Here is a 57671-nt window from a genome sequence, read left to right on the forward strand (position 1 = left end):
CCTTGTCGGCGACCCGGTTCACCTCGTTGAGCTTGTGCGAGATCAGGATCGAGGTGATGCCTTGCCGCTTGAATTCGAGCAGCAGGTCCAGCAGTGCCTGGCTGTCCTTTTCGGACAGGCTCGCCGTCGGCTCGTCGAGGATCAGCAGCTGCACTTCCTTGCTGAGCGCCTTGGCGATCTCGACCAGCTGCTGCTTGCCGACGCCGATATTGGTGATCAGCGTCTTGGGGTCCTCCTTGAGGCCCACCTTCTTCAGCAAGGCGCTGGTACGTGTCTCGTTGGCATTCCAGTCGATGATGCCAAATCTGGCGTGTTCGTTGCCAAGGAAAATGTTTTCGGCGATCGACAGCATCGGCACCAGTGCAAGCTCCTGGTGAATGATGACGATGCCCTTGTGCTCGCTGTCGTGAATGCCCTTGAAATGGCATTCCTCGCCACGGTAGACGATCGCGCCATCATAGGTGCCGGACGCATAGACGCCCGAGAGCACCTTCATCAGCGTCGACTTGCCGGCGCCGTTCTCGCCGACCACGGCATGAATCTCGCCTTCCTCGACGCTGAGGTTGACGTTCGACAGCGCCTTCACGCCGGGGAACGTCTTGGTGATGTCGCGCATCTCCAAAATCGTCGAGGCCATTGGGACTACCGCTCCCTGAGAGGTCGGCAAACACTGCCGGCGAGGTCGGTAACAATACCGGGCCTGCTGGTGAACGAAAAGGGGCCCTGCGTTGCGCAGGACCCCTGGATTTGAAACCGAATTACTTCAGCTCGTCGGCCTTGATGTAGCCGGAGTCGACGACCAGCGCCTGGTAGTTCGACTTGTCGACTTCATGTGGCGTCAAGAGGATCGAGGGAACGACCTTGACGTCGTTGTTGTAGGTCTTGGTGTCGAGGGCATCCGGCTTGCCACCCGACAGCACCTTGTCGACGAGCTCAACGGTCGACTTGGCCAGTTCGCGGGTGTCTTTGAACACGGTCGAGTACTGCTCGCCCGAGATGATCAGCTTGACCGAGGCGGTCTCGGCGTCCTGACCGGTCACGATCGGCCAGGGCTGAGCGTCCGTGCCGTAGCCGACAGCGCGCAGCGATGCGGTGATACCACGCGACAGGCCGTCATAGGGCGACAGAACGCCATCGACGCGGCTGCCGTCCGAGTAGTTGGCCGAAAGCAGATTGTCCATGCGGGCCTGAGCGGTGGCCGCCAGCCAGCGCAGCGTGCCGACCTTGTCCATGCCGGTCTGGCCGGACTTGATCTTGATCGAGCCGTCGTCGATCAGTGGCTGCAGGACGGAAATCGCGCCATTGTAGAAGAAAAAGGCGTTGTTGTCGTCGGGCGAGCCGCCGAACAGTTCGACGTTCCACGGCTTGGTGTTCGGGAAACGCTCCTTGAGGCCCTTGACCAGCGAATTCGCCTGGATGACGCCGACGCCGAAATTGTCGAAGGTCGTGTAGTAATCGACGTTGGCGGTCTTTTTGATCAGGCGGTCATAGGCGACGACGACGACGCCGGCGTCAGCGGCCTTCTGCAGCGCGTCCGACAGGGTGGTGCCGTCGATCGAGGCGATGATCAGCGCCTTCGGGCCCTTGGTGATTTCATTTTCCAGCTGGCTGAGCTGGTTTGGAATGTCGTCCTGCGCATATTGCAGGTCGACGGTGTAGCCCAGAGCCTCGAGCTGGGACTTGACGGCGTCTCCGTCGTTGATCCAGCGCTGCGAGGTCTTGGTGGGCATCAGCACGCCGACGAGGCCTTTGTCGGCTGCGTAGGCGGTGGCCGACATGGCCGCGATGCTGACCGCCAAGGCGGCGACTAACGTCTTGATGATTTTCACTTAACTCTCCCTGGTTGATGGACGCGGCACCCCGGGGGTCGCGGGCCGCGCAATCGTGCAGAAGCGCCAAGGCACTGCTGCCGTCATATCGATCTCCGGTATCCTCCCATGGCCCCGAGGCGCTGATTTCAATCGATACGATTTTTCTCGTCTGCGACCGTCGCGTCTCGGAACGCGCGAAGGTTGTGATCCTTTGCCATAACTGTCAAATGCGATCTTTGATGATTGCTATATCAATATTGGTATATGATATCGAGGCGAGACGGCTGGCACGACCGCTGGCCGCCTGCGAGCAGAAGCAAGGAGAGGTTATGGCGGCGCTAAGGAATCCGAGTGCGATTTCAAATGGTTACAGAGAGATGCCGGGCGACGGCGAAACCTTGCTGCGCAGTGGCCTCAGCTTACGCCATATGCGCATGATCGTCGCGCTCGACGACCATGGCCGGGTGAGTGCGGCAGCCCAGGTTATGAACATTTCTCAGCCGGCGGCTTCGCGCATGATCAGCGAAATGGAGGCCGTGCTGGAGGTCAAGCTGTGCGAAAGGCTGCCGCGCGGCATCACCTTGACGCCTTTCGGCAAGGCATTATCCAGGCGCGCGCGCTCGATCCTCCTGGAAATGCGAGAGGTCGACCGCGAAATTTCCGAACTTAAGGCGGGCAAAGGCGGCTCGGTGTTCCTCGGCGCTGTGACGGCACCGGCAATCGAGCTGGCGGTGCCGGCGATTCGCGAAATCCGCCGCATCTATCCGCGCATCGAGATCACCATGCAGGTCGAGACCTCCAACGTGCTGGCACGCGAATTGATCGCCACGCGCCATGATTTCATCATCGCGCGCATCCCTGACGATCTCAATCCACGGCTGTTCGAGTCGCGCGTGATCGGCGTCGAGAAGGCCTGCCTGATCGTGCGCCGAGGTCATCCGCTCACCAAGGGCGAGGCGGTGCGGTTGGAGGACACCGCCGCCTACGATTGGGTTTTCCAGTCGGGCGGGTCGCCTTTGCGCCAGGCGATGGAGAGCAATTTCCTCAACCGCAACATCGCTTTGCCCGACCGTATCCTCAACACCAGCTCGCTGCTCTTGACCCTGGTCATGGTCGCACATTCCGATGCGATTGCACCGGTATCGGTCCAGGTGGCGAAATTCATCCAGAATCCCGACGGGCTGGCCGGCGCTATCGACGTCGTCCAGACCGAATTCGACATCGAGGTCAGGCCCTACAGCCTGATCACGGTGAAGAACCGTGTGCTGTCGCCGGCCGCCAAGATGCTGCACGACTTCATCCTGCGAGAGGTGGGATGACGTCTCCGTCAGGCGTCGAGTTCGGGGCTGGCGAACAGCAAGGCGGGAACATTATTTCCTGCCGATGCGTTCATATCCCTGCAAGGGACGATTTCTTCAGGAGACCGAACATGCGCAGCTTCGAAATGATCGACCTGCTTTGCGTGGTCGAGGCCTGCAAGCACGAACGATCGGTCGGGAATTTCGTGTCGATGGCTGAAGGCGTGGAAGAATTGCGGGTTCTGACCGGTGATTTCGTCTCATCGGATGACGTAGTGGCAAACGCGCTTGCAACGGTCGCGCTTGCGCGAGGCTGCTCGGTTGTGTTCGACGAACAGGCGGGCGCTGAAATTGTTGCTGGCGCCATGGGCTGGAGCGGGTAGAGGGAATCGAACCCTCGCGTTCAGCTTGGGAAGCTGACAAGCTACCATTACATCATACCCGCGCGATCCCTCGTTACCATGCGGGTTGGCCTTCGGGCAATCGCAAAGCGGCTTTTACACCGCAGGCTGCGGCGATGCATATCGACCTGCGATTGCTATCTTGCCCTGGCGAGCTTGTTGCCGGCGGCAAAGCTTGGCCAGTACTTCGAGATGGCTAACGTCGCGCCGGCGGAAGAGAAATGACCATAATCGAAATAGAGAAATTGCTTGCTGTCGGCATCTGCGTACGAACAGCCGGCCGCATCGCACAGATATGCCAGCGGATCTATGAATGTCGCCCCTTTGGCGAACGGCAGCACCCGCTTGTTGATCCCCGGATCCATGGCAGTCGGCCAGGACGTGTTCCCGGCATGCTCCCGCCTTGCGAAGAAAGCGATTTTCTGGACGTCGGCGATGAATTCGGGCGACTGGCCGATGACATAGACCTTGACGCCCATGTCGCGAAGCCGATCGATCGTTTTTTGCAGGCCATCGAAGCCCCTGACCTGGTAGTCGGTCCATCGGCCGCTCAGGATCACCGCCCGGATGTTAGCGTCGCGGATAATCGACAAGGCTCGTTCGTTGAAAAGCGTACAGCTTGGCCGGGCATAGGAAAAATAGGTGAGGTCGGGCGGGCAGCCGGCATAGGTGTACTGGATGACATTGGCCTGGATTTTCTGGGCGTTGGCGTCGAGTCCCGAAACATAGTGGGCGGCGAAGGAATCGCCCCACAAAAGCACGTTGGTGGCAAAGCCTTGGGTGCGGGTGCAGTCGGCGAGGTTCCAGGTGTCGATGCGGGCCCCTTCGTTGAAGCAGACGCCGTTGCGCCAGTCGCCGACCCGGATCGGCTCGGTCGAGAAGTCCGGGAACCGTTGCGGAAAACCACCGCCGAGCGCGCCGGCCAAGCCGCCGACACAGAGCAGGACGATCGCCGCCCCCGAAAAGGCGAAGATCGGCAATGGGGCGGTGAACGCCCGTTTCCGGCGAAACGGCTGCTCGACATATTTCCAGGAAAATGTCGCCAGGGCGAAACTGGCTACCATCATCGCGATGACCGTCGGCACGCCGATGGCCTTCAGCGAGAGATAGTGGACGAACGAATTTATCGGCCAGTGAACGAGGTAGAGCGAATAGGAAATGAGGCCAACCCAGACCAGCGGCGCGAACCGAAGGACGCGGGTCGCAAGAGGTGCCGGCCTGTCGGCGCCGGGGTGATCGTGGCCCGCATAGATGAGCAGGGCGGTTCCGATGCAGGGGAACAAGGCATTGTAGCCCGGAAACGGGTCGCTCTCCGAAATCGTTAGAAAGCCGAAGGCGATCAGGGCAAAGCCGGCGAGGCCGATAAGTTCCATCGCCAACCGGCTGGCAAGCGCCGGCGGCTTCTTCAGCATCAGCATGGCGCCAAGCGCCAGTTCCCAGAAGCGCGTCGGCAAAAGGTAGAAGCCGGCTGTCGGCGCCAGCGAGGTTGCCATGACCGCTACGGCAAAGCTGCCGATGGCGATCGGCAGCAGTACCGTCAGCCAGCGCTTCGAGACATATCGGTAGATCAAATAGAGCAGGATCGGTGCGAAGATATAATACTGCTCTTCGACCGAAAGCGACCATGTGTGAAGCAGTGGCCGCAGTTCGGCGTCGATGGAGAAATAGTTCGTCGTCTTCCAGAAATAGATGTTCGACCAGAAGGTCGAGGCGGCGATCACGCTCAAGCTGAATTCGTGCAGATCCGACGGCAGCAGGATGAACCAGGCGGCAATGCTGGCGAGCAGGATGACGAAGGTCAGCGCCGGCAGGATCCGCCGTGCGCGGCGCCAATAGAAGCGACCGATCGAAAACTCGCCGCGCTCGAGATCGTCGAGCAGGCTGCCGCTGATCAGGTATCCCGATATGACGAAGAAGATGTCGACGCCGGTGAAGCCGCCGGGAATGGCGGAGACGCCGAAGTGGAAGAGCAGGACGGGCAGCACCGCCACGGCCCGAAGGCCATCGATGTCGCGCCTGTAGTTCATCCGGACAGGCTCGCGCGCCGCGGCCGGAAGCTTTGGTTCTGCGAGTTCAAGACGCCGCTCATGCGGCGATGTCCCGCTCGTGCAAAAAATTCCGGCTCGTCGCTCTCACATGCCTATCCTCTGCGGTGCAACTTTGCTGCACCGCAACATAAGTGTCAAGGCATGTGCCAGTTCGAATGCCGGCGAGGCCGATCCGGGCCGGCGCGGCGGGATCAGGCGCCGGGCAGGTAGATCACCGCATGATCGTCCGAATAGGCCCGCTTCCAGCCCAGTTGGTCGAAGAAGGGAATGCGACTGTCGTCGGCTGCAATCAGCGCCCAGCCTATGGCGTATTTCTTCAGCTGGGCTTCGAGAAGTGGCTTGCCGTTGCTGTGTCCCGTCTCGTCATCGGCTTTTGTGAAACCACCGAGGAACAGCTGGTCCGTCCGACCGTCGATATAGGTCTTGATCCCGTGGAAGATCAGCGTGCCGCCGAAATTGTAGGAATTCAGCACGTTGCCGGACAGATGATGGCTTTCGGCGAACGCCAGCGCCCCGCTGGCCGACGTCTTCGGGCTCGGCGCGACCTGATAGACGCTGCCGAACACGGCGACCGCGCCGATGACCAAAACAGCTGCCGCGCCGCAAATCGCGTAAAACCGCCTGGCGAAGAATTGTTCCAGCCCGTCGCGCTTTTCAGCCAGCCATGCGGTGGCCGAAAGCGAGGGATATTGCTGTGCGACCTCCATCGCGATCACCACCGGGACCAGGAGGAAGAACAGATACATGAAACGCAGATGAGCGAGAAAGGCATGCAAGGTGAAGACGATGAACAACGCCTTGGCCCAGCCAATTCGCAACCGTGACACCAGCAGCCCGAACAGCGCCACCAGCATCGCAACTTCCTGGACAACGAGATCCTGCGCATTGAACGGTCGCCATTCCGCGATCAGCGACACCGCCTCGTTGCCATAGGCCACGGCGAAGGTCGCCAGGATAGCCTGGACGCCATAGGGGTGGATCAGGCTGACCAGCGGACAAAGCAGACCAAATGCGATCCATTTCGCCACGAGGGCCGGTTTTGTGAGACCTGTACGCGTCAGCAGATCGAGACCGGCGAAAGCTGCGATGACGAAGCTCAAGGTAAAGGTGGCGTGCAGGTTCGCCCACAACACAACCAGCACAAGCAGCCACCAGGGTGGCGCCCGTTCTTCCCATGCCGCACGAAAGAGCATCGCCGTCCAGACGACGATGATCGGGAAAGTGAAGATATGTGGACGCCCCGTAAAGATCGGGGTGATCAGGGCCATTGCAATGAAGGCCAGCGCAATCGACAGGATCGGCTTCAGCCATCTGCTGAGAAACCACCCCATCAGGAAAACCGTCAGGGAAATCATGGCGATGATCAGCGTGACCACGCCGTTCCAGCCTCCCGCCCGGTAGGCAAGAGCCAAAAGGACCTGCCCCAGCCATTCCTTGGCGATCCATGGCTGGCCGGCAAACGTGTAGGAATAGGGGTCGACTGTCGGAAATGTCCGGCTTGCCAGGAGATCCAGTCCGACCTTCACTTGCCACCAACTGTCGGGATCCTGCAGGATGGAGGGCGCAAAGGCGGCCAGCACCGCCGCCATGATACAGGCGGTGAACAGGCAGAATATCAGTTGGATACGCTGATCGTACGTTGCCGCGCCCGCACTGGCCTGAGCGTTGTTCATGGCGCCGCCTCTAATCGCTTCCGATGACAGTTGGTTCAAGGATTTCGACTGGTCGGCATCCGCCGAGACCCACCGGCCATCGGAAGGTTCCGGTCGGCTTCATCGTCTTCGCGACCTCCGCGCCCGACAAACACGAAGTGAGCCGAACCGAGGTAGAAAACAACCGAATAGACGCAGATTCCCGCGAGGTGAACCAGGGGGCTTTCTGTGATGCCTGCTGACCGGGCGGCGATCACGACTGCCAGATTGATGCTGTAGGCGACCAGGAAGACGCCCCCATATCGCAACAGGGTTCCTGACCGGAAGCCATCGGCGCTGGTGAAGGTCCATTGGCGGTTGAGGAAGAAGCCGAGGACAAGGCCGGCGCCAAAGCCCGTGGCATTGGCGACGATGTCGCCAAAACCCAACGCAAGTCCGGCCAGAATGACGGCGTAGCCCAGCGCCGTGTTCAACAGACCGACGACGCCAAATCGCAGCATCCTCGGATAGTCAAACGGCAGGTTTGACCGCATGCGCAAAATATTGGGCTCCGACAGGAATCTTGGTGAGGAAACGCTCGAACGGCCTCAGCTGCGCAAGCAGCCGAGGAAAGAAGATCCGGTAGATGATCCGGGTGTTGGCAAGACCAGCCTCGGCCATGCGCCTGCGCATCTCGTGCGAATTGATCAAAACCGCGTTCTCGTCGAAGGCGCAATTTCTCACCGCGTGCGTGGTCAGCGGGTTCCACGGATTGTGCTCGAAAACAAAGAAGCTGCCGCCACCGGCCAGCACCCTGCCAATCTCCGCGAGCAGTCCGACCTGGAGATCTTCGGGAATGTGGTGGAAGACGCAGGCCGCGAAAGCCAGGTCGAAGCTGCCGTCGGCAAAGGGAATTGTCTCGCCGTCGAAATGCGTGAAGGCGGCCTGGCCGGGGAAGCGCTTGCTGGCGATGTCGAGCGATTCCCGCGAAGGATCGAGCAAGGTGATCTCGCTGTCGGGAAAAGCGTTGCGCATATGGCCGAGCGAGTTGCCGACACCGGCGCCGAAGTCGAGTATCCGTCGCGGTTTCACGCCGGCCCGCCTCAGCGTCGCGGCGATGTCGTCGATCTTGTACTTGGCGAAGAAGTCCGGGGTTTCGCCGCTCAGCCTTATGCTCGCGGCGTGCTGCTCTTGGTATTCCCGTGCAAACTGGTCGAACTCCGCCTCAAGCACGTGCGGCCCTCTTTGCCATCTCCTGCAGGCGGTGGACGGGCAGATCCTTGTCCTCGACTGCCTGGCTGCGCGAAACGATCTCGTTGACGAAGTAAAGCGGCCGCCGCTTTGTCTCCATGTACATGCGCCCGAGATACTCGCCGAAGATACCAAGCACCATAAGCTGGACGCTGCCAAGGATCAGCACGATCGCGGCAAGGCTGGTCCAGCCGGGCAACACGTTTCCGACCGACCATTCGACCAGGGTGTAGCCGAGCACGACCAGGCCCAGAAGCCCGAACAACATTCCAAGCAGCGAGGCGAACCGCAAGGGTGCGATGGAAAAGCTGGTCATCGCGTCGACCGCCAGAAGAACCATCTTCTTCAGAGGATAGTGGGTGGTGCCGGCAAAGCGCCGATGCCGTTCATAGGGGAAGGCCACCTGTTTCAGCCCGATCCAGCTCACCATGCCGCGAATGAACCTGTAGCGTTCGGGCATCGCGTTCAGATGGTCGAGCGCGCGGCGGCTCATCAGCCGGAAATCCCCTGAATTCGAAGCGATCTCGACATCGACCATGCGGCGCAGCAAGCGATAGAACATCGAGGCGGAGGCGAGCTTGAACCAGCTTTCCCCGTCGCGGCTCTGCCGTTGGCCGTAAACGACATCGAAGCCTTCATTCATCTTCGCCATCATCGCGCCGAGCAGTTCAGGCGGATCCTGCAGGTCGGCATCGAGAATGAGAATGCGCTGGCCGCGACAGAATTCGAGCCCCGCGCTCAACGCGATCTGGTGGCCGTAGTTGCGGGCAAGGTCGATGGCGACGACATGGTCGTCCTTTTCCGCCAATTGGAAAATGGCCTCGCGTGTGCCGTCGGTCGCGCCGTCGATGACAAGCACGATCTCATAGGAGGATCCCTGTTCCAGGCATGCGGCCGTCACCCGTCGATGAAGTTCGGCCACCCCATCCAGTTCATTGTAGCATGGGACGACCACCGACAGCATGACGGCGCGTCGCGCGGTGTTTTTCTCCATCTCCACCAAATGCCTTGCTCCCGCTATTCGATTGGGAATAGCGGCAATTGGTTAGAAAACAGATAAGCCAGCGGGGTCGGTCGCGGGCATTGGCCGGCCTCTCGCCGGCGGCGACGGTCACGACCGAACCGGCAGTTCCATGCGGATGCGCGCGCCGCGCCAGGACCCCGCCAATATCCGGATGGTGCCATCATGCAGAAGCGCGACCTGGCGGGAAAGGTTCGACCTTGGCCGGGAGGCCGCCGGCTAAACCCTGCTCGATACCGGCGCCGAAGAGATAGCCGAGTTTCCATCCGTCGGTGCTGCTCACCTTGTCGCCCTTGTCGAATTTGGTCAGCGCAACGCCCCCGGTTCCGAACAGCATCGTCTGGTCGAAGCTTACGCCGGCCCTGGCCTTGGCGGCACCGCGCCACTTTTCCTTGACCTTGCCGCCCTCGACGTCGTGCGCGGCGCCGCGCAGGTAGGAGCCTTCGATCTCGGCCCCCAGGACTCCCGGGCCTAGCTGCTGATTCTAGCCGGCCTGGATACCGCCGCTGAGGCCGTTTCTGCCGGCAAACGGATTCGGCATCCCAGTGAATGTCGTGCCGCCATGTACGCCGACATAGGCGCCGCTCCACTGAAAGGCGGGAGGATCGTTTCAGGCAGGCGCAAGATCGGCAGCCATGGCCGAGCCGTTCAGGCACATGGCAAGCGCACTCGCCGTCAGCAGCATCATTGCTTGGGGGGGACATTGCACTACTCCAACACGCACGCGCATCCGACGATACGCAGGTTGATCTCTTGGGAGCCTGACCATTGGGACGGTCGCGCTCCCGTTCACTTGTCTCGCCGGGAACGGTTGCGCTGGTTACGGGAACTGACGCAAGGCAGTCGTGTTGGGTGACCGGATCTTTCGCGCAACCTCTGCCTGAAAGACGTGGATTATCTCGCAGGCGAAAATTGCACGCACATTGCGGGAAATCGAAAAATGAAGATTTTTCGCTTTATTTTCAACAAATTAGATAGGTGCTTACCGTTTCTTAGCAAATCGGCATGGGCTCTATCAGTATCATTCGCACGACAGTGCCGCGCTCTGTCTCGCCCAAGGCCTCGGCTATCCAAGCAAACCTGTCGGCTTGAAGCCGGGTAGCCAAGTGCGTATGTCTGGGCCGACGCCCTCGAGTCTGGTCACCTCAATCGGGAGACGGGCCTTGTCCGCATTGACGCGCTTTCTCGGCGACTCGCCGCTTAGGGTGATCCTGAAGCTGCTGGTGGTGTCGTTTCTCGTCGGCCTGGTCATGAATGCCTTCGGCTGGTCGCCGATGGACGTGTTCTATGGCATCCGGAAGTTCTTCACCGATCTCTGGAATCTCGGCTTCCACGCCATCGATCGCTTTCTCGGCTACATCCTGCTGGGTGCGGCGATCGTCGTCCCGGCCTTCATCCTGATCAGGATCGCCAGCTACCGGAAGTAGAGCATGATCCCGAAAAGTGGGAACCGGTTTTCGGACAAGATCATGTGTAAAAGGATTATCTGATATAGCTTGACGCCACCTCGAACAGGATGGCGTGGCGAGCGGCGAGCGTTGCCACATCGGTTGAATAACCGCCACCGATGACGCCGCAGACGGGAATGCCCAGCGTGCGAAAATGGCGGATCACCATGTCGTCGCGGGCGCGCAGGCCGTCATCCGATAGCGACAGCCGTCCAAGCCTGTCCTCGGCATGGACGTCGACGCCGGCATTGTAGAAGACGATGTCCCAATGCGCTTGGGCCGACAGCTCCGGCAGGAGGGTGGCGAGCCTTTCGACATAGGCAGCGTCACCTGTGCCGTCGGGCAGCGCGACATCGAGGTCGGAGGCGATCTTGCGCACAGGGTAGTTGCGGTCGCCATGCATGGAAAAGCTGAACGCACGTGGATCGTCCGCGAGAATGTCGGCCGTGCCGTCGCCCTGATGCACGTCGAGATCGACGACCAGGATGTTTTGCACGGCGCCCTCGGCAAGGAGCACCAGCGCGGCGACAGCGACATCGTTAAAGGTGCAGAAGCCGGCGCCTTGCGCGCGCCGCGCGTGATGGCTGCCGCCGGCGGTGTTGCAGGCGATGCCGTGGCGCAAGGCGAGCCGCGCCGCCAGCACCGTGCCGCCGGTGGCGAGCTGGGCGCGCAAGGAGACACGTGGGCCAACCGGAAAGCCGATCTCTCGCTCGATTTTTTCAGGCACCGAGCAGTTGATGACCTGGTCGACATACTCCGCCGCATGGGCAAGTTTCAGCCATGATGCCGGCGCCGGTTCGGTGGTGTTGAGCGCGCCGGGCCCGGCCAGACCGCGTGCGCGCAAGGCATCCATCAGCAGCGGATATTTGCTCATCGGAAAGCGATGATTGACGGCGAAGCCGGCGTCGTAGTCGGGATGGTGGACGATCTGCAGGGGCATGAACTGGATCCGGCGGGCTCGCGCCAGAAAAGGGATTCGGTTGGCCGTCACGGGATGGGTGATTGCGCGATGCCGGCAAAATGGGGCACACCGGCTGTTCGATCAAGCCGCAATCAGCAAGGCAGCAATCCTTTGGACAAGGGTGCAACCCCAGCCGACGCCAGATACTTTGTCGTCACCAACCGGTCCGTGCTCGCCATCGCGGTGCCGATGACGCTTGCCTATCTGACGACACCTATGCTTGGCCTGGTCGACACTGCGGTTGTCGGCCAGTTCGGCGACGCCGCCTTGCTCGGCGGCCTGGCGGCAGGCGCACTTGTTTTCGACGTCGTCTTCACCACCTTCAATTTCCTGCGCTCGGGTACCACCGGCCTCGTCGCCCAGGCCTTCGGGCGCGGCGACGAACTGGAGGAACAAGCGGTGTTCTGGCGCGCGGTGCTGATCGCGGTTGTCGCCGGCATCGTGCTCGCCGCACTTGCGCCGCTGGTTGCCATCGCCGGGCAAAAGTTCATGGGCGCCGAACCGCGCGTCAGCGAGGCAATGGCCGTCTATATCCACATCAGGATGCTCGCAGCCCCCTTCTCGCTGATCAACTATGCCATCCTCGGCTATGTCCTGGGGCGCGGCGAGGGCGGGCTAGGGCTGATGCTGCAATTGGTGCTGAACGGCATCAACATCGCGCTCTGCTTCCTGCTTGGATTGAAGCTTGGCTGGGGCGTGGCAGGCGTCGCCTGGGCTACCGTCGCCGGTGAGTTCCTCGCCATGCTGCTCGGCCTGGCGATCGTGGTTCGCCGGTTCCGGGCAGCGCCGTCCTTGCCACGCCACCGCCTGCTCGACATGGCCGCCTTCCTGCGCATGCTGTCGCTCAACCGCGACATCATGATCCGTTCGTTCTCGCTGCTGGCCGCCTTCGCACTGTTCACCCGCCAGGGTGCGCAGTTCGGCACGGTGACGCTGGCCGCCAACGCCGTGCTGATGAATTTCTTTCTCGTTGCCGGCTATTTCCTCGATGGCTTTGCCACCGCTGCCGAACAACTGGCCGGCCGTGCCGTCGGCGCGCGTGCCGCCACACCGTTCCGGCAGGCCGTGCGGCTCACCTTGTTTTGGGGATTCGGGCTGGCGGGTGCGGCGACCCTGGTGCTGCTGCTGGCCGGCGCCAATATGGTTGCTCTCGTGACGACGTCGGTGGAGGTCCGTTCAGTGGCCGATATCTACCTGCCATGGGCGGCGTTCACCGCGTTGAGCGGCGTGCTGGCATTCCAGATGGATGGCGTCTTCATCGGCGCGACCTGGTCGCGTGACATGCGCAACATGATGCTGCTGTCGTTCCTGGTCTTTGTAGTCGCGTTGCTCACCTTGGCGCCTGCCTTCGGCAATCATGGCCTTTGGGCGGCGTTGCACGTCTTCTTGCTGGCGCGGGGCTTCAGCCTGCTGACGATTTTGCGGCTGCGACTGCGGACGGCGTTCAGCTGAGCGGTTTCGACGCCCATTGATCGAGATGGCTGTCGCGCAAATCGCGAATGGATCTGAGGCGCCCCGTTTCGGCAAAGCGTGCCATCCCGGCGACGATCCGGCCCGGCAGTGCGGGGCCGGCATAGATCATGCTGGTGTAGAGCTGGATGAGATCGGCTCCGGCGCGGATCTTTTCCAGCGCCGCGTCGGTCGAATCGACGCCGCCGACGCCGATGATGGCAAGCTCTGGCCCGAGCAGTTTGCGCATCTTGGCCAGCACGATGGTCGAGCGTTCGAACAGTGGTCTGCCGGAGAGCCCGCCTGTCTCGCGCGCGGCGTCGCCACTGCGCAGCCCTGGCCGGGAGATGGTGGTGTTGGAGACGATGACACCGTCGATCCGCTTCTCGGTGACCTTGGCGGCGATGTCTTCCAGCTCGGACTCGACCAGGTCCGGCGCGATCTTGAGGAAGACTGGCGGCTGCGCCGTTGCGGCGGCGCGCGCGGCCATGACGCGTGACAAAAGCTCGCCGAGCTGCTCGCGCGCCTGCATGTTGCGCAGGCCCGGCGTGTTGGGCGAGGAGATGTTGACGGTCAGATAGCTGGCGTAGGGCGCAAAGCGGGTAACACCACGCTCATAGTCGCCGATGCGGTCGGCACTGTCCTTGTTGGCGCCGATGTTGACGCCGACGATGCCGTCGCGCCCCTCGCGGGCGGTGAGGCGCTTTTCGGCAGCCGCGTGGCCTTCATTGTTGAAGCCCAGCCGGTTGATCACCGCCTCATCCGCCGTCAGCCGGAAGATGCGCGGTTTCGGGTTGCCGGCCTGCGGCAGCGGCGTGACCGTGCCGACCTCGGCAAAGCCGAAGCCGAGCCCAAGCAGCGCATCGGGCACCTCGGCGTTCTTGTCATAGCCGGCCGCCATGCCGAGCGGGTTGGGGAAATCGAGGCCGCAGACCGTCACCTTCAGCCGCGCATCGCGCGTTGTCCGCGCGCCGACAGGCAGGCCGCATCGCAGCGCGGCGATCGACATGCCATGCGCGGTTTCCGGATCGAATGTGAACAGCAGCTTCTGGCCGAGCCTGTCGAGCACGCTCATTCGGCCTCCAGTGCCGGGAACAGGTGGGTACCGTCGGCGCCAAGCGGCAGCGGTCGGACCCAAAGGACGGCTTTCATGTCCAGCACGCCATAGAGATGCGGAAACAGCGCGCCGCCCCGCGAGACCTCGTATTTCAGCGCGGCGCCCAGACGCGAGCCGTCGATGGCGACCAGCAGGAGGCCGGTCTGGCCGGTAAAATGCTTCGCCGCCGTTTCCCTGACCTGCCCTGCCGTAGAGAAATGGATGAAGCCATCGGCGACATCGATCGGCGCGCCGGTGAAGCGGCCATTGGCTTCGGCCTCGCGCCAAGGCGCTTCCGGGGTTATCTTGTAGATAAACTGAGACATGGTTGCGCTATAGTCCGAACCAGCCACGCGGGAAAGACCAAGCCAAGGGTCTTCCCCATTTCCGGCGCAAACATGCGATAAATCAGGCTTTGGCCATGGAGGACAACATGCGTCTGCAGCACATCTTGATCCCCGCCGCGCTCGTTTCGCTCGTCGCGGCTTCAGCTTATTCGGAAGAAACCGACCGCTACCGGCTGGAGAAGTCGGCCAACGGTTATGTCCGCATGGACACGCAGACCGGTGCGATGTCGATCTGCGAGGAACGCTCCGGCCAACTCGTCTGCAAGATGGCGGCTGACGAACGCGCCGCTTTCCAGGACGAGGTCGACCGCCTTCAGACCTCGATGAAGGCGATGGACGAGCGCGTCACCAAGCTCGAGAATTCGCTCTCCGCCCGCCTCGAATCGCAATTGCCGAGCGAGGAGGATTTCAACAAGACGATGAGCTACATGGAGCGTTTCCTGCGTGGTTTCATGGGCATCGTCAAGGATATGGACAAGGACAACGGCGCCCAGCTCAACTCGCAGAAGACCTGAGCGCTCGAAACAGGTAAAACGCGGCGCGCTGGCTTTGCCGCTTGAAAACAGCGCGCAGCCCCTCATAATCGTCCAACTGGTCCCGCAAAGAGCTAAAAAATCATCGGGATTCGGGGAGGGTTATTTGCCGTCAGGCTATTCTTTCGTCATCGCAGACGACCACCCGCTGTTTCGCGGTGCGCTGCGCGAAGCGCTCGCCGGCATCGGCAATGTCGCGGCAATCCATGAAGCCGGTGATTTCGAGAGCGCCAAGGCGCTGGTCGTGGCCAACGAAGATGTCGATCTGGTGCTGCTCGATCTGTCGATGCCGGGCGCCAGCGGCCTTTCCGGCCTGATCTCGCTGCGCGGCATCCATCCGGCGGTGCCGCTGGTCGTGGTCTCGGCGCATGACGACCCGGCGACCATCAGGCGTGCGCTCGATCTCGGTGCTTCCGGCTTCATCTCCAAGTCGGCCAGCATGGAGGAGATCCGCGACGCCGTGCAGTCGGTGCTTGCCGGCGACATCGCCGCGCCCGTCGGCATCGATCTCGGCGTCGAGCGCGATCCCGAGATTTCCGACCTGATCAAGCGCCTGCAGGCGCTGACCCCGCAGCAGACCCGCGTGCTCGGCATGCTGGCCGAGGGCCTGCTCAACAAGCAGATCGCCTATGAGCTCGGCGTCTCCGAGGCGACGATCAAGGCGCATGTCTCGGCCATCCTGCAAAAGCTCGGCGTCGATAGCCGCACCCAGGCAGTGATCCTGCTGTCCAAGATCGGCAGCGACCCGCTGCAGCCGGCCGGCTGACACGCGGGTCTCGTCGGAATCGTCATTCGGCGGCCGATGCCAGCGGCCTGACCCTGGCCATCATCGAGCGCAGCACCGCCGGTTTCAGCGGCTTGTTGATTATCGGAATCTCGAGCCCGCCCGTGGCGGTGCGCACCTCGTTGGAGCGGTCGGCAGTGACCAGCACGGCCGGCAGGGCGTCGCCATGGATCGCGCGCAGCCTGACGATGACGTCGAGGCCGGTTTCACCGTCGAGATGGTAGTCGGCAAGGACGATGTCCGGGCGGTGCATCGTGGCACCCGCCAGATCCCTCGAGCCTGATATCGTGTCGACATTGCAGCCCCAGCCCTCGAGCAGGAGCCGCATGCCTTCGAGGATGCGGGCATCGTTGTCGATGCAGAGCACATGCAGGCCGGCCAGCGAAGCTGTCGCGCGGGCAGGGGCCCTGGTTTCGATCTCGCGTCGCGGCTCCTGCACGGCGGCGACCGGCAGGATGACGGAGAAGCGCGTACCCTTGCCCGGATTTGAGAAGATCCGGATCTCCAGGCGCAACACCCGGGCGATACGATCGACGATGGAAAGGCCGAGACCGAGGCCCTCGGCTTCGCGCGCACCTTCGTCCAGCCGGGTGAATTCGTGAAAGACGGTGTTCAGCTCGTCGCCGGCAATGCCGATGCCGGTGTCGATCACCTGGATTTCGGCCAGGTCGCCGCGACGGCGAACGCCGACCAGCACACGGCCATGGCGCGTGTATTTGATGGCGTTGGAGACGAGATTCTGGATCAGGCGGCGCAGCAGGTTGCGGTCCGTCATCACGGTCAGCGACGACGGCATGATCGTCAGGCCGAGTTTCTTTTCGGCAGCCAGTGGCCGAAAATCATTGCCGATCTGGCGCAGCAATCCGTCGAGGTTGAAGGCGGTGTCGTCCGGCTTCATCGCGCCGGCATCGAGGCGGGAGATGTCGAGCACGGCGCCGAGAATGGTCTCGACCGATTCCAGCGAGGATTCGATGTTGACCGCTGCCTTGCCGGCAGGCCCCTTGCCGGCCTTCTCGATCAGCGACGAGCAATAGAGCCGGGCAGCGTTCAGCGGCTGCAGGATGTCGTGGCCGGCGGCGGCAAGGAAGCGTGTCTTGCCGAGATTGGCCTCCTCGGCCAGCATCTGCGCCTGCGCCAGCTCCTCGTTGACCCGGGTCAACTCCTCGTTGACCCTAGTCAGCTCGATGGTGCGGGTCTTGACGCGCTGCTCCAGCGATTCATTGGCGCGCTTCAGCGCCAGGTCCTGTTCGACGCGTCCGGAAATGTCGGCATAAGTGGCGACGATGCCGCCATCCGGCATCGGGTTGGAACGCAGCTCCAGGATGCGGCCGCTGGCCTTCAACTCCATCTGCCACGGACTGACGAAGCTGGTCAGCCGGTTGAGCATGGCCACACGCTGGTCCGATGGAATGTCGCCGCGCTCGGCAAGATGGCGCAGGATGCGGTCGAGCGAGACGCCGACCTGGCCCATCTCGTCGGGCAGGTCGAACAGCGCGCGGTACTGGCGGTTCCAGCAGATCAGGCGGAAATCGCGGTCGAAAACGGTGATGCCTTGCTCCATCTGGTCGAGCGCGATCTGCAAGAGGTCGCGATTGTGCTGCAGTGCCTCGGTGGCATCGTCGAGCAGCCGGAAGGCATCCCTGGATTCGCGGTCGTGGCGCCGAAACAGCAACGACAGGATCAGCCGTGCCGACGAAGAGCCGACGGCGCTGGCCAGCAATTGCTCGGAAAAGCGGATGACGTCCATGCTCGCCTGCTCTTTGCCGTGCAGCGAGGCGCCGTTGGTCTTTTGGAACGACTGGAAGGAGCGCTCGGTGCGCTCGACGCCGAGATAGCGCGAGATCGTGTCCTTGAGGTCGTTGACGGTGATGGCGGTGCGAAAGCGGCGCAGGCTGGGCATAGGGCCGGCATCGCGCGGCACGAAGATCGACGCCTGGATGCGCTCCAACGGCACCGACGCGCGCGACAGGGAGCCGAGCACGAAGAACACCGCGTTGATCGACAGGCTCCACAAGACGCCGTGGTTCAGCGGTTCGGCGACTGTGCCGAACAGCGCCTGCGGCCGCAGCGCCTCGAAGCCGAACAGCCCGTGCGCGATGATGTCGGTGTCGGGTGCGGCAAGCGATGGAAGCAGCAGCGTGTAGCCCCAGACGAGGATCCCGGCGACCATGCCGAGTGCAGCACCCCGGCCGTTGGCGCCACGCCAGATCAGTCCGCCGATCAGTGCGGGCGCGAACTGGGCGATGGCCGCGAACGACATCAGGCCGATCGACGACAGACGCGCGCTGTTGGTGCTCTCGCGGTAGTAGAGGAAGGCGATGAAAAGCAGGATGAAGATCGCCCCGCGCCGCACATTGAGGATCAGCGTCGACCAATCTTCGTTCTCGGAGGTCGAGGTCTTGAGCAGGCGGCGCACGAACAGCGGAATGACGAGGTCGTTGGAGATCATGATCGACAACGCCACGCTTTCGACGATCACCATGGCCGTTGCTGCCGACAGGCCGCCGATGAAGGCTGCCATCGCCAGCAGATCATGGCCGCTGAACAAAGGCAGCGATAGCACATAGAGGTCGCTGCTGGTCCCGGTGCCGACCAGCGACAGGCCGGCAAAGGCGATCGGCAGCACGAACAAATTGATCGCCACCAGATAGAGCGGAAACACCCATGTCGCGGTGCGCAACTCGGCCTCGCCGCGGTTCTCGACGATGGTGACGTAGAATTGCCGCGGCAGCATGATGATGGCGAAGCCGCTCAGGCAAGTCAGCACCAGCCAGGTGGCAAGCGAGGTGTTGTAGCCCATCGCCTGCCGGACCTGTGCGTTCTGCGCCAACTTGTCGAACATGTCGCCAGGGCCGCCGAAGATCAGGAAGGTGACCATCAGGCCGATCGCCAGGAAAGCGGCGAGCTTGACCACGGTTTCAACCGCAACTGCCAGCACCAGCCCATCCTGGTGTTCGGTGGCATCGGCATGGCGGGTGCCGAACAGCACCGCAAACAGCGCCAGCAGCATGGCGACGACCAGCGAGATGTCGCTGACGAACGGATCGAAGGAGGGTGGCGAGCCGGTGTAATGCTCGACCATCAGGCTGACCGAACCGGAGATCGCCTTCAACTGCAGCGCGATATAAGGCACGGCGCCGATGGTGGCGATCAGCGTTGCGATCGCCGAGACCGTGAAGCTCTTGCCATAGCGGGCGCCAAGGAAGTCGGCGATCGAGGTGATCTTCTCTGTCTTGGCCAGCCGCACGATGCGGTTGAGTAGTGGAAAACCGAACACGAACACCAGCACCGGGCCGGTATAGATGCCGAGGAATTCGAGGCCGCGCTCGGAGGAGAGGCCGACCGAGCCGAAGAAGGTCCAGGACGTGCAGTAGATGGCTAAGCTGAGCGCATAGATGAACGGTCGCGCCCGGCTCGGCCCGGATATCGCCGAGCGGCGGTCGCCCAGGCTGGCGATGGCGAACAGCAGCGTCACATAGGCGATCGCGATGATGACGATGAACAAGCCCTGCACGCTTGGAATTTCCTCCTTTGCCGTCTTTCTATCCGGCTTGTCCGAACGCAATCACAGCTTGGCGTCCGAGTCCATTGCGGCTTTGGAAGCATGGTGGCGACATTCAAACAGCAACCAAGCTGACGTCCAAGGCGCTGCCCGAGGTTCCGCCCGAGGTTCCGTCATGTAAGGAGAAACCGGTTGCTTTCCCCTTTTTGCCCATGTTGCAACCCCAGGTTTTTGTTATGTTGCCCTCAGGTCGATGCCGCAAGGACGGAACGGCAGAGCGGCCGGTCACGACAAGGAGGGTCGAATGCTGAAGGAATTCCAGGAATTCATTTCCAAGGGCAATGTGATGGACCTTGCGGTCGGCGTCATCATCGGCGCGGCCTTTGGCAAGATCGTCACTTCGCTGGTCGACGACGTCATCATGCCGATCGTCGGCGCGATCTTCGGCGGACTGGACTTCAACAACTATTTCTTTGGACTGTCCTCGGCAGTCAACGCCACCGCGCTGGCGGACGCCAAAAAGCAAGGCGCTGTTTTCGCCTATGGCAGCTTCATCACCGCGGTGCTGAATTTCCTCATCCTTGCCTTCATCATCTTCCTCATGGTCAAGGCGGTGAACAACATGCGCAAGCGGCTTGAGGCCGAGAAGCCTGCGGCACCTGCCGCGCCGCCGCCCGCCGACGTTGCGCTGCTGACCGAAATTCGCGATCTGCTCGCCAAGCGCTGACCTGTCGGACAGCTTTGCTGGACCAAAACCCCGGTCGTTTGCGGCCGGGGTTTTCTGTTTTCGCATCTGGTATGGAGCGCTGATTGACGCCCGAGATTGGAACGGACCCGCCATGACCTTGATCGACAGCTTGCGCGCGGAAGCCCGTGCCGCGCCGGAAAGCGGCATTGTCGCCGTTGTCAATTACGGCCGCCTGCGCGAGGGCATGATCCCGCTCTGGGCCGGTGAGGGCGACCTGCCGACGCCTGCTTTCATCACCGATGCCGCGTCAAGGGCGCTGGCCGGCGGCGAGACGTTCTACACTTGGCAACGAGGCATCCCCGATCTCAGGCAGGCGCTTGCCCGCTACTATGCCAGGCATTTCGGCAAGACCTTCCCCGAGGAGCAGTTCATCGTCACCGGCTCTGGCATGCATGCCATCCAGCTGGCGCTCGACGCGCTCGCCGGCGCCGGCGACGAGGTTGTCTATCTGTCGCCGGCCTGGCCGAATTTCGACGCTGCCGCCGCGATATCGGGAGCCGTTCCGGTGCGGGTCACGCTCGATCACTCCGGCAATGGCTGGTCCTGCGACGTCGAGAAGATCGCGGCGGCGATCACGCCGCGCACCAAGGCGCTGTTCATCAACACGCCATCGAACCCGACCGGCTGGACCGCCGACCACGAGACCTTGCAGGCGATCCTCGATCTCGCCCGCGCCAAAGATCTCTGGATCATCGCCGACGAGATCTATTCGCTGTTCCACTACGGCTATGGCCGTGCGCCCTCCCTCCTCGACATCGCGACGGCTGAGGATCGCATCCTGTTCGTCAACAGTTTTTCCAAGAACTGGGCGATGACCGGCTGGCGCGTTGGCTGGATCAAGACCCATCCTGCCTTGCAGCAGGTGTTCGAGAACCTGATCCAGTATTCCAACTCGGGCGTCGCCCAGTTCATGCAGCGCGGCGCGGTCGCCGCCCTTGATGAAGGCGATGGTTTCATTGCCGAACAGGTCGAGCGGGCGAGGAAGGCGCGCGACCTGGTCTGCGGCATTCTCGGGGCTACCGACCGCGCCCGGTTCAGCGTGCCGCAAGGCGCGTTCTATCTGTTCTTCACGGTCGACGGCATCACCGATTCACGGAGCGCCGCTTTCGACATCGTCGACAAGGCCAATGTCGGCCTGGCGCCCGGCACGGCCTTCGGCCCCGGTGGCGAAGCCTTCCTCAGACTGTGCTTCCACCGCCGCCTCGACCAGGTCGAGGAAGCGGCGCACCGGCTGGCGAAGTGGATGAAGACTGTTTGAGAAGGCGGCGGCTTCCGATGCCTGGCTTCAGCCGCCCGACTTGGGCACCAGCAGTGGAATGATCCGGTCGCTCTTGGCGACCGAGGGGCGACCAGCGGAGCCATAGGGTATGCCCAGCGCATCCCAGGTCTCGATCAGCGCGTCCTGCAGTTCGGCGATCAGCGCGTCGGAATGGAACGGCGTCGGCGTGATACGCAGCCGCTCCGTGCCGCGCGGCACGGTCGGATAGTTGATCGGCTGGATGTAGATGCCGTGCACGCCAAGCAGGCGGTCGCTCGCCATCTTGCAGAGTTCCGGGTCGCCGACCAGCAGCGGCACGATATGCGTCGGCGACTCCATCACCGGCAGGCCAGCGGCCGAAAGGATCTGCTTGGTTCGCGTCGCCTGCCGCTGCTGCGCGTCGCGCTCGGCTTGCGAGCGCTTGAGATGGCGGATCGACGTGGTCGCGGCGGCGGCGATCGCCGGCGGCAGGGCCGTGGTGAAGATGAAGCCCGGCGCATAGGAGCGCACGGCGTCGATCACAGCACTGGTGCCGGTGATGTAGCCGCCCAGCGTGCCGAACGCCTTGGCCAGCGTGCCTTCGATGATGTCGATGCGGTCGGCCAGCCCCTCGCGCTCGGTGATGCCGCCGCCGCGCGATCCGTACATGCCGACGGCATGGACCTCGTCGATATAGGTCATGGCGTTGTGGCGCTCGGCGAGCTCGACGATCTGCCTGATCGGCGCGATGTCGCCATCCATCGAATAGACGCTTTCGAAGACGATCAGCTTGGCGCGTTCGCGGCCCGCCGCCTGCAGCAGGCTTTCCAGATGCGCGACGTCATTGTGACGGAAGATCTTCTTTTCCGCACCCGAGCGCCGCACGCCTTCGATCATCGAAGCGTGGTTCAACTCGTCCGAGATGATCAGGCAATTGGGCAAAAGCCGCGCGATGGTCGAGATCGACGCTTCGTTCGAGACGAAGCCGGAGGTGAAGACGAGGGCCGCCTCCTTGTCGTGCAGGTCGGCAAGCTCCAGTTCCAGCTCGACCAGCGGGTTGCTGGTGCCGGAAATGTTGCGGGTGCCGCCGGCGCCGGAGCCCATCTTGCCCGCCGCATTCTGGAACGCGGCGATGACATCGGGATGCTGGCCCATGCCGAGATAGTCGTTGGAGCACCAGACGGTGATTTCCTCGGCGCGCCCATTGGAACGCCAGATGGCGCGCGGAAACTTGCCTGCAATGCGCTCGAGGTCGGCGAAGACGCGGTAGCGACGCTCGGCATGGAGCTGGTCGATCGCTTCCTCGAAGAACCGCTGATAGTTCATGTCGACTTCCCAATTTTGCGCGGGATCATAATCATTGGCCCATTGGTCGTCCACCGGGCCTTTTTGGTCAAAATGCCACGCCCCGGACCTGTTCCTAACGACCACGGATCGTGGCCTATTCCATTGATGTGGATCAATTTTGTTTCAGGATGATGCCACATGCCGATGATGCCGGTTACCAAGGGTTGTAATGGCCATGCGGCAGGCTTTCCAGTAAGGCGGTGGTTGAGACAGTTTCCGATAAATCTTGAGATGCGAGGACTGGGATGACGGTTTTGGTAACAGGCGGTGCCGGCTATATCGGCAGTCATATGGTCTGGGAGTTGCTGGATGCCGGCGAGAGCGTGGTCGTTCTCGACCGCCTCTCCACCGGCTTCGAATGGGCAGTGGCGCCGGAGGCGAAGCTGGTGGTTGGCGATGTCGCCGACAGGGAACTGGTCGGCTCGATCATCAGGGACAACAAGGTTGATGCGATCATCCATTTTGCCGGTTCCATCGTGGTCCCGGAATCGGTCGCCGATCCGCTCGGCTACTACGAGAACAACACCTGCAAGACGCGCACGCTGATCGAGACCGCGGTGCGCGAGGGCGTGCCCAATTTCATCTTCTCTTCGACCGCGGCCGTCTATGGCGGCGCCGGGCTGGAGCCGGTGCGCGAAGATGCCCGCCTGGCTCCCGAATCACCCTATGGCCTGTCCAAGCTGATGAGCGAATGGATGCTGCGCGATGCGGCGATCGCGCATGGCCTCCGCTACACCGCGCTGCGCTACTTCAACGTCGCCGGCGCCGATCCGAAGGGCCGTACCGGCCAGTCGACGCCCGGCGCCACCCATCTGATCAAGGTCGCTTGCGAAACGGCACTCGGCAAGCGCCCGTTCATGCAGGTGTTCGGCACCGATTATCCGACGCCGGACGGCACCTGCATGCGCGACTATATCCATGTCAGCGATCTGGCGGCGGCGCATCGCCTTGCCCTGCAGCGGCTGCGCGACGGCGGCACAAGCCTCGTCGCCAATTGCGGCTACAGCCATGGCTATTCGGTGCTCGAGGTCATCGACAGCGTGCGGCGTGCCTTTGGGCATGATTTCGAAGTCAAGATGGGCGCTCGCCGTCCCGGCGATGCCGCGGCAGTGGTCGCCAATTCGGATCTCGCCCGCGCCGAACTCGGCTGGACCCCGCAACGCGACGATCTCGACCAGATCGTTGCCGACGCGCTCGCCTGGGAGCGCATCCTGACTGGCAAGAACTCCGCACGGGGCTGAGCCGGGTCCTCCCGAGGGCTCGCAAGGCGCCCAGCGAAGCGCTATTGAAGGCATTCGCGGCAGGGCGCTGTGCCGCGAAGAGCTTTGGGGGATGGTATGAAAATAACGGTGCTTGGAGCCGGCGTCGTCGGTACGGCGGCCGCGTACTATCTGGCCTGCGACGGCCACGAGGTCACCGTGATCGAGCGCCATCCGGCGCCGGCGCGCGGCACCAGCCAGTCGAATGCCGGCCTGGTATCGCCGGGCGACGCCACCGCCTGGGCCTCGCCGGCGGCGCTGAAGACATTCCTGCGAGCGCTCTATAACCATGATCTCGGCATCAAGGTGCGACTGCGCTTCGATCCCTATTTCCTCGCCTGGAGCCTGCGCTTCCTGCGCCAGTGCACGAAAGAGCGCTTGCGCGCCAACAGCCGGGTCAAGCTGCGCCTGGCGCTCTATTCCCGCGACTGCATCAACGCCATCTCCGCCGATACCGGGATTGGCTATGACGAGCGCAAGAAGGGCATCCTCTATTTCTTTCGCTCGCAGCACAGTCTCGACACCGGCACCGACAATTACCGCTATCTGGCCGAGCATGGCCTGCCGATCGAGATCGTCGGCCGCGACCGGCTGATCGAGCTTGAACCGGGTCTTGCAGGCGTGAAGGAAAAGATCGCCGGCGGCGTCTATTCGCCGATCGACCAGACCGGCGATTCGCGGCAGTTCGTGGAAAAGCTGGCGGCTCATGCTGCCGAAAAGCTCGGTGTTAGATTTCTCTGCGGCACGACGGTCGAGGGCCTCGCCATCGAGGGCGACCGGGTGGGTGCGGTGATGACCTCGGCCGGTCCGATTACCGGCGATGCCGTGGTCATCTCGATGGGACCGGAGAGCGGCCTGCTCGGCCGCCGCTACGGCATCGACCTGCCTGTCTATCCGGTGAAGGGCTATACGGCGACAATCCCCCTGGAGGACGAGAGCAAGGGTCCGACCATGGGCGGCGCCGACGAGGACCAGCTGATCGCCTATTCCAGGCTGGGCAACCGGCTGCGGCTCGCTTCGACCGCCGAATTCACCGGCTTCGACCRCACCCACAAACCAAGCGACTTCGCGGCCATGTTCAGGACGGGCAAGGATCTCTTCCCCGGCGCCTTCGACGAGAAGAAGGCCGAACTCTGGGCTGGGCTGCGGCCGATGATGCCCAACTCGGTGCCGGTCATAGGCCAGGCGCGCTACAAGAACCTCTATCTCGACACCGGGCACGGCCATGTCGGCTGGACCATGGCTTGCGGCTCGGGGAAATTCCTTGCCGATCTGGTCGCCGGCCGCAAGCCGGAGATCGACCCACAGGGACTGGTCTACGGAGGCTAGGAATGTCGGGACCGCAAGTCGCCATCGACCTTGGCCGCATCGAGCGCAACACGCGCACGATCGTCGAGCGTTGCGCGCTGTCGGGCATCAAGGTGTTCGGCGTCACCAAGGGCACCTGCGGCATGCCGCAAGTGGCGCGCGCCATGCTGCGCGGTGGTGTCGCCGGCATCGCCGAATCGCGCTTCGAGAACATCCGCCGGCTGCGTGACAGCGGCATCAACGCGCCGATCATGCTGCTGCGCAGCCCGCCTATGGCGCGTGTCGAGGAAGTGGTGCGGACCGTCGACATCAGCCTGCAGTCGGAACTGACCATCATCCGCGAGATTTCGCGCATCGCCGAGCGCATGGGCCGCGTCCACGACATCATGCTGATGATCGACCTCGGCGATCTCCGCGAAGGCATCTGGCCGAGCGATCTGATCCCAACGGTCGAGCAGATATTGCAGTTCAAGGGCGTGTGCATCGCCGGCATCGGCACCAATCTCGGCTGTTTCGGCGCCATCATGCCGACGCAGGAAAATCTCGGCCAGCTCGTCGCCCACGCCTACAAGACCGAGCGCCTGTCCGGCAAAAGCCTCGACTGGATTTCCGGCGGCGCCTCGTCATCGCTGCCGCTGCTGCTCGAAGGCAAGCTGCCGGCCGGCATCAACAATCTGCGCGTCGGCGAGGCGATCCTGCAAGGCGGCGTCGAAACCTTCCGCGATGTGCCGTGGGCTGAACTCGAACCCGACGCCTGCCGCCTGACCAGCGACATCATCGAGGTCAAGCTCAAGCCGTCACGGCCGATCGGGCAATCCGGCTACGACGCCTTCGGCAACCAGCCGGTCTTCCCCGACGAGGGCGACAGGCTGCGCGCCATCGCCAATATCGGCCGCGAGGACGTGCTGGTCGAGGGACTGACGCCGATCGCCAAGGGGGTGCGGGTGCTCGGCGCCTCCAGCGACCATCTGCTGCTGGATGTGGCCGACGCCGACCCGCCGCCGGCCGTCGGCGACCGCGTCGCCTTCCGCATGAGCTATGGCGCCATGCTGCTGGCGATGACCTCGGAATATGTCGAAAAGGCCCCGATGCACGATGTCGAGGACTTTTCCGGCCGCAAGATGGTGTCGATACTGGCGGAACAGGGCGCCGCCGGTATCCTGGCTCGGGAAGGAACCGGCGCGCGGCTCGAAGCGATGAATTTCGATGTCGTCGAACTGGCCGATATCGAGCGGCCGCCGTCGGGGCTGATACGGCTGGCGGCGGGTGCCGACCGTCGCATCGCGCACAAGGCGCTGACCGCAACGGCGCGCGCGACGCACTCCTTCGGCCTGATCTGGATCGATTCCATCGCCGCCCTGATGCCCGAGGACGAGGACGGCATCGATCTGCCGGAACGCTCGGTGCTGGCCCGCGCGCTCGGCCTCGACCACAAGGCGGGCGCGCTGCAGCCGCAGCTGTCGCCGGAAAATGTCGTCATCATCGGCCTGCGCCACGCCGATCCGGCGGAAGCGCGGGTGCTCAAGGATTCGCGCGTCTCGGCCTTCACCATGACCGACATCGACGCCATGGGCATGCGCGACCTGATGCACGAAGCGATCCGCATCGCCACCTCAGGCACGCAGGGTTTTCATGTCAGCTATTCGGCTGATGTCACCGAATTCGCCGGCTGGGCGGCGGGTTCCGGTGGCCTCACTTTACGGGAAACCCATCAGGCGATGGAGGCGATCGCGCTGTCCGGCGGGCTGTTGTCGATGGATGTTTCGGGCCTGACCGCAGATCTGGAGCCGCGGATCGGCACCGATACGGTCAACCTCGTGATGTCGGCCTTCGGCAAGCGGATATTGTGATCAGCATTGCGCTTCGACCGCTGCCTGCCATGCACTGACATAATCAGCCCAGGCCGGATCGGTCGGCGGCCCCATTCTCTCGCCTTTACCGTGGGCCGTTACCCGGTCCGTTGCCAGTAACGCGGCGCCGATGCTGGTGCCGGTGGCGGCCTCTGACGCGACAACGGCGCGCGCCGTGCTGGCCGCCAACATGCTGACGAAGAGCCGGTTGCGGGCAAAGGGCCCCTCGATCGTGGTCGGTCCGTCGGCGCCAATCAGGTCGAGGCAGGCCGCCGTCATCAGCGCCAGATAGAACGAGATGGCGGCAAAGCGCTGCCCATTGCTCATGCCTTCGGTGTTGAGCCATGTCGCGGCATGATGCGGGAACGGCCCCGACCCTTGCTGGGTCGAGGGCAGCAGCAACGTCTTTTGCGTCAGCACGGCGCCGACATCAGCTTCGGTCCAGTTGTCCGGCTGGCCATCGGTCAGCAGGGAAAATTCGCGGCCACCCATGAAGCGCGCCGAAGGGACGGGATCGCCCAGTGCGCTGACATTGACCAGCGTATCGCGGGCCGCGTCCAGCACGATCTGTTTGCCGCCGACCGCCATCGACACCACCCAGGTGCCGGTCGAGACCACGGAGAAGGGTGGCGCGTCGGACAGAAGATGCGGCAGCAGCGAGGCGTTGGAATCGTGCAGGCCGCAGAACACCGGCGTCTGCGGAGCGAGCCCGGTCCGCGCGGCGAGCGCAGGCAAGATCGGGCCGAGGCGGTCCTTGGCTGGCCGCACCGGCGCCATCAGCTCGCGCCAACCCAGGCGATCGACCAGCGACGAAAAGTCGGCTGTCCACGGGTTCCAAAGATCGGTGTGGCAGCCGAGCGAGGTCACCTCGTTGGCGGCGACGCCAGTCAGGTGCAAGGCCCAGTACTGCGGATACATCAGCATCGCGGCGGCCTTGGCAAACTCCGCCGGGAAGCTTTTCTGCTGCCAGAAGAATTGCGCGCCGAGATTGAGGCCGAGCGGCAGCCGCGGCGTGCCGGTCTCGGCGAAGGATGGGCGGATCGCATCATAGTCCGCTGCCAGCCCGTCGGGGCCGTCGAACTCATAGTCGAGCACCGGCAGCACCAGTTCGCCCGCGGCGTCGACCAGCGCGCCCGTCGCGCCATGCGTGGTGATCGAAATGGCGTCGATGCGCTGTTCGCGGTTGATGTCGGCAAGGCTGTCGAGGATGAACGTCCACAACGCCTCGACATCGTGATGAGGATAGGGCGCCTGCCGCGCCGGCGCATTGGCCATGCGGCGCAGCGCGACCTCACTCAACGTCGCGAGATCGACCAGCGCCACCTTGGCATTGGTCTTGCCGATGTCGATGACGGCGATGTGGCGCATTGCGCTCATGCCATGTGGAACACGGTTTCCAGCGGCACGGCCACCGGCTCGTTGTCCGGCTTGGTCTCCATGATGTCGGCCATGTGAGCCCACCAGCGCTGCATCACCGGATGCCTCGGCAGATCGCCCATGCCATGGCCGTCTCGCCGCCACAGCACGCCAAACAGGATGTTGGTCTCTTCGTCGAGGTGGATCGAATAATCGGAAATGCCCGCCTGCTTCAGGAGAGCGACCAGCGACGGCCAGATATCGTCGTGACGCTTCTTGTATTCGGGCTTCATGCCCGGCTTGAGCTTCATCTTGAACGCGTATTTCTCAGCCATCATCGTCCTCCGCGCAGCCGCCGCCAGACGATCGGCAGCGCGATGACGACAATCAACAGCAGGCCGATGAAGATCGACATGACGATGCCGGGCACGTTGAGCAGGCCAAGCCCGAAGGTCACCAGKCCCATGATGAAGGCGGCAAGCACGACGCCCAAAATGCTGCCGGCGCCGCCCAGGATGCTGACGCCGCCAAGCACCACCATGGTGATGACTTCGAGCTCATAGCCCTGAGCGATCGACGGCCGCGTCGAGCCGAGCCGCGAGGTGATCAGCACCGAGGCGATGCCAGACATCAGCCCGGTCAGGCAAAACAGGATGAACTTGATGCGGCCGACGCGCACGCCGGAAAACTGCGCCGCGACCGGATTGTTGCCGATGGCAAAGACGCGGCGGCCGAAGCTCGTCCGGTGCAGCACGAGCCAGTAGACGATAGCCGCGATGAGGAAGAGCACCAGCTCGAACGACACCACCCACCACACATAGCCCTGACCGAAGAAGGCAAAGCTTTCGGGGTAACCCTTGTAGGCCTGGTCGCCGAGGATGATGAAGGCGATACCGCGAAACAGGCTCATCGTGCCGATGGTCACGACGATCGACGGCAATCCCAGCCTTGTGACCAGCAGGCCATTGAAGGCGCCGCAGCCGAGCCCGACGACGATGCCGATCAGCACCAGCACCGGCGTGCCGGCGCCGGCCTGCACCGCCATGCCCATCATGGTCGACGCCAGCGCAATGATGGCGGCGACCGACAGGTCGATCTCGCCGGAAATGATCAGCAGCGCCATGGCGAAGGCGATCAGACCCTTCTCGGTGAAGTTGAAGGTGAGATCCGACAGCGAATAGGGATCAAGGAAATAGGGCGAGGCGAAGCTGTTGATGGCGAAGATGGCGACGGCCACCACGACCAGCAACGCTTCCCAGGAGAAGATCGCCGAGCTCAGCGGCTTGTCGAGCCGGTCGGGAATGTGGCGCGGGGCAGGGATTTCGGTCATGTCACCGCCTCCACTTTTCGCAGGATGATGCGGCCCTGCTGGCGTTCGCTGCGCGCATTGAGCACGACGGCAAGGATGATGGCGCTGCCCGAAATCGCCATTTGCCAGAAGGGCGAAATGTTGATCACCGGCAGCGCGTTTGAAATGATGCCGAGAAACAACGCGCCGAGCACCGCGCCGCCGACCGAGCCGATGCCGCCGGCGATCGAAATGCCGCCGATGACGCAGGCGGCGATAATGTTGAGCTCATAGCCATTGGCGACTTCGACCGAGGCGATCACGTAGCGTGATATCCAGAGATAGCCGGAAAGGCCGCCGATCATGCCGGAGATGCAAAAGACGATGAATTTCGTCCGGCCGACATCGATGCCGGCATAGACCGATGCCGTCGGGTTGACGCCGATGGCGTAGATCGAGCGGCCGAGTGCCGTGCGCGTCATTAGGACGAAGAACAGCGCGATCACCAGGATGGCGATCCACGACAGCACCGGAATTCCGAGGAAGGCGGCACGCTGAAAGCCGATGAAGTCGGGGCTCATCTTGTCGGCATTGACCCAGGCGCCGCCGGACAGGACGAAAGTGGCGCCGCGATAGATGGTCAGCGTGCCCAATGTCACCACGATCGAGGGTATGTTCAGCCGCCAGACCAGCAGGCCGTTGATGGCGCCGAGCACCAGACCGACGACCAGTGCAATGACGATCAGCAGCGGGATCGGGATTGCCGGGTGCGCTGCGTTCAGCATCGCCACCACCATGCCGGTGAAGCAGAGGTTGGACGCCATCGACAGGTCGATCGACCGGGTCAGGATGACAACCATCTGGCCGAGGGCCAGGATCATCAGGATCGAGGTGTCGTTGAACACCTGGCGCAGATTGCCGGGGTCGGCGAAGGCTGGGAAGCGTGTCGAGATCAGTCCGATCAGCACGACGATGGCCGCAAGCAGCCAGATTTCGCGGTATTTGAGAAAGGCTTTCATGCCGCGATCCCCGCTGCCGTCCTGACCAGCGTCTCGGCGTCCAGTTCCTTGTTGTCGTAGACCGCCGCGACAAGGCCTTCGCGCATGACGACGACGCGGTCGGACATGCCGAGGATTTCGGGCAATTCGGACGACACCATGATCACCGACAGGCCTTGCGCCACCAACTCGGCCATGAAGCCGTGCACGGCGGCCTTGGAACCGATGTCGATGCCCTTGGTCGGCTCGTCAAGGATGATCACCTTGGGCGCGGTCGCCAGCCATTTCGCGATGACGATCTTCTGCTGGTTGCCGCCCGACAAAGTGCCGACATCCTGGCTGAGCGAGGAGGCGCGCAGGTCGAGCCGCTCGGTGTAGGAGCGGGCGAGCGCGAACTCCTCCGACAGCCGCAGCAGGCCGGATTTGGAGGTGCGCTTGAGCGAGGGCAACGAGACGTTCTGGAAGATCGGCAGGCCGATCACCACGCCTTGCTTGCCGCGCTCCTCCGGCACGTAGACGATGCCGGCATCGATCGAATCCGCCGCCGATTTCGGTGCGATCGTCTTGCCTTCCAGGGTGATCGTGCCGCCTGTGGTGCGGGTGATGCCGGAGATCGCCTGCATCACCTCGCTGCGCCCGGCGCCGACAAGGCCATAGAAGCCGAGGATCTCGCCCCTGTGCAATTCGAAGCCGATGTCGTTGAATTCGGTCGGGTGCGACAAGCCGGAAACGGAAAGCACCGGCGCGCCAATCTCGGCCTTGCGCTGCGGAAAGATGTGGTCGACGGAGCGACCGACCATCATGCGCACGATCTGGCTCTGCCCCGCATCCTTGATCAACCCTTCGCCGACCATCTCGCCATCGCGGAACACCGTGTAGCGGTCGGCGATGCGGTAGATCTCGTCGAACTTGTGGCTGATGAACAGGATCGCCTTGCCTTCGCTCTTGAGGAACTCGATGAGCAGGAAAAGCTCCTCGATCTCCTTCATCGAAAGCGCGGCTGTCGGCTCGTCCATGATGACGATCTGCGCGTCTATCGACATCGCACGGGCGACGGCGACGAGATGCTTGTTGGCGATGCCGAGGTCCTTCAGCCTTGTGTCGGCGTCGATATGGCCGGCGTGCATTGTATCGAGCACTTCGCGCGCATTTTTGCGCATCGTGCGCCAGTCGATAGTGCCCAAGCGCGTGCGCGGCGCGTGGCCGAGAAAGATGTTTTCAGCCACTGTCAGGTCGTCGAACAGCACGGTTTCCTGATGGATGGCGGTGACGCCATAGCCGAAGGCGGCGTGCGCGCTGGGCAGAGTGACGGCCTGGCCGTCAATGCTGATGGTTCCAGTATCGGGCTGATAGATACCGGTCATGATCTTGACCAGCGTCGACTTGCCGGCGCCGTTTTCGCCGATCAGCGCTGTCACCTGGCCCGGATAGAGCGACAGGCTGACATCGTGCAATGCGCGCACGCCGGGAAAGCTCTTCGAGACGCCGGACAGCGCCAGGCGTGGGGCTGCGTTACCCACCCCCTTGTGGGGAAGGTCGCAAACAATTTGAGCGGGGTGGGTGTTGTCTAGCATATCAAGGTCCTGGTGTGTGGAGATGTCGCCACCCCCACCCCGTCTCGCCGATTTTGCTGCGCAAAGCTGGCTCGCCGACCCTCCCCACAAGGGGGAGGGTGCAAGCGTCCGAGATCAATAGATCTTGGAGAACTTCTCGATGTTGCTCTTGTCGAACTGGAACGGCGGAGCCATCGCAGCCGAGTTGGTGTCGTCGAGCGTGACCTTGCCGACGCGGCCGATCGAGAGCGTGGCGCCAGGCTTGGCCTCTTCCTTCTTCACCGCCAGATCATGGGCGAGGTAGACGGCCGAATAGCCGAGGTCGATCGGGTTCCACAGCGCAACCGCCTGCGAGGCGCCGTTGTCGATGAACTTCTTGAACTCGGACGGCAGCGCGAGACCGGTGACATTGACCTTGCCGATCAGGTTCTCGTCGGTGACCACCTGGGCGGCGGCAACAACGCCGACGGTGGTCGGTGCGATGATCGCCTTGAGGTTCGGGTAGGATTTCAGGAGGCCCTTGGCTTCGTCTGTGCTCTTGGCCGAATCGTCATCACCATAGACGGTGGCCACGAGTTTGATCTTGGGGAACTTCTCCGGCAGGATTTTCTTGGCCGCGTCGATCCAGGCGTTCTGGTTGGTCGCGGTGGACGACGCCGACAGGATGGCGACGTCGCCGCCTTCCGGCAGATAGTCGGCGGCAAGCTTGATGATGGTCTCGCCGATCAGTCCGGTGTCGGACGGGTTGAGGTGAAGCTGGCGGCCTTCCTTGGCGACGCCCGAATCCCAGGAGATGACGGTGATGCCGCGCTCCATGGCCTTCTTCAGGACCGGCACCAGCGCGTCGGCGTCATTGGCCGAAATGGCGATGGCGTTGACCTTCTGGGCGATCAGCGAATTGACCACTTCGATCTGGGCCTCGGCGGTCGCCTTGGTCGGGCCGGTGTAGATGATGTCGACGCCGCCGAGTTCTTTGGCCGCCTCTTCGGCGCCCTTGTTGGCGGCATCGAAGAAGCCGTTGCCGAGCGACTTCACCACCAGCGCGATCTTGACGTTTTCCGCGTAGGCTGCATTCACGAACATGGCGGCAGAGAATGCTGCCGTCACCATCAATTTCTTCAAAAAGCTCATCGAATATCCTCCCTTGAGCGTTGCATTCCATCGCCGCTGCGGGCGTGAGTTGGTCTCAGGCCTGCAGTGAAGATTCTTCCTTGTTGGTTGCCGACTTGCGGGCGACGATCAGCGCCACCCCGGCGGTCTCGAGCATTTTCGCTTCACGGTCCTCGATGCCGTCGTCGGTGATCACGGTGGCGATACGCGACAGGCCGCACAGGATCAGGCTGGAGCGTTTGCGGAATTTCGAGGAATCGACCAGCACCACCAGTTCGTCGGCCTGGTCGATCAGCTTCTGCTCCGCCTGGATCAACAGCGGGTCGCCTTCCATCAGCCCGAGCGGCCCCAGCCCCTGCGCGCCCATGAACATGCGGCGTGCGTAGAAATTGCGGGTCACGTCATTGTCGAAGGGCGACAGGATGATGTTCTGTTCGCGGTAGATGGTGCCGCCCGAGAGCATGACCGTGTTCTTGGAATGCTTGAGCAGATGCTCGGCGATCGGGAAGGAATTGGTGAAGATCGGCATGCGGCGGCCGGTCAGGAAATGCACCATCTGGAAGGTGGTGGTGCCGCCATTGATGATGATCGGTTCGCCGTCCTTGCAGAGCTCGACCGCTTCGCGGGCGATCGCCCGTTTCTGCGCGGCGTTGAGGGTTTCGTTGACGGAAAAGGGCCGGCCGGCAAGGCCGATGAACTGCGGCGGCGAGATCGCCTCGGCGCCGCCGCGCACACGGCGCAGGCGCTTCTGCACGTGGAGTGCAGCGATGTCGCGCCGGATCGTCGCCTCGGAGGACTCCGTCAGGTCGACCATTTCCTGCACCGTCACCACAGGCTTTTCCTGGACGGCGGACAGAATGATCCTGTGGCGCTCTTTTTCGTGCATGGTTCCTCCCTGCCCAAACATCTAGGCACCCAAAGCGCGCAGTGTCAATCATTTCCAATCATATAATTTCATTGTGCAGTGCAATATGATCGATGTTGATCGTTTGTGATTGACAAGTCGGACGCTTCCGTGGAAATTCGGACCAAATGGGCCGCACCGTTTGCGTGCCTTCGGGAGGATCATCCATGCTCGACAAGCGCACCGGCGCGCGCCTCGCCAATCTGTGGGACGAGGCAAAGGCCCAATCGATGAGCGAGCCGGAGCGGCTGGTCTATCGCTCGAACACGCTCGGTTCCGATAAACGCGTCACCAATTATGGCGGCGGCAACACTTCCTCGAAGATATGGCAGAAAGATCCGCTCACCGGCGAGGACGTCGAAGTGCTCTGGGTCAAGGGTTCGGGCGGCGACAGCGCCTCGATTAAAACAGATGGTTTCGCCACGCTCTACATGGACAAGCTGCGCGCGCTGAAGGGGCTTTACCGCGGCCTCGCGCATGAAGACGAGATGGTCGGCTTCCTACCGCACTGCACGTTCAATCTGAACCCACGCGCGGCCTCGATCGACACGCCGCTGCATGCCTTCGTGCCGAAACCCTATGTCGATCACATGCATCCCGACGCGATCATTGCCATCGCCGCCGCGAAGGATTCCAAGGCCCTGACCAGGGAGATCTTCGGCGACGCCATCGGCTGGCTGCCGTGGAAGCGGCCGGGCTTCGAACTCGGCCTATGGCTGGAGAAGTTCTGCCTCGAACACCCCGCCGCCAAGGGCGTCATCCTGGAAAGCCACGGCCTGTTCACCTGGGGCGACACCCCTCGGGAATGCTACGAGACGACGATCTCGGTGATCAATCAGGCGATCGAATGGTTCGAGCCCCGCTCCGAAGGCCTCGCCATCTTCGGGGGTGAAGCGGTCAAGTCGCTCGACGCCGCCGAACGCCGCGCCATCGCGGCCAAGCTGATGCCAAAAATCCGCGGCCTGATTTCGGAAAAGAGCCACAAGCTTGGCCATTTCGACGACCAGGCCGCCGTACTCGAATTCGTCAACTCCAGGGATTTGCGCCCGCTAGCAGCACTCGGCACCTCATGCCCGGACCATTTCCTGCGCACCAAGATCCGGCCGCTGGTGATCGAATTCGACCCCGCAAAGCCCGATGTCGATGCCGTGATCGCGCGCCTTGCCGACGACATCGCCGCCTATCGCGTCGGCTACCAGGCCTACTACGACAGCTGCAAGCATCCGGATTCGCCCGCCATCCGCGATCCCAATGCGGTGGTCTACCTGATGCCTGGTGTCGGCATGTTCACCTTCGCCGGCGACAAGGCGACGGCTCGCATTTCGAGCGAATTCTACGTCAACGCCATAAATGTCATGCGCGGCGCCTCGACGGTCTCGTCCTATGTCGGCCTGCCGGCACAGGAAGCCTTCGATATAGAATACTGGCTGCTCGAGGACCTGAAGCTGCAGCGCATGCCGAAGCCCAAGGCGCTCGCTGGCCACATCGCGCTGGTCACCGGCGGCGCCGGCGGCATCGGCCGTGCAACCGCCAACCGGCTGCTGCGCGAAGGCGCCTGCGTCGTGCTGGCCGACATCGACGAGACAGCGCTCGCCAGCGCCAATGACGAACTGGCCAAGGCYTACGGCAAGGATTTCGTCCGGCCGGTGCTGATCAATGTCACCTCGGAGGATCAAGTGATCGCGGGCTTCGCCGAGACCGCGGTCGAATTCGGCGGCATCGACATTCTGGTGTCGAATGCCGGCCTGGCGTCCTCGGCGCCGATCGAGGAGACGACGCTGGCGCTGTGGAACAAGAACATGGATATCCTGTCGACCGGGTATTTCCTGGTCTCGCGGGAAGCATTCCGGCTGTTCAGGGTGCAGAAGATCGGCGGCAACGTCGTCTTCGTCGCCTCCAAGAACGGCCTCGCCGCCTCGCCCAATGCCGCAGCCTACTGCACCGCCAAGGCCGCCGAGATCCACCTGGCGCGTTGCCTGGCGCTGGAAGGCGCGGAAGCGCAGATCAGGGTCAATGTCGTCAACCCGGACGCTGTGCTGCGCGGGTCGAAGATCTGGACCGGTGAGTGGAAGGAACAGCGCGCCGCCGCCTACAAGATGTCGACCGACGATCTGGAGGAGCATTACCGCTCGCGCTCGATGCTGAAACGCTCGGTGTTTCCCGAGGACATCGCCGAAGCCATCTATTTCTTCGCCTCCGACATGTCGGCCAAGTCGACCGGCAACATCATCAATGTCGACGCCGGCAACGCCCAGAGTTTTACACGATAATCGTTTGAAGTCGGTGCCGGAGCGCTTCCCTTCTCCCCGTCTCTATACGGGGAGAAGGTGCCGGCAGGCGGATGAGGGCAGCGCCGACTGAACGCTATCTGGGAGGAAACAACAGTGTCCGAATCCATCATCTCCGCCGACCTCGTCGACAAGGACAATGCCGCGCGCAAGGCTGATCTCGAGCGTGACTACGCCTCGCTCGGCGAGCGCCTCGACCGTCGCGGCATCGCCATCGACGCCATCCGCGACAAGGTCGAGAAATTCGCCGTGGCGATCCCCTCCTGGGGCGTCGGCACCGGCGGCACCCGCTTTGCTCGTTTTCCCGGTGCCGGCGAGCCGCGCGACATTTTCGACAAGATCGAGGACTGCGCCGTCATCAGGCAATTGACGCAGGCGACGCCGACGGTGTCCCTGCACATTCCGTGGGACAAGGCCGACCCGAACCGGCTGAAGCAGGCGGCCTCGCGCTTCGGCCTCGGCTTCGACGCCATGAATTCCAACACCTTCTCCGATGCGAAGGACCAGCCGCTTTCCTACAAATTCGGCTCGCTGTCGCACGCCGATGCCGGCACGCGCCGGCAAGCGGTCGAGCACAATCTCGAATGCATCGAGATCGGCAAGACGCTTGGCTCCAGGGCACTGACGGTGTGGATCGGCGACGGTTCGAACTTCCCCGGCCAGGTCAATTTCGCCAAAGCCTTCGAGCGCTATCTCGACGCCATGAAGGAGGTCTATGCCGGACTGCCGGACGGCTGGAAGCTGTTCACCGAGCACAAGATGTACGAACCGGCCTTCTACTCCACCGTCGTGCAGGATTGGGGCACCAACTACATGATCGCCAAGGAATTGGGCGACAAGGCATTCTGCCTCGTCGACCTTGGCCACCATGCGCCCAACGTCAACATCGAGATGATCGTGTCGCGGCTGATCCAGTTCAAAAAGCTCGGCGGCTTCCATTTCAACGATTCGAAATATGGCGACGACGACCTCGATGCCGGTTCGATCGATCCCTACCGGCTGTTCCTCGTCTTCAACGAACTGGTCGATGCCGAGCTTTCCAGCGCCGAAGGGTTTGACCCGGCCCATATGCTCGACCAGAGCCACAACGTCACCGACCCTATCGAAAGCCTGATGCTGTCGGCGGTCGAGGTCCAGCGCGCCTATGCGCAGGCGCTGCTGGTCGACCGCAGGGCGCTGGAAGTCTATCAGGACGGCAATGACGCGCTGATGGCGACGCAGACGCTGAAAGCCGCCTACCGCACCGATGTCGAGCCTATCCTCGCCATGGCGCGGTTGAAGACCGGTGGCGCCATCGATCCGGTCGCCGCCTACCGGGCGGTAGGCTACCGCGCCAAGGTGGCCGCGGAACGCCCGGCGGTCGCCGGCGGCTCGGGTGGCATTGTCTGACATCTCAATTGATCCGTCTGGTCCATCATTGACGGGTGGACTCGGCGATCCCAACGGGTTCTTCTAGGCGTCCCCCCGCCCGGAGAACCGCCATGCCTCTCAACCGTCGAACACTGATCGCCGCCAGTCTTTCCATCACCTTCGTCCTGGCGCCCTTGACGAACGCCTTCGCCGCGTCACCCGCGCCGGCCAAGGGCGAGCACGGCATGGTGGTGACAGCCCAGCATCTGGCGTCTGAAGTCGGTGTCGAGATCCTGAAGAAGGGCGGCAATGCGATCGATGCGGCAGTCGCCGTCGGCTATGCGCTCGCCGTCGTCTACCCCAATGCCGGCAACATCGGCGGCGGCGGCTTCATGACCATCCGCTTCAAGGACGGCAAATCGACCTTCCTCGACTTTCGCGAACGGGCGCCGCTGGCGGCGACCAAGACCATGTATCTCGACAAGGACGGCAACCCCGTGAAGGGCGCCAGCCTCGACGGCTATCTCGCGGTCGGCGTGCCTGGTTCCGTCGCCGGCTTCGAGACGGCGCGCGAGAAATACGGCACCTTGTCCAGACAGGATCTGATGGCGCCGGCGATCAGCTATGCCAAGGATGGATTCATCCTCAATCAGGGCGACGCCGCCTCCTTTGCCGGCAGTGCCGACAGGTTGGCGAAGGATCCCGCGGGTGCCGCCATCTTCCTGAAACCCGATGGCAAGCCCTATGGCATCGGCGAGCGCCTGGTCCAGCCGGACCTTGCCGCCTCGCTCGCCGCCATTTCCGAGAAAGGCGCTGATGCCTTCTACAAAGGTGCCATTGCCGACGCCATCGTCAAGGCAAGCGGCGCCAAGGGCGGTATCCTGGCCAAGCCGGACTTCGAGCAATATGCGGTTCGCGAACTGAAGCCCGTGACCTGTACCTATCGCGGCTATGAGATCACATCGTCGCCGCCGCCAAGTTCCGGCGGCGTCATCATCTGCGAAATCCTTAACGTGCTGGAAGGTTATCCGTTGTCCTATCTCGGCGCCGGTTCCGCCGACACGGTCCATGTCATGGTCGAGGCGATGCGCTATGCCTATGTCGACCGCAATTCAGCACTCGGCGATCCCGATTTCGTCGACAACCCGGTCTCGAAACTGTTGGACAAGGCCTATGCCAAGGACATTCGCGATAAGATCGATCCGTTCCGGGCCGGCGTGTCGCAGGACCTGATGCCGAAGGGCTTTGGCGAGAGCAAGGAGACGACGCATTATTCGATCATCGACAATGACGGCAATGCGGTCGCTGTTACCTATACGCTGAATGGCTCGTTCGGCGCCGGCGTCGTCGCCGACGGCACCGGCATCCTGCTCAACAACGAGATGGACGATTTCACCCAGAAACCCGGCGTGCCTAACCTCTATGGTCTGGTTCAGGGCGAGGCCAATGCCATCCAGCCGAAGAAGACGCCGCTGTCGTCGATGAGCCCGACCGTCGTGGCCAAGGACGGCAAGCCGTTCATGGTCATCGGCAGCCCGGGCGGTTCGCGCATCATCACCATCACGTTGGAAGCCATCGTCAACGTCGTCGACCATGGCATGAACATCCAGGAGGCAATCGACGCGCCGCGCATCCACCACCAGTGGCTGCCCGACACGGTTTACATCGAGCCGTTCGGCCTGTCGCCAGACACCGAAAAACTGCTGGCCGGCATGGGCTACCACCTCGATCTCGGTGATAAGACCTGGGGCCAAGCTGCGGGCATCCTGGTCGGTGGCAAGAGCCTGGCGGAGATCGAGAAGGGCGGCGGCGCGCGCTACAATGGCGCTATCGACAGCCGTGCCGCATCGGGCGAAGCGCTCGGATATTGATGTCTCAATTCACAAGCCGGACCGTCACGAAATCAGCGTGACGGTCGACGCTATCAGCAACAACGCGGCGATGCCGACAAACAGCGCGTAAATGCGCGGCCGGTCGAGCAGCAGCGCGTTTCCCGATATCCAGGCCGATGTGGCGCCGCCAAGTGCAAAAAGGAACCCATTGCGGTGCCCGAAGGTCATCGACGCGGCCATCAACCCACCAATGATTAGCGCGCCGAACACGATGATCACGGCAACCGCATATTTCTCGAAGTCGTTGCCGCTTCCCATGCTTGGACCTATCGCATTCAACGTCGGCAGATCGTCCGGGTCGAAGGGATTGGTCGACCCATATTCGTCTTGACCGGCAGGCTCACGCATTACTCGTTCTCCGTATAGCGGCAACAAATCATCAAGCCTTGCCGAGCGCAACCCGATCGCACTGCCCTCGATGCGTTCGGCACGGTCTTCTACACCTTTCCGCCGCAGCGTGCCGCCGACTTTTTTGATTCGTGCCCTTGGCCGTCTTTGATCTCGGATAATCCCGGGCACACCTGTCCCGAAGGCGACCGTGGACCATCCCATCATGGAACGAATTCGTGGAGGAAAAATGATGCCAAACGTGGTTTGGTCGTCCGGCGGCGATTTTCGGTGGGACGTGACGTCGCACTGGGTGTGACAGAGCCGAATCGCCTTGCCGTCGCCGCCGACAGCCTGATCGCTCAGGACGCGTCGCATCGCCACAGTTTCATGCGGCGCGTTTCAAGCCGCTGATGGCCTGCGCCGCGTCGCTTTGCTTGTTGCTCCGACCCAGGATGACGAAATGTGAACGTGTCCATTGATCGCCAAGGCATGCGGCCAAACTTCTGTCCCGACACCGCGATTCCTATCCGCGAGCCGGCGGCAGCTCGAAGACGGTGGCGCCGTTCTCCTGGCCGCGTTCGACATAGCCGATCAGGTGAAACCATCTTGCGACATCCGACCCCTGCAGCCAGCTGCGCGAGTGAATGGGCAGGTTGCCGGCGAGTGCCTGGATGTGCCTGATATGCCGTTTGCAGAAGCGAATGGTCGCGGCACGGAAGAAATCCTCCTGTGCGGCGAACAGCGTATTGGCAGCGTCGCTGTTCTCATGCCAGGCGATGATCGCCACGGTCATGTCGCCCTCGACAAGCGCATGCGCACGGCCTTCTTTCAAGTTCATCATCAAATTGTCGTAAGCGATCTTGCTGTCCTTGCCGGCAGCGACGTATTCGTCCGACATCCGCTTGGACAGGCCGCGAAAGACATCCTCGAGATCCCCGAGCGTTGCAGCGCGTGCTCTCATTTCTCCTCCTGGAGCCCCAACAGGCAGTTTGCCCTAAGGTTGGGGGATCACCAAGCAAATCAAATCCGCTGGTGGGCCAACGAGCGCAAAGTTGTTTCACTCGACGATGTGCTATGACGCCACGGGCGGGCTTCCGCGTCTGCGTCAAGTGTAGAGATGCGCCGCGAAACCGCCCAAGCCAGGCGGATTTTTTTCATGTTCAGCATTTCCAGCAGGGCGAACAGTTGTCTTCACAAATCGCGCGTCAGTCTGGGATCGCCACCCGAATGAGGGGAAATGCACACCGACCCGTCAACGGCGATAGCGCACAGGCGGAAGGCGGCTTGGCGGTTTAATACCCATGGTAGGTGATGCCGGTAACGTACCAATAGGTCAGCATGATAGCGGCGCCGATAACAACCAGCCGGAGGAAGCCCCTAGCTGGACCGGGATCCATTCTCGACTCGTAGACAAAGCCGGTTCCGCCGCACTTTGTGCAGTTCATCCTCAGTGGTCCAGCGCCCGGCATCTGGCAGTTAGGGCACACGACTTTGACTTGGTGCATAACGCGCCCCTTTAGTCCAGCGGTAGCTTGAATGCCAAGCAACGCTGCGGCGTACTTGAATCTAACGGATATTGGGAGTTAGGACATCATGTCTAAAGGTAGTAGTGGGGGGTAGAGATTTATTGATCTGTTTTCGCGTACTCTTAGCAGGCCATGGTTGGCAAATCGGTACCATATCCACCAATGCGACGATCATCGCCGTAAACTCAAAAAGCGTCGGGGAATTTCATGGGATCGGGTGCCCTCAAGGCCGTTTTGCAGCCCCTCCCAGGTGCAAGAATACGTTGACAGCAAGGGGGCGAGGTTCGCTAGCGGCACCACTTTTCGACGGCAATGGCGATCGCCTTGGTGCAATCGACGAGGTCTCGCACCGAGACACGCTCATTGGGTTGATGCGCCTGCGCCGGGTCGCCCGGGCCGAAGTTGACCGTCGGCGTGTTGCCGAGGCCGGTCGGCAGGCCAATGTCGCTGTGCGCGCCGAAGCCGCTGAGCACCGGCGACAGATTGGCGTCCTTCACAGCTTCCTGGAAGACACTCACGAACGGGCTGTCGGAGGGGATTTCGGCGCAGTCGGCATCAAGAATCCATTCGACGCGGGCAGGGTGCAGACGCAGATAAGGGTCCGCCTGGCAGACATGGGCAATATGCTCTTCGATCTCGCGCTTGACGTTGCCGCCCAACCTGAATTCGTCATGCTCGCTCGGCAGGTACTGCGCGTCGATGATGATCTCGCCGCGCCCGGCCATGGAGGAGGGGTGCTCGCCGGCGTTGATCTGGGTGACGATGATCTGGTTGGGCAAATCCATCAGCGGATGGTTCTTTTTCGGGTCGAACATCCAGCGCCGGTTGAGGATGTCGATGCCGTCGAGGATTTGCCGGCACAGCTGCACGGCATCGACCGGGCCGCTCGAATACCAGGCATTCGGCGTCAGCTCGGCATGCCCACCTATGCCGTCGATGACGATCCTGCCCCACAGTATGCCGTGGCAGAGCGGCGCGATCCTGTTTGCCGTCGGCTCGGTCATGATGCCGGCGTCGGCGTGAAAGCCGCGGTCGACCATGGCAAGCGAGCCCATGCCGCCGATCTCCTCGTCGACGACAGTGGTAAAGACGATGTCTCCGGAAAGGGGGATTTGCAGCTCCCTTAGGATTTCGACCGCCATCAGCATGCAGGCGACGCCGCCCTTCATGTCGACGGTGCCACGGCCGTGCAGCAAGCCGTCTTTCAGCACGGGCTGGAACGGATCGGTTGCCCAGTGTCCGGCGGCGCCCGGCGGCACGACGTCGATATGGCCGGTGAGCATGATCGAACGCCCACCGCCGGTACCCTTCAGGACGCCGCCGAGATTGGGGCGGCCGTCAAAGGTCCTGCCCTTGTTGGCGCCGGCACGTCCCTTGTATTTTTCATAAAGCGCCGGGCCGTCCGGATCCCAGAGATCGGACGTGAAGCCGAGCGCTTCGATGCGTTTTTGCAGATAGAGCTGGCAATCACGCTCACCCGGCCCGGCCTCCTTCGGATTGGATTTCACGATCGAGGGGAAGGCGACGAGATCGCTCAGCGTTTCGACGATACGATCGGCCGCTGCCTCGACGCGGGCGGCGATAGTCTCTTCCATGGAAGGCATCATGATCTCCAACGTTGGGAAAGCCGGTCGGCAAGAAGGACGAACACCAGAAGGGCGCCGACAATCCCCACTTGCCAAACCGTGTTGATGTTCAATTGCAGCAGGCCGGTCTTCAGCGTGACCAAAAGCAGCACGGCCGCGAACACGCCGCCGACGCCGCCGCGCCCGCCGGTGATGGCGATGCCGCCAAGCATCGCGGCGGTGAGCGATTCCAGTTCGAGGTTCTGGCCGATATTGGGCCTGCCGCTGCCGAGCCAGGCGAGCGAGACAAGGCCGGCGGCGCCGGCGAGCGCACCGCTCAGCGCATAGAGGATGAGGCGGACGCGATCGACCGGAATGCCGACCAGCCTGGCCGAACGTTCATTGAAGCCCATGGCGTAGATCCAACGCCCCCAGGCGGTCGACATCAGCACCAGGCCGGCGAGCGCAAAGCAGGGGATGGCGAGGGTGAGAAACGGCATAGGGATGCCTATGACGACGCCACGCCCCCACACGAGCAGCCAGGCCGGCACGCCGGATTGAGCCGCACCCCCGGTAACGGCAAGCGCTGTGCCGGAATAGACGAAGAAGGTGCCGAGCGTCGCGATGAAGGGCAGAAGCGCGAGCCGGTTGACCAGCACGCCATTGAGGACGCCGAGCAGTGCGCCGGCCAGGACGCAAGCTAGCGGCAGCAGCACCGGCGGCAAACCCAGTTTGAGCGACAGCATGGCGATGATGGCGGAGAGCGAAACGGCGCCGCCGACCGACAGGTCGATGCCGGCGCCGCCGGCGAGGATGACCAGGCCCTGGCCAAGCCCGACCAGCGCCAGGATGGTCGAGAACTGGAGGATGGTGGTGACGGTGCCAAGGTTGAAGACCGCGGGCTTGAGCACAGCCAAGCCGACAATGACGATCAGCCAAAGGCCGCACAGAAGCGCGAGCGTAAGGGCCGGGCCTTGCAGATTGCGCAGCGTCTTCATGTGCGGGCTCGCTGGAGGCGGGTCAGCGGAAGGCGATTGGAAATGGCTTCGAAGCCAAGCACGCCGATGATGAGAACGCCGGTGACGACAGGCTGCCAGAGCGAAGGGATGTCGATCAGAAGCAGGCCGTTCTGGAGAATCCTGAGCAGCAGCACGCCAAGCACGGTGCCGAGCAGGCTGCAGCGGCCGCCCAGTATGCTGGTGCCGCCGAGGATGACCGCGGCAATGGCGTCAAGCGCCAGCGTGCTGCCGATGCTCATTTCGACATTGCGGTAGGTGGCGACGTAGAAGGTGGCGGCGATGCCGGTCAGGATACCGCTGACGACGAAGGTCATGAAGCGAACCTTGACCACCGGGATACCTGAGAGCCGCGCCTTCTCCTCCGAATTGCCGATCGCCAGCAGATGCAGCCCATAGGGGGTGCGCCGCAGCGCCAGCCAGACCGTGAAATAGGCTGCAGCGATCACCAGGGCGGGGACAGGAATGCCGAGCACACTCGCGGCGAGCAGATCGGTAAGGGTCGAGGGCAGGCCGGAGAGCCATTGCCCGCCAAGCAGCACGAACACGGCGGTGCGGTAGATGCCGAGCAGGCCGAGCGTTCCGACAATGGCCGGAACGCGACCGAGGACGACGACGGCGGCGGTCACACAGCCGAGCAGCGCGCCGACCAACGGGCCGACGACAAGCGCCAGCAGCGGATTGCCGTCGGTGCCGAGCACGCGGCCGATGGCAATGGCCGCCAGACCCATGACGATGCCGATCGACACATCGATGCCGCCCATGGCGAGCAGCAGGGTCATGCCGAGGCCGATCAAAAGCAGTTCGGCGCTGTTGCGCAGCACGGTGACCGCATTGCCGGAGGTGGCGTAGTGCGGCGATGCGACAGCAAAGACGACGATCGCCAGCAGACAGGCGACAAGCAGAGACCACTCCCGCCCGTTCATGGAGATGACACCGTTTCCAGACTGTCGCACCGCGCTCACGTCAGGGCTCAGAAGTTGAACTTGTCGACATTGTCCTTGGTGAAGACAGCTGGCGGCCCGAGCAACAAGATGCCTTTGGCGGCGTCATAGGTGGCGGGCTTCTCCAGGCCGGCAATTTTGTTTTCGGCCTCGAAAGCCTTGCCTTCGATGAGCTGCTTGCCAGCCCAGACCGTGAGATAGCCGAGCTGCTCGGGATCCCACAGCACGGTGAAGCCGAAGGCACCGCTCTTCATGTAGGAGCGCGCGGTGTTGGGGCTGCAATAGCCGGCGCCAATGACGGAGCCGATCTTGCCGGCGGTCTCGATCGCCTGGGCGACGCCCGGGCAGGTCGAGGAGGCGACGGCGATGATGGCCTTGATGTCGGGGTTGGCTGCCATCAGGTCGCCCGAGATCTGGGCGGCGCGCTCGGCCGTGCCGCCGGCGAATTGCGGGTCGAGCAGCTTCAGCTTCGGATATTTGGCGGCGGCCTGTTTCTGCATGAAGCCGATCCAGGCGTTGAGATTGGACGCTGTCGCCTCGCCGGAGACGATGCCGATGGTGGCGTCCTCGCCGACGCGCCTGACGAGTTCGTCGATGATGGTGGTGCCAAGCCCCTCGTCAGTCGCCTGCGCCACATAGACCGCGCGGCCGCTGTCGGGCGCATCGCTGTCGCTGGTGAACAGCTTTATCCCTTTCGCCTTGGCGCTCTCGACCACGGGGGCGATGCTGGAGGCATCGAGCACGCTGACCGAGACCGCCTCGACGCCCTGGTCGATCAGGTTCTGGACGATCTGCAGCTGGTCGACGGGGTTGGTGTCGACGGGACCGGAATAGATGAAATCGACGCCAAGATCCTTGGCGGCACGGTTGCCGCCGGCTTCCATGGCGTTGAAATAGGGAATGCCGATCAGCTGCGGTACGAAGGCTATCCTGTGCTTGTCGGCGGCGGACGCGGCCGAGGCAATGGCGAGCGACAGTACGGAGACGGCGAGCGCTTTTTTGAACTGCGAAAGCATTGTGTTTGATCCTCTCTGGAATGACGCGCGTTTCATGTTGTTTTTTCGAGCGCCCGCACGTCGGGATGGGCGCCCGTTATGAGCGAAACGACTTCCTCGTGGTTGGTCTCGGCGGCCAGCCGTTCGGCCACCTTGCGGCCGCGCCGGAACACCACGATGCGGTCGGCAACCTCGAAGACTTCGGAAATGTTATGGCTGATCAGCACCACGGCGCAGCCGCGCGCAGCGAGCCGCCGCGTCAGCGCCAGCACCTTGCGTGTTTCGGCGACGGCAAGGGCGGCTGTGGGCTCATCCATGATCACCAGCCTGGCGTTCAGATTAAGCGCCCGGCAGATGGCGACGGCCTGGCGCTGACCGCCCGACAGGCTGCCGACCGGAGCTTCAGGATCGGAAATATGGGCGTCGAGTTCCTGCAGGAGACCATCGACGCGCTGGCGCATTTCCTTGCGCTTGAGGAATGGGATCCCAAAAATGGAGCGTTTCAATTCGCGCCCGAGAAAGACGTTTTCGGCGATCGACAGGTTTTCTGACAGCGCCAGTTCCTGGAAGATCGTCGCGATCCCCGACGCGGCCGCGTCCTTGGGCGAGGAGAAAACGACCGGGCTGCCCTCGATGACGAGTTCGCCATCGCTCGGCGAGTGAGCGCCGGCCAGGATCTTGATGAAGGTCGACTTGCCGGCGCCATTATCGCCAAGCAGCGCCAGCACTTCGCCGGAGCGGATTTCAAGGTCGACGTCGGCAAGCGCCGTCAACGCGCCGAAGCGCTTGGCGATGTTCCTGGCCACAAGAAAGGGTGCCGTCATGGCGGTTGCTCCGGCGGTTGCGGATTGGCTAGGCGGTCTTACTGACCCAGCGCAGCACGTTGGTCCAAAGGCGCGCGTAACCCGGCCATTCGACGAAGCTGTTCGGCAGCCAGTGCGGGCCGATATCCGATGTCCACACCAGCGTACGGCCTTCGCCATGCCGCCCTGTCACGAGCAATGGATGGCCGCCCTGGTCATGCGGCAGCCGCGCCAGGATCTCGACATCGCCGCGGTCACGGGCGATGACCTCGTTGGCGCCGAGCAGGATCGGCCATTCGCCCTTTATGCCGGCAAAGAGCGGATGATCCGCGGCGCCGATGATCTCGGGCCGAAAACCTTCGGGAATTTCGAGCCGATCGTCATAAGGGAGGCAGGTCACCGGCAGCGCCTCCTCGACCGCGGTGCGATGCCAGCGCGCCTTGCCGTCGATGCCCTGGAAGGAGAAATAGCCGCCGATCATCACCAGGCCGCCGCCGGCATGCGTCCAATCGCGCAGCAGCTTGAGCCGGTTGGGCACCGTCTTGCCATGCAGCCAGACGTCGGGATGCAACAGCAGCGAGTTGGCGCCGATGTCGGAGAGGATGATCGCCTTGTACTGCGACAGGCCTCCGATGGTGAAGGGCAGCTTTTCGACGGCCTCGTGGGCCGGCATGTAGTCAAGGTCGAATTCGCTGTCCTTCAAGGCGTTGACTAGCGGCGTCGCGCCGAGATGGAAGGTGACGCTGCCGAACTGGTCGAAGCCTTTGTAATGCGTCGCCGAGCTCATCCAGCTCTCGCCGACCAGCAGGACTTTTGTTTTGGTCATGGTGACGTTCTCCAATTCTGGCTGGTCAGCCTGTTGCTTTCTGGGTGGCGCGGATCCGGTAAGTCATTGATCTAGCTTGCTACCGCGTCGCTGGTGGCCGCGGCGGCGGCCTTCAGCGTGGCAAAGTCGGCAATGAATCCCTGCGCGCCCTCGACCGTCGTCGTCAGACTTGCGCCGGTCGCGGCGTAGCGGGCGGCCGTTTCCAGCGACGCGCCATGCAGCCAGAGACTGAGGAAGATGCCGGCGAAGCTGTCGCCGGCGCCGGTCGCATCCACCCGGTTGACCGGCAGCGCCGGCACTTCGATCTGCGGTCCGCCCGTCGCCGGAAAGACAACTGCGCCGAATTCCCCCAAGGTGAGCACGACCGTCCCGCGTAGTTTGATCCGTGACAGCACCTGCCGCACCTCATCGATCATCGACGCCATGCGCGCGCCGAAGCCGTAGATCTCCCTGATCGTCACGTCATTGATGAAGGTGAGGTCGATCTGTTTGACCATCTGCGCAAAGACCTCAGGCGTGCGCGCGCTTTTGGGCAGGCCGGGCGAATGTAGGCTCACCTTCCAGCCCGCCTGGTGAAAACGAGCTATGGACGCCGTCATCGTCTCATAGTGGAAGCCCTCGATGTGCAGGCACGTCGGGCGCTGCTCGGGCTGGATATCGAGGTTGGCCGTAAGGTCGACCCCGCCCAGCTCGAACGGCTCGCTGATGATGGTGCGGCTGCCGTTGCGCTCGATGATGACGATCGCTTGTGACAGCCGGTTGTTCGGCGTGCTGCGGATGGGTAGGGCGTGGACACCCAGTTTGGAAAGCTCGCCCAATGCCCAGTCGCTCTCCGCGTCCTGGCCGACTGCAGTCGCCAATTCGACGTCGAGAGCGTAGGGCGCGCCAACGCCTGCGGCGGCGACCGCGAGATTGGCCGCGGGACCACCCAACGCCTTTTCGATGTGGCTTGCGGTTATCCGGTCGTCGCGGTGCGGCAGCACGTCGACGCGGCACAGGAAGTCGACGCTCACCCGGCCCGCGACGAGAAGTCTAGGCAAATGATCGAGATTTTTTAGCCGCTGCGGTGCGCGGCCGGGAAGGGAGCGCGCAAACGAGCTTGGACGGTACATCAACGCCGCTACCGCCTTTTCGATACGGTCTCGCGTGCCTTCCTTGAGAGCCGCAGTTCCGTTGATGAAGTTCGAGACCGTGCCGATGGAGACACCGGCGGTTCGTGCGACATCCGCTATTGTGGGGCGCTTGCGTTGCAACAACCTGGCTCCTTTTGAAGCGTTTCAAACGCTAGCAACGGAATCGCGCAACCTCAACGAAACCATTTTCTAAAGAATCGATGAAGGGCATCTCAAATTGGAACATCGATCCGGCAATCGTCTCAATTCTGAAGTGGATCTTTCCAATATTGAAGGATTTTCAATCCAGCGAAAAGCGAGCATCTAGCGGGCGGATGACGGAACAGCGAAAGTAGCCCCATCAGTGGTCAGCCCACATCGGCGCGTTAGGAGCGCGCTCGGATGCGCTTACCGTGCGCGAAGCCGGATTCAGCGAGACGGCGACTAAGGGGGTGGAACGCGCGCGAAGGACGAGGCGGTGGGCTGACCGAGAAAGAGCTAGGCAACTCAAGGCCGAACAAATGGTAGTCGCCGAAGCCGCCGAATAGACTATCGGGGTGCGATCTGAGCCAGGATTATCGAGCAAGTCAGGCTGTGATGCGCTAAGTATGTGCGTTACCGAGCACCGCCCGGAGCCCTGAGTCGCTCTGGCGGAGACGTTCCTCTATCCATTGCGCCGTACGGTCGTAGGCGTCCGAAAACAACTCGGAATGCCGACTCCAATCCATGAAGCTGATCGTGCTCGAAACCTGCGGGCAGACCAAGACATCCTCGTCGCCGACGGCAATGTCCTGCGGCCCGTGTGTCAGCATACTCGCGGTAATAACCTGAAGCATGCTCGGAACCTGCGGCAAGCGGGCACGGCCGAAAGGGTTCAGCAGGGCGACCGCAAGTTCCGATCTTCCGGGGATACGGTCATAGTCGATGGGGTATTTTTGCGGTCCACTGGACCCAAAGCTCACGATGACATTGGGGCCGGTCTTGAGTTCCCTCATCTGTTCCAGCGGCAAATTGTTCATGATGGCGCCGTCTACAAGCATATCGCCGTCAGCCGTAAAGAACGGCGGCAGGACACCCGGGATCGAGCCGGATGCCCGAACGGCTTGCCAGAGTTTTCCACGACGGTGGACATGGGGCTGACGGCTGCTCAGATTGGTCGAAAGTGCAAAGAACGGAAGCCAAAGATCTTCGATCAGAACGTCGCCGTATTCCGCCCGAAGGGCTCGATCGAAGGTTTTGTGATCTAGAAGCGCGAAACGCGGCAAGGTGGGGCGCCGAAACGCCCGACTCTTGACAAATATGTTGTGCGTGCCGCGGTCGATCTGCTCCGCGTCCAATCCTCTTGCGAAGCCGGCCATCATCGCCGCTCCGGAACTCGTCCCGCCGAGATAGTCGAAGCGCCCGCCCGCCTGGAAGAAGGCCTTGTAGACGCCCAGATGGGCGCTGCCCAGGGACCCACCCCCCGCCGCCACGAAGCCACGTGCCTTGCAGGAAATAAATCGAACCAGGCGCTGGATATCAGCCCCGTCCTCCAGCGCAACATGATGATGCTGGCCGACATAGGGACGCTCATCGAGCCACGCAGAGGTGCCGGAGACCGCAGCCGAGCGATTGTCGTGAATCAGGACAAGCCGACCGGTCGCTGGTGGATGGACCGATAGCGCCAATTCCTCGGACGCGTTCAAGCGAGGCGAGGAGGACGCGTTCGCCAGCAACAGGACGGCATCGGCCTGGCGAATGCAGACTCGTGTCCATTCATTAGGTTCTTCATCGGCGACGTAGACAACGAATTCAGCTTGCGCCTCCAATTCGTTCAACCAGTTAAGGACCGGCTGGCCGTCGATCGGACGACCTGCGAACTTCGCGTGGACGTCAAGCCGGGAAACGAACTGAGCGCGCGTGACCGCGCCGAACTCTTGCTGTAGGTGCCCGATGAAAACCGGTGAGATGCGACTTCCGCCGGCTGCAATGATGGCAAGCGTTCGGATCTTGGCAGGATTCTGGGGACGTGACAAAATCGGAGATTGCGTGGCGAACCGGCGCGCCAGAAATATTGTGACCGCCTCTCTCAGGTTCGGCAAAGCCTCTGCCGCCTTCTCGAAATGATTACGACTGATTTCAAGGACGATCGAATCGCGCGCTGCAAGGACAGTGGCCGTACGGGGCAGTCCTGCAAAGAAACCAATTTCGCCGACTAGCTCGCCCTGTGCGATCTCGGCGACCGAGCCAATCGGCTCTCCTTTGTGTACCGTAAAGCGACCGGACAGCACGACGAAGAACCTGTCCGATGGATCGCCTTCGCGAACCAAGACCTCACCGCGCCTCAGGACCCGACGGTCGGATTCGGCAGCCAAAGCCTCGAGCGCCAGCAACGACGCCCGATCGAACATCAATGTCGCCGACAATAATCTCGCGGCGAGAGAATCGACGGAGGACATTTGAGCCATCCCGGGGACACGTTCGCTCCGGTGATTGTATCCTGTACCGCTCGTGTTTGCAGCGTCGCAAGGCTCGATCCGAAGCCGAACCGCAACGTTGCCGGCTGGAGTCCGTCTATGGATCAAAATTCTGATGTGCCGACCTTATGCCAAGCATTGGTTCACTGTGGCGTCTGCGAGGCGCTCGATCCGCGGCAACTGGTGGGATTCGCCAGGCCATCTCGAAGGCGCGCCGTGGCTGCGGACGTTCAAGCGAAGGGCGAGACTCCCAACGGCCAGCCGTGCAGCCACAGCCCGAACATTGCGAAAGCCACCAAGCCGATGCCCACAGCAATCAGGTGGCTAAGCGGTCGCACGACCGCGGGTGCCGGATCCCCGCTGGCAGGTGCGGGCGGCCGCGCCATTGAGGACGCAGGAGCGTGAGCCGCGTTCGCCGTCGAGATCCGCGCCCGCATTTATCTTCTACCGAATGGCAGCTTGCGCCTCATGTCGGTCATAGAGGCAAATATTGGTGGTGCGGGAAAACGGACCTTACCGTCGATCCTGTGGAAGTTCGAGGGTGCGCCACCCACGATGACAGTCAGAAGAGAGTAAGCGGAGGCTCTTCGGGTTCAGACTGCGTAAAGGCCAAGAACTCGGGGTGCGGAACTCGTTGACGGACCAGTTCCCTGGCCGGCCTATCGGCCGCAGATAGTGGGGATATGCCAGCGCTTCCGAGCATCTGCTTCCCGGAAGCCGGCGGGCTGCTTTCGACGAATTGCGTTGAACAACTCTCGAAGTGACCTTGGCAACCATCGGTCCGCGACTGTCTCCTTCCAGATCGGGTCGGGCGCGCGGTGTCACGCAACAGGTTGCTTGGCGGTTCGAACATCAGCCCCGTATTTCTTCAGCGTGCGCCTTCACCAGATCGGCCATGCTGTCGAATCGGAAATCCACCACCGGCACCTCGCCTGGGTTCATCGTGGCGCCGAAGCCCTGATCCGCATGCCGGCGATGGATCCAGCACGATGTCAGGCCGAAGCGGTTGGCGGGAACGTGATCGTGGAACATGCTTTCCGCGGTGTGTAGGATCTCTCGCTTCTCTATCCCGATTGTACCGAGCTTTTCGAGCATATAGTTGAAGTTCCGGTCGGAAGGCTTGTAGGAGTCGATATCTTCCGCCGTATAGATCGCGTCGAAGTCCACGCCGAGCTTCTTGTTGCTGAACGAGAAGCTTTTGTTGTCGACGTTGGAGAGGATGATCAGCTTGTAGTGCTTTTTGAGGTACTGCAAGGCTTCAGCGGTGTCGGCAAAAGCCGGCCAATCCTTCACGCTTTCGCCATACGCCACGCATTCCTCAGGAGTGACGATGACACTCCACTCCTCCGCAAGTCGCTTGTAAACGATCGCCAGAAGATCGCGGTAGCGTTTCCCCGGCGTCCATTTCTGCTGGCTGGATTCGTGCCGGGCGTGCGCCTCCAGAATGTCGTTCCGGTTCAACGTGCGGGCGGCCCGTTCGGTCAGCGGCCTCAGCCCCTCGATCATGCCGGATTCCCAATCGATCAGGGTGCCGTAGCAGTCGAAGGTCAGGGCTTTGAAATCTGTGAGCTTCATGGGTTTACCTCCTTTGATGTGCGTGGGTGAAGCGACGCCGGCGTGGATCGCGATCGATCGTGAGGTCGATTTCGCCTTGGGGATTGGCTGATCTGCTGCTGACGGAGCTGAAAGTCCTTCGCCGCTGCGCTGCCCGACGAGGTGAGCCAGACACCGAACAGTGTCACCGCAAGGCCAGCCAGCATCGCCTTCGAAAGCGGCTCGCCGAACATCGACCAGCCCCAGAGCATCGTCACCGGTGGGCTGAGATAGATCACGCTGCTGACCTGTGAGGCGGTGTAGAGGCGCAGGCTTACATAATACGTGCTGTAGCAGAAGAAGGTCGAAAACAGCACCAGCCAAGCGATGCCGAATCCAAACCGGGCATCGAGGGGCGGCATCAGCCCGCCATTCCATTCGGCGCAAGCGGCGAAAAGGATTGCTGCCGTCAGGCATTGAATGCACAGGCTCTGATGGATGGGCATATTGATCGTCCCCATCCGCTTCTGCACCAGGGTTGCCAGCGCCAGAACCATCATGGAAGCGACCGTCAACAGATATGCCCAGGCCGGGGCCGTCCCGAGGCTCAGGCTCTCCAGCGAGACGATGAGAACGCCCGTCGCTCCGAGGGCCGTTCCGATCCATTGTCTCCCTGTCAGTCGGTGTCCCAGCACCGGCTGTGACAAGGCCGCGATGGCGAGCGGGACAAGATCGGAAATCAGCGCGACAAGGCCGGTCGGCACGCGCTGGCCGATGGCAAGCGCGAATCCGCCGAGATAGAGGAACATCATCGCCACGCCGAAGACCATCTGCTGGACCAGGGCACGGGCGCTTATGCGCGGTCCGATCAGGAGAGCAAATGGCGAGAGGATCAATCCGGACATCAGTGTCCGCCAGAACAGCACCAGCATGACATCGGCATTCTCGCTGGCGTAGCGGATGCCGACGAAGCCGGAACTCCAGCTTACGACCAGCGCCGTCGCCATCATTGGCCACACGAGGCGATGGGCTTTGGCGTGCAGGAGCGTCATGGCATCTCTTTGGTCAGGCGCCCGTGACCCGGAAGCGGATCACGGCCAATTTTGGCGCGGACTATTGACGACACGCACGCGCTTTTGCACATGACAAATTTCGATATGATCATGAAGTAGTCCAAAAACCGGCATACTGACTTGCCTGACGGACACTACAGGATCAGAGATTGGCGCGTCTCTTTAGTTTCAAGCGAGTATTGTCATGGCTGGAGTGATGACCCGCCGCCTGGATGTCGACGCCTTGCGCGCGCTCGTCGCGATCGAGAAGCACGGCGGCGTGACGCGCGCGGCCGAGATTCTCGGCCTGTCGCAGTCGGCCGTCAGCCACAAGATCAGGAGGCTTGAAACGAGTCTCGACTGCGAAATCCTCACCCGTAAAGCAAATGCGCCGATGTTCACCACGGCCGGACAGGATCTGCTTGGCTATGCGCGGCGCATTCTGGGCATCCATGACGAGGCGGTCCTGAGCCTGTCGAAAAGCACTTTGCAAGGCAAGATCGCGCTGGGAATGACCGAGGATACGACGTGCACGGACCTTTCGCGCATTCTCGGCCGCTTTCGCCGGCTCTACCCGGAGGTGAGCGTCCGCACGCAGGTGCGCATGAGCCTCGTGTTGCAGGAGCAGCTCAGCCAGGGAGCTCTTGATGCCGCCATCATCCAGGTCTTCCAGCACGAGGTCCGCCCCGCCGATATCCTCCTGTTCCGCGAGACGCTGCATTGGGTGAAATCGCGAGACCTGGTGCTGTCGAACGGGAAGCCAGTCCCATTTTTATCCTTTGATGAAAACTGTTTTTATCGACGCTGGGGCATGGACGTCGGGCAGGACGAGGATACGGTGTTCGAGACCGTGTTCGAATGCTCCAGCGCAGCCGGAATCATTGCAGGCGTTACCGCGGGGCTCGGAGTCGCGATCTTGAGTCAGCGGTACCTGCAGCCCGATATGGAGATTGTCGACAACCAGTTCCCAAAGGCTCCAGACCTGGCTTATATAATCAGGCGCGCGCGCAATCCCAGGAACCCCGCGCTAGAGACTCTGGTCAGGGAGATCGAGGCTGAGGTAAAGCGTTACGGGACGCTTCAAATCGCCGTCTGAGGGCGYCGCGCTGCGAAAGCTGGCACGTCAATCCTTCGGCTGTTCGCCGGCAGTTCGTCCATAGCTGGCCGTTTCTCCCGCTCTTCCAACAAGATTACGCGGCAGTCCGCCGCCCTGAAAGCAAGGGCCGCTCTGGCGCAAAGCCCGGGGGTATAACGCTGGATGTAAAGGTCGGCCTTTCGCGAAAAACATCCCGAAAGCGGACGTTCCGTTTTCGGCCCCACTTCGGTTAGGCGGATAGGCAAAGTCGAGCAGCCATTTGACTTTGGCAATCGTCCGGTCGGCACGCCCCTCCTTCTTCAGCTTGTTAACGTATTCGTCCGCGATTGACCGAAAGGAGTCTTTTACCGAACCGGCCTTGCGCAAACTGCGTCCCTGCCCGGGGTCGATGCCAGCCAGCAGGAGACGTTTAGCATCATCGCGCGCCTCACGTGCCTCGGCCAGGGAGATAAGGGGATAGCTGCCCAATGCCAAAAGTTACTGTTTGCCGTCAAAGCGGTAGGCGAGCCGCCAAAGGCGAGATCCTGTGGGCTGCACCCATAGCTGGAGCCCGCCACCGTTAGACAGTTTCACGAGTTTGAGACCGGGGCGAGCGTTTCGGCAATTCACGTCGGAAAGGGCGATTCGACACATCTCCTTTGGCTGTTTCGATACCAAAAAGATGCCGAATACCAACGGAAATACCATCCCCGCGCCCCGTTGGACCAAATACGCTGAAAGCCGTCGAAATGCGTCCAAGTGCGCCATGCGCGCCGAAAAAATAAACGATTTCAATGGTTTGTATAGATGGAGGCGTGGAAGCTTCGGCAAGGGGGCGTATGGGGAGAGGAGGGGATGGTGCCCAGAGGCGGATTCGAACCACCGACACGCGGATTTTCAGTCCGCTACCAAGCATTGAATTTATTCAGTTTTTCGCCACCATGTTGCGTTTATGTTGCGTATGGCTCACTGGCAGGGGAATTTGTACTGCAAAATCAGAACGGCAGCGGCAAACCAATTCGAACGAACCGCTTCGATGTCGGTTTTTAATGTTCCGACTTCATGAATGTAGATCCGGATGAAGTCGTCGGTTGTAGTGGCGTCTGGTATGCACGCACGTGGTATGGACTTTAGCACGCCCATATTTCTCAAGGTCACAAACGAACCTATGCAATAACCCTGCTGCAGAGGGGTCTCCGAATTATTCTGGGAACCGTCGATGACAGATGCGCACCAATCGCGCATCTGAAGCATAGTCACGGCTCCGTTGTCCGCTTTGCCTGTGCTCAGCATTGCCAGAAACATCATGGGCAGGAGGATCGATACCCTTGGGGTCTGCTTCATGGTCTTAAATCAAGCCAACAAGGCGCGTTCGGCCGCCGCCAGTTCCTCGGCATCATCGCCACGAGGGAACAGGTGCCCGTAGACGTCCATGGTCATCATTATAGAGGAATGCCCAAGCCTCTCCTGGACGACCTTAGGCGGTAGGCCGAGGCCTCCATCGGCTACACGGTTGATGCACCAACTGGCGAAGAAATGCCGGAGGCAGTGCATCCCAGTATAGCGCGCCTTCACGATGGCGTTGCCTTCCGCGTCCTTCTCTCCGGTGTCGACGACCACGCCGGCCGCTACCTGTGCGGGCATCAGACCCCGGTTAATAATGTTGGCTAGGCTTTCGACATTGCCGAGACCGTTCGGGAAAACGAATTCAAGATGCCTGATCGGATTGCCTTCCGCGTCTTGCTTGCCCGTAGGCCTCTTGGGGCAGACAAGCTTCCACTCGCGCAGCGTGTTGATGACGATCGGCGGCGCCGGCACTGTCCGCTCGCCGGCTTCCGACTTAGGCTGTCCGATTTCGTTGAACCGATCGGCGCGCTGGTGCACTCGGATCGCACGCTTGTCGAAATCGACGTCGATCCAGCGAAGGCCACGAAGTTCCGATGCACGCAGCCCGCAGAATATGGCGGTGAGAACCAAAGGCCTCCAGCGGCCTTCCACGGCCCCAACAAGGGCCTTTACTTCCTCGCGGGTAGGAAGATCGACGCCGACCTTGATCTTGCCCTTCTGGCGCCGCTCTGCCTTGCGTTCCTTGCCCTTCCGCCGTTTGCCGCGCATGTCACGCACCACGTTCCGGGCAGTCAGGCCTCGCTCTTGCGCGTCGGCGAGCAGTGATCCCAGACTGACGAGTATCTTGCGGATCATTGCAGGGGAGCGCGGTTCCCGTCTCGGGTCCTCCGCCGGTAGATCACTATTCCCCGACCTCAATTGATCCTCGAAACCCCGGACGGTGGGAATGCTCAGCTTCGAAAGCTTCTCGGCGCCGATGAAGGGGACAATGTGAAGGTCAAGGTGTTGCCGGTATTGGTCTC

The 57671-nt window shown here is 62.3% G+C and carries 50 protein-coding genes, 1 tRNA gene and 1 pseudogene (2 of these 52 running past the window's edge); 16 read left to right on the forward strand and 36 right to left on the reverse strand.

Going from position 1 to position 57671, the window contains the following annotated elements; genetic code table 11:
• Positions 1-637, reverse strand: partial view of a multiple monosaccharide ABC transporter ATP-binding protein gene (gene mmsA / locus AC1DZP_RS21425; protein ID WP_477225370.1) — the beginning only. Its footprint begins 896 nt before the window's first position; 637 of the gene's 1533 nt are visible here — the first part of the coding sequence; its start codon is at positions 635-637; the stop codon falls past the left edge of the window.
• A 121-nt stretch (positions 638-758) separates the two neighbouring features.
• A complete protein-coding gene (chvE, locus tag AC1DZP_RS21430) occupies positions 759-1829 on the reverse strand; it encodes a multiple monosaccharide ABC transporter substrate-binding protein (protein ID WP_184877702.1) in 1071 nt (356 codons plus the stop codon).
• A gap of 311 nt (positions 1830-2140) precedes the next feature.
• Between chvE and AC1DZP_RS21435 the strand changes: the two genes are divergently transcribed.
• Together AC1DZP_RS21435 and AC1DZP_RS21440 are read left to right on the forward strand one after the other, a co-directional pair.
• Positions 2141-3130, forward strand: a complete 990-nt coding sequence (locus AC1DZP_RS21435) for a LysR family transcriptional regulator (RefSeq protein ID WP_477305157.1) — start codon at positions 2141-2143, stop codon at positions 3128-3130.
• 110 nt (positions 3131-3240) lie between these two features.
• Entirely contained in the window at positions 3241-3492 is a 252-nt protein-coding gene (locus AC1DZP_RS21440) for a hypothetical protein (RefSeq protein ID WP_477305159.1), read from the forward strand.
• Here the strand turns inward: AC1DZP_RS21440 and AC1DZP_RS21445 are convergent.
• The 7 genes from AC1DZP_RS21445 to AC1DZP_RS21475 form a co-directional block, all read right to left on the reverse strand.
• Positions 3481-3554: transfer RNA gene (locus tag AC1DZP_RS21445), tRNA-Gly, on the reverse strand. The genes AC1DZP_RS21440 and AC1DZP_RS21445 overlap by 12 nt on opposite strands.
• Before the next feature lie 93 nt (positions 3555-3647).
• The gene (locus AC1DZP_RS21450) at positions 3648-5537 is read right to left on the reverse strand and encodes an acyltransferase family protein (RefSeq protein ID WP_477225372.1); all 1890 of its coding nucleotides are present in this window, start codon (positions 5535-5537) and stop codon (positions 3648-3650) included.
• A gap of 212 nt (positions 5538-5749) precedes the next feature.
• The gene (locus AC1DZP_RS21455; protein WP_477225373.1) at positions 5750-7231 is read right to left on the reverse strand and encodes a hypothetical protein; all 1482 of its coding nucleotides are present in this window, start codon (positions 7229-7231) and stop codon (positions 5750-5752) included.
• A 35-nt stretch (positions 7232-7266) separates the two neighbouring features.
• Positions 7267-7743, reverse strand: a complete 477-nt coding sequence (locus tag AC1DZP_RS21460; RefSeq protein ID WP_477225374.1) for a GtrA family protein — start codon at positions 7741-7743, stop codon at positions 7267-7269.
• A complete protein-coding gene (locus AC1DZP_RS21465) occupies positions 7721-8422 on the reverse strand; it encodes a class I SAM-dependent methyltransferase (protein WP_477305161.1) in 702 nt (233 codons plus the stop codon). Before AC1DZP_RS21465 ends, AC1DZP_RS21460 begins: the two co-directional genes overlap by 23 nt.
• Complete coding sequence (locus AC1DZP_RS21470) at positions 8415-9434, reverse strand: glycosyltransferase family 2 protein (RefSeq protein WP_457153268.1); 1020 nt, start codon at positions 9432-9434, stop codon at positions 8415-8417. Before AC1DZP_RS21470 ends, AC1DZP_RS21465 begins: the two co-directional genes overlap by 8 nt.
• A gap of 190 nt (positions 9435-9624) precedes the next feature.
• A complete protein-coding gene (locus AC1DZP_RS21475; protein ID WP_477305163.1) occupies positions 9625-9798 on the reverse strand; it encodes a hypothetical protein in 174 nt (57 codons plus the stop codon).
• Positions 9799-10624: 826 nt separating this feature from the next.
• Here AC1DZP_RS21475 and AC1DZP_RS21480 point away from each other — a divergent pair.
• Positions 10625-10888 (forward strand): DUF6460 domain-containing protein, encoded by a 264-nt coding sequence (locus AC1DZP_RS21480; protein ID WP_457153262.1) that lies wholly within the window; start codon positions 10625-10627, stop codon positions 10886-10888.
• 55 nt (positions 10889-10943) lie between these two features.
• Here the strand turns inward: AC1DZP_RS21480 and AC1DZP_RS21485 are convergent, their stop codons facing one another.
• Complete coding sequence (locus AC1DZP_RS21485) at positions 10944-11849, reverse strand: histone deacetylase family protein (RefSeq protein ID WP_477305165.1); 906 nt, start codon at positions 11847-11849, stop codon at positions 10944-10946.
• A 132-nt stretch (positions 11850-11981) separates the two neighbouring features.
• On the opposite strand from AC1DZP_RS21485, the gene AC1DZP_RS21490 reads away from it, so the two are divergent.
• The gene (locus tag AC1DZP_RS21490) at positions 11982-13322 is read left to right on the forward strand and encodes an MATE family efflux transporter (protein ID WP_477305167.1); all 1341 of its coding nucleotides are present in this window, start codon (positions 11982-11984) and stop codon (positions 13320-13322) included.
• Here AC1DZP_RS21490 and AC1DZP_RS21495 read toward each other — a convergent pair.
• The gene (locus AC1DZP_RS21495) at positions 13315-14394 is read right to left on the reverse strand and encodes a quinone-dependent dihydroorotate dehydrogenase (RefSeq protein WP_477305169.1); all 1080 of its coding nucleotides are present in this window, start codon (positions 14392-14394) and stop codon (positions 13315-13317) included. The genes AC1DZP_RS21490 and AC1DZP_RS21495 overlap by 8 nt on opposite strands.
• On the reverse strand, positions 14391-14741 hold the full coding sequence (locus tag AC1DZP_RS21500) for a DUF952 domain-containing protein (RefSeq protein ID WP_477305171.1): 351 nt from the start codon (positions 14739-14741) through the stop codon (positions 14391-14393). The genes AC1DZP_RS21495 and AC1DZP_RS21500 overlap by 4 nt, the downstream gene beginning before the upstream one ends.
• A 107-nt stretch (positions 14742-14848) precedes the next feature.
• Between AC1DZP_RS21500 and AC1DZP_RS21505 the strand changes: the two genes are divergently transcribed.
• Positions 14849-15277, forward strand: a complete 429-nt coding sequence (locus tag AC1DZP_RS21505) for a hypothetical protein (RefSeq protein WP_477305173.1) — start codon at positions 14849-14851, stop codon at positions 15275-15277.
• Positions 15278-15401: 124 nt separating this feature from the next.
• On the forward strand, positions 15402-16061 hold the full coding sequence (locus AC1DZP_RS21510) for a response regulator transcription factor (RefSeq protein ID WP_095082229.1): 660 nt from the start codon (positions 15402-15404) through the stop codon (positions 16059-16061).
• 22 nt (positions 16062-16083) lie between these two features.
• Here AC1DZP_RS21510 and AC1DZP_RS21515 read toward each other — a convergent pair whose 3' ends face one another.
• Positions 16084-19593, reverse strand: coding sequence for a PAS domain-containing hybrid sensor histidine kinase/response regulator (locus AC1DZP_RS21515; protein WP_477305175.1), 3510 nt, complete (start codon positions 19591-19593; stop codon positions 16084-16086).
• Between the two features lie 292 nt (positions 19594-19885).
• Here AC1DZP_RS21515 and mscL point away from each other — a divergent pair, with 292 nt between their 5' ends.
• Together mscL and AC1DZP_RS21525 are read left to right on the forward strand one after the other, a co-directional pair.
• On the forward strand, positions 19886-20308 hold the full coding sequence (gene mscL / locus AC1DZP_RS21520; RefSeq protein ID WP_095084257.1) for a large conductance mechanosensitive channel protein MscL: 423 nt from the start codon (positions 19886-19888) through the stop codon (positions 20306-20308).
• A gap of 112 nt (positions 20309-20420) precedes the next feature.
• The gene (locus AC1DZP_RS21525; protein ID WP_477305177.1) at positions 20421-21587 is read left to right on the forward strand and encodes a pyridoxal phosphate-dependent aminotransferase; all 1167 of its coding nucleotides are present in this window, start codon (positions 20421-20423) and stop codon (positions 21585-21587) included.
• 27 nt (positions 21588-21614) lie between these two features.
• Here AC1DZP_RS21525 and hemA read toward each other — a convergent pair whose 3' ends face one another.
• Positions 21615-22892, reverse strand: a complete 1278-nt coding sequence (gene hemA / locus AC1DZP_RS21530) for a 5-aminolevulinate synthase (RefSeq protein WP_477305179.1) — start codon at positions 22890-22892, stop codon at positions 21615-21617.
• A 266-nt stretch (positions 22893-23158) separates the two neighbouring features.
• Between hemA and galE the strand changes: the two genes are divergently transcribed.
• From galE to AC1DZP_RS21545, 3 genes are all read left to right on the forward strand, one after another.
• A complete protein-coding gene (gene galE / locus AC1DZP_RS21535; RefSeq protein ID WP_477305181.1) occupies positions 23159-24154 on the forward strand; it encodes a UDP-glucose 4-epimerase GalE in 996 nt (331 codons plus the stop codon).
• A gap of 96 nt (positions 24155-24250) precedes the next feature.
• Entirely contained in the window at positions 24251-25501 is a 1251-nt protein-coding gene (locus tag AC1DZP_RS21540; protein WP_477305183.1) for a D-amino acid dehydrogenase, read from the forward strand.
• Positions 25502-25503: 2 nt separating this feature from the next.
• The gene (locus tag AC1DZP_RS21545; RefSeq protein WP_477305185.1) at positions 25504-27330 is read left to right on the forward strand and encodes an alanine racemase; all 1827 of its coding nucleotides are present in this window, start codon (positions 25504-25506) and stop codon (positions 27328-27330) included.
• On the opposite strand, the gene AC1DZP_RS21550 is transcribed toward AC1DZP_RS21545, so the two are convergent.
• From AC1DZP_RS21550 to AC1DZP_RS21580, 7 genes are all read right to left on the reverse strand, one after another.
• On the reverse strand, positions 27331-28707 hold the full coding sequence (locus AC1DZP_RS21550; protein ID WP_477305187.1) for an FGGY-family carbohydrate kinase: 1377 nt from the start codon (positions 28705-28707) through the stop codon (positions 27331-27333).
• Entirely contained in the window at positions 28704-29021 is a 318-nt protein-coding gene (gene rhaM / locus AC1DZP_RS21555) for an L-rhamnose mutarotase (RefSeq protein ID WP_477305189.1), read from the reverse strand. Before rhaM ends, AC1DZP_RS21550 begins: the two co-directional genes overlap by 4 nt.
• Positions 29021-30016 carry an ABC transporter permease gene (locus tag AC1DZP_RS21560; RefSeq protein ID WP_477305191.1) on the reverse strand — a complete coding sequence of 332 codons (996 nt, stop codon included), beginning with the start codon at positions 30014-30016 and terminating at the stop codon, positions 29021-29023. The genes rhaM and AC1DZP_RS21560 overlap by 1 nt, the downstream gene beginning before the upstream one ends.
• Positions 30013-30993 carry an ABC transporter permease gene (locus AC1DZP_RS21565; RefSeq protein WP_477305193.1) on the reverse strand — a complete coding sequence of 327 codons (981 nt, stop codon included), beginning with the start codon at positions 30991-30993 and terminating at the stop codon, positions 30013-30015. The genes AC1DZP_RS21560 and AC1DZP_RS21565 overlap by 4 nt, the downstream gene beginning before the upstream one ends.
• Positions 30990-32546 (reverse strand): sugar ABC transporter ATP-binding protein, encoded by a 1557-nt coding sequence (locus AC1DZP_RS21570; RefSeq protein ID WP_477305195.1) that lies wholly within the window; start codon positions 32544-32546, stop codon positions 30990-30992. Before AC1DZP_RS21570 ends, AC1DZP_RS21565 begins: the two co-directional genes overlap by 4 nt.
• Before the next feature lie 114 nt (positions 32547-32660).
• Positions 32661-33656: a rhamnose ABC transporter substrate-binding protein gene (gene rhaS / locus AC1DZP_RS21575; protein WP_457150999.1), complete on the reverse strand. Its 996-nt coding sequence runs from the start codon at positions 33654-33656 to the stop codon at positions 32661-32663.
• Positions 33657-33711: 55 nt separating this feature from the next.
• A complete protein-coding gene (locus AC1DZP_RS21580) occupies positions 33712-34521 on the reverse strand; it encodes a DeoR/GlpR family DNA-binding transcription regulator (RefSeq protein WP_457151000.1) in 810 nt (269 codons plus the stop codon).
• Positions 34522-34706: 185 nt separating this feature from the next.
• Between AC1DZP_RS21580 and AC1DZP_RS21585 the strand changes: the two genes are divergently transcribed.
• The 3 genes from AC1DZP_RS21585 to ggt all read left to right on the forward strand — a co-directional run bounded on the left by AC1DZP_RS21585 (position 34707) and on the right by ggt (position 40048).
• On the forward strand, positions 34707-36809 hold the full coding sequence (locus AC1DZP_RS21585; protein ID WP_477305197.1) for a bifunctional rhamnulose-1-phosphate aldolase/short-chain dehydrogenase: 2103 nt from the start codon (positions 34707-34709) through the stop codon (positions 36807-36809).
• A gap of 114 nt (positions 36810-36923) precedes the next feature.
• Positions 36924-38216 carry an L-rhamnose catabolism isomerase gene (rhaI, locus tag AC1DZP_RS21590; protein ID WP_477305199.1) on the forward strand — a complete coding sequence of 431 codons (1293 nt, stop codon included), beginning with the start codon at positions 36924-36926 and terminating at the stop codon, positions 38214-38216.
• 92 nt (positions 38217-38308) lie between these two features.
• Positions 38309-40048, forward strand: a complete 1740-nt coding sequence (ggt, locus tag AC1DZP_RS21595; protein WP_477305201.1) for a gamma-glutamyltransferase — start codon at positions 38309-38311, stop codon at positions 40046-40048.
• A 24-nt stretch (positions 40049-40072) separates the two neighbouring features.
• Here the strand turns inward: ggt and AC1DZP_RS21600 are convergent, their stop codons facing one another.
• The 9 genes from AC1DZP_RS21600 to AC1DZP_RS21640 form a co-directional block, all read right to left on the reverse strand.
• Positions 40073-40327, reverse strand: a complete 255-nt coding sequence (locus tag AC1DZP_RS21600; RefSeq protein ID WP_206073701.1) for a hypothetical protein — start codon at positions 40325-40327, stop codon at positions 40073-40075.
• A 595-nt stretch (positions 40328-40922) separates the two neighbouring features.
• A complete protein-coding gene (locus tag AC1DZP_RS21605; protein ID WP_477305203.1) occupies positions 40923-41360 on the reverse strand; it encodes a hypothetical protein in 438 nt (145 codons plus the stop codon).
• An 852-nt stretch (positions 41361-42212) separates the two neighbouring features.
• On the reverse strand, positions 42213-43529 hold the full coding sequence (locus tag AC1DZP_RS21610; RefSeq protein ID WP_477305205.1) for a M20 family metallopeptidase: 1317 nt from the start codon (positions 43527-43529) through the stop codon (positions 42213-42215).
• Positions 43529-44488 (reverse strand): ABC transporter permease, encoded by a 960-nt coding sequence (locus AC1DZP_RS21615; RefSeq protein ID WP_477305207.1) that lies wholly within the window; start codon positions 44486-44488, stop codon positions 43529-43531. Before AC1DZP_RS21615 ends, AC1DZP_RS21610 begins: the two co-directional genes overlap by 1 nt.
• Positions 44485-45432, reverse strand: a complete 948-nt coding sequence (locus AC1DZP_RS21620) for an ABC transporter permease (RefSeq protein ID WP_477305208.1) — start codon at positions 45430-45432, stop codon at positions 44485-44487. Before AC1DZP_RS21620 ends, AC1DZP_RS21615 begins: the two co-directional genes overlap by 4 nt.
• Positions 45433-45479: 47 nt before the next feature.
• Entirely contained in the window at positions 45480-46466 is a 987-nt protein-coding gene (locus tag AC1DZP_RS21625; RefSeq protein WP_477305209.1) for an autoinducer 2 ABC transporter substrate-binding protein, read from the reverse strand.
• A gap of 32 nt (positions 46467-46498) precedes the next feature.
• A complete protein-coding gene (locus tag AC1DZP_RS21630; protein WP_477305210.1) occupies positions 46499-47269 on the reverse strand; it encodes an ATP-binding cassette domain-containing protein in 771 nt (256 codons plus the stop codon).
• A 28-nt stretch (positions 47270-47297) separates the two neighbouring features.
• The gene (locus tag AC1DZP_RS21635) at positions 47298-48074 is read right to left on the reverse strand and encodes a glutamine amidotransferase (protein WP_477305212.1); all 777 of its coding nucleotides are present in this window, start codon (positions 48072-48074) and stop codon (positions 47298-47300) included.
• 71 nt (positions 48075-48145) lie between these two features.
• Positions 48146-49306, reverse strand: a complete 1161-nt coding sequence (locus AC1DZP_RS21640) for a PfkB family carbohydrate kinase (protein ID WP_477305283.1) — start codon at positions 49304-49306, stop codon at positions 48146-48148.
• Here AC1DZP_RS21640 and AC1DZP_RS21645 point away from each other — a divergent pair.
• Positions 49251-49400, forward strand: a complete 150-nt coding sequence (locus AC1DZP_RS21645; protein WP_477305289.1) for a hypothetical protein — start codon at positions 49251-49253, stop codon at positions 49398-49400. The two genes, AC1DZP_RS21640 and AC1DZP_RS21645, sit on opposite strands and share 56 nt — an antisense overlap.
• 388 nt (positions 49401-49788) lie before the next feature.
• On the opposite strand, the gene AC1DZP_RS21650 is transcribed toward AC1DZP_RS21645, so the two are convergent.
• From AC1DZP_RS21650 to AC1DZP_RS21660, 3 genes are all read right to left on the reverse strand, one after another.
• On the reverse strand, positions 49789-51624 hold the full coding sequence (locus AC1DZP_RS21650) for a patatin-like phospholipase family protein (RefSeq protein ID WP_477305214.1): 1836 nt from the start codon (positions 51622-51624) through the stop codon (positions 49789-49791).
• Positions 51625-52494: 870 nt separating this feature from the next.
• Positions 52495-53217 carry a haloacid dehalogenase type II gene (locus AC1DZP_RS21655; protein ID WP_477305216.1) on the reverse strand — a complete coding sequence of 241 codons (723 nt, stop codon included), beginning with the start codon at positions 53215-53217 and terminating at the stop codon, positions 52495-52497.
• Positions 53214-54227 (reverse strand): DMT family transporter, encoded by a 1014-nt coding sequence (locus AC1DZP_RS21660; RefSeq protein ID WP_477305218.1) that lies wholly within the window; start codon positions 54225-54227, stop codon positions 53214-53216. The genes AC1DZP_RS21655 and AC1DZP_RS21660 overlap by 4 nt, the downstream gene beginning before the upstream one ends.
• 205 nt (positions 54228-54432) lie before the next feature.
• On the opposite strand from AC1DZP_RS21660, the gene AC1DZP_RS21665 reads away from it, so the two are divergent.
• Complete coding sequence (locus AC1DZP_RS21665) at positions 54433-55323, forward strand: LysR family transcriptional regulator (RefSeq protein ID WP_477305220.1); 891 nt, start codon at positions 54433-54435, stop codon at positions 55321-55323.
• A 234-nt stretch (positions 55324-55557) separates the two neighbouring features.
• Here AC1DZP_RS21665 and AC1DZP_RS21670 read toward each other — a convergent pair.
• The 3 genes and pseudogenes from AC1DZP_RS21670 to AC1DZP_RS21680 all read right to left on the reverse strand — a co-directional run.
• Positions 55558-55947 (reverse strand): annotated as a pseudogene (locus AC1DZP_RS21670) (Arm DNA-binding domain-containing protein); the annotation flags it as partial.
• Between the two features lie 321 nt (positions 55948-56268).
• Positions 56269-56646, reverse strand: a complete 378-nt coding sequence (locus AC1DZP_RS21675; protein ID WP_477305222.1) for a hypothetical protein — start codon at positions 56644-56646, stop codon at positions 56269-56271.
• A gap of 9 nt (positions 56647-56655) precedes the next feature.
• Positions 56656-57671: the 3' portion of a tyrosine-type recombinase/integrase gene (locus AC1DZP_RS21680; protein ID WP_477305285.1), read on the reverse strand. 253 nt of this gene lie beyond the right edge of the window; the window shows 1016 of its 1269 coding nt (coding positions 254-1269); the start codon falls outside the window, past its right edge; the stop codon is at positions 56656-56658.

Source organism: Mesorhizobium sp. P2_F8 (assembly GCF_056403655.1).

Excerpts from the sequence above, each read along its gene's own strand:
- AC1DZP_RS21615 (WP_477305207.1), bottom strand. The coding sequence starts at position 44,488 with ATGAAGACGCTGCGCAATCTGCAAGGCCCGGCCCTTACGCTCGCGCTT.
- AC1DZP_RS21435 (WP_477305157.1), top strand. The coding sequence starts at position 2,141 with ATGGCGGCGCTAAGGAATCCGAGTGCGATTTCAAATGGTTACAGAGAG.
- AC1DZP_RS21570 (WP_477305195.1), bottom strand. The coding sequence starts at position 32,546 with ATGCTAGACAACACCCACCCCGCTCAAATTGTTTGCGACCTTCCCCAC.
- AC1DZP_RS21470 (WP_457153268.1), bottom strand. The coding sequence starts at position 9,434 with ATGGAGAAAAACACCGCGCGACGCGCCGTCATGCTGTCGGTGGTCGTC.
- AC1DZP_RS21450 (WP_477225372.1), bottom strand. The coding sequence starts at position 5,537 with ATGAACTACAGGCGCGACATCGATGGCCTTCGGGCCGTGGCGGTGCTG.
- AC1DZP_RS21500 (WP_477305171.1), bottom strand. The coding sequence starts at position 14,741 with ATGTCTCAGTTTATCTACAAGATAACCCCGGAAGCGCCTTGGCGCGAG.
- AC1DZP_RS21665 (WP_477305220.1), top strand. The coding sequence starts at position 54,433 with ATGGCTGGAGTGATGACCCGCCGCCTGGATGTCGACGCCTTGCGCGCG.
- AC1DZP_RS21605 (WP_477305203.1), bottom strand. The coding sequence starts at position 41,360 with ATGAGAGCACGCGCTGCAACGCTCGGGGATCTCGAGGATGTCTTTCGC.
- AC1DZP_RS21495 (WP_477305169.1), bottom strand. The coding sequence starts at position 14,394 with ATGAGCGTGCTCGACAGGCTCGGCCAGAAGCTGCTGTTCACATTCGAT.
- hemA (WP_477305179.1), bottom strand. The coding sequence starts at position 22,892 with ATGAACTATCAGCGGTTCTTCGAGGAAGCGATCGACCAGCTCCATGCC.
- AC1DZP_RS21620 (WP_477305208.1), bottom strand. The coding sequence starts at position 45,432 with ATGAACGGGCGGGAGTGGTCTCTGCTTGTCGCCTGTCTGCTGGCGATC.
- AC1DZP_RS21645 (WP_477305289.1), top strand. The coding sequence starts at position 49,251 with ATGAAGTTCGAGACCGTGCCGATGGAGACACCGGCGGTTCGTGCGACA.
- rhaS (WP_457150999.1), bottom strand. The coding sequence starts at position 33,656 with ATGAGCTTTTTGAAGAAATTGATGGTGACGGCAGCATTCTCTGCCGCC.
- AC1DZP_RS21580 (WP_457151000.1), bottom strand. The coding sequence starts at position 34,521 with ATGCACGAAAAAGAGCGCCACAGGATCATTCTGTCCGCCGTCCAGGAA.
- AC1DZP_RS21485 (WP_477305165.1), bottom strand. The coding sequence starts at position 11,849 with ATGCCCCTGCAGATCGTCCACCATCCCGACTACGACGCCGGCTTCGCC.
- AC1DZP_RS21455 (WP_477225373.1), bottom strand. The coding sequence starts at position 7,231 with ATGAACAACGCTCAGGCCAGTGCGGGCGCGGCAACGTACGATCAGCGT.
- AC1DZP_RS21660 (WP_477305218.1), bottom strand. The coding sequence starts at position 54,227 with ATGACGCTCCTGCACGCCAAAGCCCATCGCCTCGTGTGGCCAATGATG.
- AC1DZP_RS21600 (WP_206073701.1), bottom strand. The coding sequence starts at position 40,327 with ATGGGAAGCGGCAACGACTTCGAGAAATATGCGGTTGCCGTGATCATC.
- AC1DZP_RS21440 (WP_477305159.1), top strand. The coding sequence starts at position 3,241 with ATGCGCAGCTTCGAAATGATCGACCTGCTTTGCGTGGTCGAGGCCTGC.
- AC1DZP_RS21475 (WP_477305163.1), bottom strand. The coding sequence starts at position 9,798 with ATGCTGTTCGGAACCGGGGGCGTTGCGCTGACCAAATTCGACAAGGGC.
- rhaM (WP_477305189.1), bottom strand. The coding sequence starts at position 29,021 with ATGGCTGAGAAATACGCGTTCAAGATGAAGCTCAAGCCGGGCATGAAG.
- AC1DZP_RS21655 (WP_477305216.1), bottom strand. The coding sequence starts at position 53,217 with ATGAAGCTCACAGATTTCAAAGCCCTGACCTTCGACTGCTACGGCACC.
- AC1DZP_RS21565 (WP_477305193.1), bottom strand. The coding sequence starts at position 30,993 with ATGAAAGCCTTTCTCAAATACCGCGAAATCTGGCTGCTTGCGGCCATC.
- AC1DZP_RS21675 (WP_477305222.1), bottom strand. The coding sequence starts at position 56,646 with ATGAAGCAGACCCCAAGGGTATCGATCCTCCTGCCCATGATGTTTCTG.
- AC1DZP_RS21550 (WP_477305187.1), bottom strand. The coding sequence starts at position 28,707 with ATGAGCGCAATGCGCCACATCGCCGTCATCGACATCGGCAAGACCAAT.
- AC1DZP_RS21610 (WP_477305205.1), bottom strand. The coding sequence starts at position 43,529 with ATGCCTTCCATGGAAGAGACTATCGCCGCCCGCGTCGAGGCAGCGGCC.
- AC1DZP_RS21625 (WP_477305209.1), bottom strand. The coding sequence starts at position 46,466 with ATGCTTTCGCAGTTCAAAAAAGCGCTCGCCGTCTCCGTACTGTCGCTC.
- AC1DZP_RS21525 (WP_477305177.1), top strand. The coding sequence starts at position 20,421 with ATGACCTTGATCGACAGCTTGCGCGCGGAAGCCCGTGCCGCGCCGGAA.
- mscL (WP_095084257.1), top strand. The coding sequence starts at position 19,886 with ATGCTGAAGGAATTCCAGGAATTCATTTCCAAGGGCAATGTGATGGAC.
- AC1DZP_RS21460 (WP_477225374.1), bottom strand. The coding sequence starts at position 7,743 with ATGCGGTCAAACCTGCCGTTTGACTATCCGAGGATGCTGCGATTTGGC.
- AC1DZP_RS21630 (WP_477305210.1), bottom strand. The coding sequence starts at position 47,269 with ATGACGGCACCCTTTCTTGTGGCCAGGAACATCGCCAAGCGCTTCGGC.
- ggt (WP_477305201.1), top strand. The coding sequence starts at position 38,309 with ATGCCTCTCAACCGTCGAACACTGATCGCCGCCAGTCTTTCCATCACC.
- AC1DZP_RS21545 (WP_477305185.1), top strand. The coding sequence starts at position 25,504 with ATGTCGGGACCGCAAGTCGCCATCGACCTTGGCCGCATCGAGCGCAAC.
- galE (WP_477305181.1), top strand. The coding sequence starts at position 23,159 with ATGACGGTTTTGGTAACAGGCGGTGCCGGCTATATCGGCAGTCATATG.
- AC1DZP_RS21635 (WP_477305212.1), bottom strand. The coding sequence starts at position 48,074 with ATGACCAAAACAAAAGTCCTGCTGGTCGGCGAGAGCTGGATGAGCTCG.
- AC1DZP_RS21650 (WP_477305214.1), bottom strand. The coding sequence starts at position 51,624 with ATGTCCTCCGTCGATTCTCTCGCCGCGAGATTATTGTCGGCGACATTG.
- AC1DZP_RS21505 (WP_477305173.1), top strand. The coding sequence starts at position 14,849 with ATGCGTCTGCAGCACATCTTGATCCCCGCCGCGCTCGTTTCGCTCGTC.